The organism is Colwellia chukchiensis, assembly GCF_002104455.1.
In the GTDB taxonomy this organism is placed as follows: Bacteria; Pseudomonadota; Gammaproteobacteria; order Enterobacterales; family Alteromonadaceae; genus Cognaticolwellia; species Cognaticolwellia chukchiensis.
This window is the reverse complement of record NZ_NBOC01000013.1, coordinates 1-57,671: the sequence shown is the minus strand read 5'-3', so window position 1 is coordinate 57,671 and position 57,671 is coordinate 1. Positions and strand designations below refer to the sequence as shown.

Annotated in this window: 51 protein-coding genes; 21 read left to right on the top strand and 30 right to left on the bottom strand. The window is 42.5% G+C overall.

Going from position 1 to position 57,671, the window contains the following annotated elements:
- Window positions 1–712 precede the first annotated feature (712 nt).
- From B6K83_RS13605 to B6K83_RS13585, 5 genes are all read right to left on the bottom strand, one after another.
- Entirely contained in the window at window positions 713–1,246 is a 534-nt protein-coding gene (locus B6K83_RS13605; RefSeq protein WP_085285475.1) for a VOC family protein, read from the bottom strand.
- Window positions 1,247–1,391: 145 nt separating this feature from the next.
- On the bottom strand, window positions 1,392–3,179 hold the full coding sequence (locus B6K83_RS13600) for a M61 family metallopeptidase (RefSeq protein ID WP_085285474.1): 1,788 nt from the start codon (window positions 3,177–3,179) through the stop codon (window positions 1,392–1,394).
- Between the two features lie 153 nt (window positions 3,180–3,332).
- On the bottom strand, window positions 3,333–4,193 hold the full coding sequence (gene purU / locus B6K83_RS13595; protein ID WP_085285473.1) for a formyltetrahydrofolate deformylase: 861 nt from the start codon (window positions 4,191–4,193) through the stop codon (window positions 3,333–3,335).
- A gap of 97 nt (window positions 4,194–4,290) precedes the next feature.
- Window positions 4,291–4,524: a VF530 family protein gene (locus B6K83_RS13590; protein ID WP_085285472.1), complete on the bottom strand. Its 234-nt coding sequence runs from the start codon at window positions 4,522–4,524 to the stop codon at window positions 4,291–4,293.
- A 166-nt stretch (window positions 4,525–4,690) separates the two neighbouring features.
- Window positions 4,691–5,419: a glutathione peroxidase gene (locus tag B6K83_RS13585; RefSeq protein WP_085285471.1), complete on the bottom strand. Its 729-nt coding sequence runs from the start codon at window positions 5,417–5,419 to the stop codon at window positions 4,691–4,693.
- A 382-nt stretch (window positions 5,420–5,801) separates the two neighbouring features.
- Between B6K83_RS13585 and hutG the strand changes: the two genes are divergently transcribed.
- Both hutG and B6K83_RS13575 read left to right on the top strand, forming a co-directional pair.
- On the top strand, window positions 5,802–6,593 hold the full coding sequence (gene hutG, locus B6K83_RS13580) for an N-formylglutamate deformylase (RefSeq protein ID WP_085285470.1): 792 nt from the start codon (window positions 5,802–5,804) through the stop codon (window positions 6,591–6,593).
- Window positions 6,594–6,605: 12 nt separating this feature from the next.
- Complete coding sequence (locus B6K83_RS13575) at window positions 6,606–7,970, top strand: formimidoylglutamate deiminase (RefSeq protein WP_085285469.1); 1,365 nt, start codon at window positions 6,606–6,608, stop codon at window positions 7,968–7,970.
- Between the two features lie 83 nt (window positions 7,971–8,053).
- Here the strand turns inward: B6K83_RS13575 and B6K83_RS13570 are convergent, their stop codons facing one another.
- Window positions 8,054–8,410 (bottom strand): hypothetical protein, encoded by a 357-nt coding sequence (locus B6K83_RS13570; RefSeq protein WP_085285468.1) that lies wholly within the window; start codon window positions 8,408–8,410, stop codon window positions 8,054–8,056.
- Window positions 8,411–8,632: 222 nt separating this feature from the next.
- On the opposite strand from B6K83_RS13570, the gene ccoG reads away from it, so the two are divergent.
- Genes ccoG through B6K83_RS13555 form a run of 3 tightly spaced genes read left to right on the top strand, consistent with a single transcriptional unit; the run spans window position 8,633 to window position 11,732 of the window.
- The gene (gene ccoG / locus B6K83_RS13565) at window positions 8,633–10,069 is read left to right on the top strand and encodes a cytochrome c oxidase accessory protein CcoG (protein WP_085285467.1); all 1,437 of its coding nucleotides are present in this window, start codon (window positions 8,633–8,635) and stop codon (window positions 10,067–10,069) included.
- Window positions 10,069–11,046, top strand: coding sequence for a serine/threonine protein kinase (locus B6K83_RS13560; RefSeq protein WP_085285466.1), 978 nt, complete (start codon window positions 10,069–10,071; stop codon window positions 11,044–11,046). Before ccoG ends, B6K83_RS13560 begins: the two co-directional genes overlap by 1 nt.
- 53 nt (window positions 11,047–11,099) lie before the next feature.
- Window positions 11,100–11,732 (top strand): thiol:disulfide interchange protein DsbA/DsbL, encoded by a 633-nt coding sequence (locus B6K83_RS13555; RefSeq protein WP_085285465.1) that lies wholly within the window; start codon window positions 11,100–11,102, stop codon window positions 11,730–11,732.
- Between the two features lie 130 nt (window positions 11,733–11,862).
- Here B6K83_RS13555 and B6K83_RS13550 read toward each other — a convergent pair whose 3' ends face one another.
- From B6K83_RS13550 to B6K83_RS13475, 16 genes are all read right to left on the bottom strand, one after another.
- On the bottom strand, window positions 11,863–12,534 hold the full coding sequence (locus B6K83_RS13550) for a TVP38/TMEM64 family protein (RefSeq protein WP_085285464.1): 672 nt from the start codon (window positions 12,532–12,534) through the stop codon (window positions 11,863–11,865).
- Complete coding sequence (locus B6K83_RS13545) at window positions 12,527–12,976, bottom strand: thermonuclease family protein (protein WP_092251397.1); 450 nt, start codon at window positions 12,974–12,976, stop codon at window positions 12,527–12,529. The genes B6K83_RS13550 and B6K83_RS13545 overlap by 8 nt, the downstream gene beginning before the upstream one ends.
- 403 nt (window positions 12,977–13,379) lie before the next feature.
- Window positions 13,380–15,467 carry a hypothetical protein gene (locus B6K83_RS13540; protein ID WP_085285463.1) on the bottom strand — a complete coding sequence of 696 codons (2,088 nt, stop codon included), beginning with the start codon at window positions 15,465–15,467 and terminating at the stop codon, window positions 13,380–13,382.
- 41 nt (window positions 15,468–15,508) lie between these two features.
- Window positions 15,509–16,135 carry a single-stranded DNA-binding protein gene (locus B6K83_RS13535; protein ID WP_269844019.1) on the bottom strand — a complete coding sequence of 209 codons (627 nt, stop codon included), beginning with the start codon at window positions 16,133–16,135 and terminating at the stop codon, window positions 15,509–15,511.
- A gap of 98 nt (window positions 16,136–16,233) precedes the next feature.
- Window positions 16,234–16,596, bottom strand: coding sequence for a DUF3802 family protein (locus tag B6K83_RS13530; protein ID WP_085285461.1), 363 nt, complete (start codon window positions 16,594–16,596; stop codon window positions 16,234–16,236).
- Window positions 16,597–16,766: 170 nt separating this feature from the next.
- Window positions 16,767–17,564 carry a DUF1338 domain-containing protein gene (locus tag B6K83_RS13525; RefSeq protein WP_085285460.1) on the bottom strand — a complete coding sequence of 266 codons (798 nt, stop codon included), beginning with the start codon at window positions 17,562–17,564 and terminating at the stop codon, window positions 16,767–16,769.
- Between the two features lie 235 nt (window positions 17,565–17,799).
- Window positions 17,800–19,272, bottom strand: a complete 1,473-nt coding sequence (astD, locus tag B6K83_RS13520) for a succinylglutamate-semialdehyde dehydrogenase (RefSeq protein WP_085285459.1) — start codon at window positions 19,270–19,272, stop codon at window positions 17,800–17,802.
- Window positions 19,273–19,345: 73 nt separating this feature from the next.
- Entirely contained in the window at window positions 19,346–20,362 is a 1,017-nt protein-coding gene (gene astA / locus B6K83_RS13515) for an arginine N-succinyltransferase (RefSeq protein ID WP_085285458.1), read from the bottom strand.
- A gap of 69 nt (window positions 20,363–20,431) precedes the next feature.
- Window positions 20,432–21,634, bottom strand: a complete 1,203-nt coding sequence (locus tag B6K83_RS13510) for an aspartate aminotransferase family protein (protein WP_085285518.1) — start codon at window positions 21,632–21,634, stop codon at window positions 20,432–20,434.
- 348 nt (window positions 21,635–21,982) lie between these two features.
- Window positions 21,983–23,128 (bottom strand): HDOD domain-containing protein, encoded by a 1,146-nt coding sequence (locus B6K83_RS13505; RefSeq protein WP_085285457.1) that lies wholly within the window; start codon window positions 23,126–23,128, stop codon window positions 21,983–21,985.
- 103 nt (window positions 23,129–23,231) lie between these two features.
- On the bottom strand, window positions 23,232–23,840 hold the full coding sequence (locus B6K83_RS13500) for an anthranilate synthase component II (RefSeq protein WP_085285456.1): 609 nt from the start codon (window positions 23,838–23,840) through the stop codon (window positions 23,232–23,234).
- Between the two features lie 191 nt (window positions 23,841–24,031).
- On the bottom strand, window positions 24,032–25,237 hold the full coding sequence (locus B6K83_RS13495) for an alginate export family protein (RefSeq protein ID WP_233144017.1): 1,206 nt from the start codon (window positions 25,235–25,237) through the stop codon (window positions 24,032–24,034).
- Between the two features lie 378 nt (window positions 25,238–25,615).
- Window positions 25,616–26,626, bottom strand: a complete 1,011-nt coding sequence (locus B6K83_RS13490) for a 5-oxoprolinase subunit C family protein (RefSeq protein ID WP_085285454.1) — start codon at window positions 26,624–26,626, stop codon at window positions 25,616–25,618.
- Complete coding sequence (gene pxpB, locus B6K83_RS13485; protein ID WP_085285453.1) at window positions 26,623–27,363, bottom strand: 5-oxoprolinase subunit PxpB; 741 nt, start codon at window positions 27,361–27,363, stop codon at window positions 26,623–26,625. Before pxpB ends, B6K83_RS13490 begins: the two co-directional genes overlap by 4 nt.
- Before the next feature lie 11 nt (window positions 27,364–27,374).
- Window positions 27,375–28,112 carry a 5-oxoprolinase subunit PxpA gene (locus B6K83_RS13480; protein WP_085285452.1) on the bottom strand — a complete coding sequence of 246 codons (738 nt, stop codon included), beginning with the start codon at window positions 28,110–28,112 and terminating at the stop codon, window positions 27,375–27,377.
- 10 nt (window positions 28,113–28,122) lie between these two features.
- Window positions 28,123–29,307, bottom strand: a complete 1,185-nt coding sequence (locus tag B6K83_RS13475; protein WP_085285451.1) for a YcbX family protein — start codon at window positions 29,305–29,307, stop codon at window positions 28,123–28,125.
- 230 nt (window positions 29,308–29,537) lie between these two features.
- On the opposite strand from B6K83_RS13475, the gene mpl reads away from it, so the two are divergent.
- Window positions 29,538–30,914 carry a UDP-N-acetylmuramate:L-alanyl-gamma-D-glutamyl-meso-diaminopimelate ligase gene (gene mpl, locus B6K83_RS13470; RefSeq protein ID WP_085285450.1) on the top strand — a complete coding sequence of 459 codons (1,377 nt, stop codon included), beginning with the start codon at window positions 29,538–29,540 and terminating at the stop codon, window positions 30,912–30,914.
- 42 nt (window positions 30,915–30,956) lie between these two features.
- Window positions 30,957–31,628: a flavin prenyltransferase UbiX gene (locus B6K83_RS13465; RefSeq protein ID WP_233144016.1), complete on the top strand. Its 672-nt coding sequence runs from the start codon at window positions 30,957–30,959 to the stop codon at window positions 31,626–31,628.
- 157 nt (window positions 31,629–31,785) lie between these two features.
- Here B6K83_RS13465 and B6K83_RS13460 read toward each other — a convergent pair whose 3' ends face one another.
- A complete protein-coding gene (locus B6K83_RS13460; protein ID WP_092251395.1) occupies window positions 31,786–32,079 on the bottom strand; it encodes a hypothetical protein in 294 nt (97 codons plus the stop codon).
- Window positions 32,080–32,451: 372 nt separating this feature from the next.
- Between B6K83_RS13460 and B6K83_RS13455 the strand changes: the two genes are divergently transcribed.
- From B6K83_RS13455 to B6K83_RS13440, 4 genes are all read left to right on the top strand, one after another.
- Window positions 32,452–35,682, top strand: a complete 3,231-nt coding sequence (locus B6K83_RS13455) for an amidohydrolase family protein (protein ID WP_085285448.1) — start codon at window positions 32,452–32,454, stop codon at window positions 35,680–35,682.
- A 102-nt stretch (window positions 35,683–35,784) separates the two neighbouring features.
- On the top strand, window positions 35,785–36,294 hold the full coding sequence (locus B6K83_RS13450) for a GNAT family N-acetyltransferase (protein WP_408607226.1): 510 nt from the start codon (window positions 35,785–35,787) through the stop codon (window positions 36,292–36,294).
- A gap of 42 nt (window positions 36,295–36,336) precedes the next feature.
- Window positions 36,337–37,140, top strand: a complete 804-nt coding sequence (locus tag B6K83_RS13445; RefSeq protein ID WP_085285447.1) for a formyltransferase family protein — start codon at window positions 36,337–36,339, stop codon at window positions 37,138–37,140.
- A 15-nt stretch (window positions 37,141–37,155) separates the two neighbouring features.
- Window positions 37,156–37,449, top strand: coding sequence for a putative quinol monooxygenase (locus B6K83_RS13440; protein WP_085285446.1), 294 nt, complete (start codon window positions 37,156–37,158; stop codon window positions 37,447–37,449).
- 36 nt (window positions 37,450–37,485) lie between these two features.
- Here B6K83_RS13440 and B6K83_RS13435 read toward each other — a convergent pair whose 3' ends face one another.
- Entirely contained in the window at window positions 37,486–38,025 is a 540-nt protein-coding gene (locus B6K83_RS13435) for an NADPH-dependent FMN reductase (RefSeq protein ID WP_085285445.1), read from the bottom strand.
- Between the two features lie 167 nt (window positions 38,026–38,192).
- Here B6K83_RS13435 and rluF point away from each other — a divergent pair, with 167 nt between their 5' ends.
- Window positions 38,193–39,113 carry a 23S rRNA pseudouridine(2604) synthase RluF gene (gene rluF / locus B6K83_RS13430; protein WP_408607224.1) on the top strand — a complete coding sequence of 307 codons (921 nt, stop codon included), beginning with the start codon at window positions 38,193–38,195 and terminating at the stop codon, window positions 39,111–39,113.
- Between the two features lie 29 nt (window positions 39,114–39,142).
- On the opposite strand, the gene B6K83_RS13425 is transcribed toward rluF, so the two are convergent.
- The 3 genes from B6K83_RS13425 to uvrA form a co-directional block, all read right to left on the bottom strand.
- Window positions 39,143–40,063, bottom strand: a complete 921-nt coding sequence (locus B6K83_RS13425; protein WP_085285444.1) for a spermidine synthase — start codon at window positions 40,061–40,063, stop codon at window positions 39,143–39,145.
- On the bottom strand, window positions 40,056–40,733 hold the full coding sequence (locus tag B6K83_RS13420; protein ID WP_085285443.1) for a fused MFS/spermidine synthase: 678 nt from the start codon (window positions 40,731–40,733) through the stop codon (window positions 40,056–40,058). The genes B6K83_RS13425 and B6K83_RS13420 overlap by 8 nt, the downstream gene beginning before the upstream one ends.
- 154 nt (window positions 40,734–40,887) lie before the next feature.
- Window positions 40,888–43,722 (bottom strand): excinuclease ABC subunit UvrA, encoded by a 2,835-nt coding sequence (uvrA, locus tag B6K83_RS13415; RefSeq protein ID WP_085285442.1) that lies wholly within the window; start codon window positions 43,720–43,722, stop codon window positions 40,888–40,890.
- A gap of 326 nt (window positions 43,723–44,048) precedes the next feature.
- On the opposite strand from uvrA, the gene B6K83_RS13410 reads away from it, so the two are divergent.
- Window positions 44,049–45,419 carry an MFS transporter gene (locus B6K83_RS13410; protein ID WP_085285441.1) on the top strand — a complete coding sequence of 457 codons (1,371 nt, stop codon included), beginning with the start codon at window positions 44,049–44,051 and terminating at the stop codon, window positions 45,417–45,419.
- A gap of 41 nt (window positions 45,420–45,460) precedes the next feature.
- Here the strand turns inward: B6K83_RS13410 and B6K83_RS13405 are convergent, their stop codons facing one another.
- Window positions 45,461–45,949: a hypothetical protein gene (locus B6K83_RS13405; protein ID WP_233144014.1), complete on the bottom strand. Its 489-nt coding sequence runs from the start codon at window positions 45,947–45,949 to the stop codon at window positions 45,461–45,463.
- Between the two features lie 243 nt (window positions 45,950–46,192).
- Here B6K83_RS13405 and B6K83_RS13400 point away from each other — a divergent pair, with 243 nt between their 5' ends.
- Together B6K83_RS13400 and pssA are read left to right on the top strand one after the other, a co-directional pair.
- The gene (locus tag B6K83_RS13400) at window positions 46,193–48,223 is read left to right on the top strand and encodes an NADPH-dependent 2,4-dienoyl-CoA reductase (protein ID WP_085285439.1); all 2,031 of its coding nucleotides are present in this window, start codon (window positions 46,193–46,195) and stop codon (window positions 48,221–48,223) included.
- Window positions 48,224–48,444: 221 nt separating this feature from the next.
- Window positions 48,445–49,776, top strand: coding sequence for a CDP-diacylglycerol--serine O-phosphatidyltransferase (pssA, locus tag B6K83_RS13395; RefSeq protein ID WP_085285438.1), 1,332 nt, complete (start codon window positions 48,445–48,447; stop codon window positions 49,774–49,776).
- 16 nt (window positions 49,777–49,792) lie between these two features.
- Here the strand turns inward: pssA and B6K83_RS13390 are convergent, their stop codons facing one another.
- Window positions 49,793–50,509 (bottom strand): substrate-binding periplasmic protein, encoded by a 717-nt coding sequence (locus B6K83_RS13390; protein WP_158088358.1) that lies wholly within the window; start codon window positions 50,507–50,509, stop codon window positions 49,793–49,795.
- 255 nt (window positions 50,510–50,764) lie between these two features.
- Between B6K83_RS13390 and B6K83_RS13385 the strand changes: the two genes are divergently transcribed.
- Window positions 50,765–52,705, top strand: a complete 1,941-nt coding sequence (locus B6K83_RS13385) for a hypothetical protein (protein ID WP_085285436.1) — start codon at window positions 50,765–50,767, stop codon at window positions 52,703–52,705.
- Window positions 52,706–52,794: 89 nt separating this feature from the next.
- On the opposite strand, the gene B6K83_RS13380 is transcribed toward B6K83_RS13385, so the two are convergent.
- A complete protein-coding gene (locus B6K83_RS13380) occupies window positions 52,795–53,490 on the bottom strand; it encodes a 2OG-Fe(II) oxygenase family protein (protein ID WP_085285435.1) in 696 nt (231 codons plus the stop codon).
- 203 nt (window positions 53,491–53,693) lie between these two features.
- Here B6K83_RS13380 and B6K83_RS13375 point away from each other — a divergent pair, with 203 nt between their 5' ends.
- The 5 genes from B6K83_RS13375 (at window position 53,694) to B6K83_RS13355 (ending at window position 57,590) form a co-directional block, all read left to right on the top strand.
- Window positions 53,694–54,089 carry an acyl-CoA thioesterase gene (locus B6K83_RS13375; protein WP_085285514.1) on the top strand — a complete coding sequence of 132 codons (396 nt, stop codon included), beginning with the start codon at window positions 53,694–53,696 and terminating at the stop codon, window positions 54,087–54,089.
- Between the two features lie 256 nt (window positions 54,090–54,345).
- A complete protein-coding gene (gene ssb, locus B6K83_RS13370) occupies window positions 54,346–55,011 on the top strand; it encodes a single-stranded DNA-binding protein (protein ID WP_085285434.1) in 666 nt (221 codons plus the stop codon).
- A gap of 498 nt (window positions 55,012–55,509) precedes the next feature.
- Window positions 55,510–56,766 (top strand): HlyD family efflux transporter periplasmic adaptor subunit, encoded by a 1,257-nt coding sequence (locus tag B6K83_RS13365; protein ID WP_085285433.1) that lies wholly within the window; start codon window positions 55,510–55,512, stop codon window positions 56,764–56,766.
- A 214-nt stretch (window positions 56,767–56,980) separates the two neighbouring features.
- Window positions 56,981–57,160, top strand: coding sequence for a bacteriocin (locus B6K83_RS13360; RefSeq protein ID WP_085285432.1), 180 nt, complete (start codon window positions 56,981–56,983; stop codon window positions 57,158–57,160).
- A 46-nt stretch (window positions 57,161–57,206) separates the two neighbouring features.
- The gene (locus B6K83_RS13355; protein WP_085285431.1) at window positions 57,207–57,590 is read left to right on the top strand and encodes a hypothetical protein; all 384 of its coding nucleotides are present in this window, start codon (window positions 57,207–57,209) and stop codon (window positions 57,588–57,590) included.
- The last annotated feature ends 81 nt before the right edge of the window (window positions 57,591–57,671 follow it).

The window sequence follows — 57,671 nt, the reverse complement described above, 5'->3', positions numbered from 1 at the left end:
ATAATGAACAATGTTGACTATTTTACGACATTCCAGACTAAACAGCGATAGCCTGAAAAAAAGCGACGTAAAAACGTCGCTTTTGGAGAGTTATGTGGCGTATGCCATCATATTTTGTTCCGCTAATTTTTAAATTAACCTAAGCCGTTGTTACCGCCCTGGTTATTTGCTGCATTCCAATCTTATTATGGTGACTTCCATGCTTATTTTATTATTTTTGGTCGTCATGACACTTTATTAAGCTTTCCCTATGACCCTAACGGGCGATTTTAATCACATGTTTCCTACGTTTTAGTAAACCATCCCTATTTAAAAAATCAATGCTGCGTTTACTAACGCTAATTTGCTTTCCATGCAAAATTGTCCGTTTTTTTATTGTGCTATGTAAATATAGCTGAGTGATACTTTACCCAAATATACATAACCGGCAAGCTATTTTTTCGCTTATTTATTGTACAAAAAACCAATAACCTGCAAGCTATTGTTTTTAAATGTAATATTTTTGTTAACAAGTGTAAATTAATTTTAGCTTAGCGACTGTTTTTTGTACAAATTACCGGTAATTGACGTTGCACACTTATACGAATCGCTTCGTTGAAAGGGCTGATGACTTAGCTGTTCTGGTTACTGATCACAAAATATAACCAAACGCTTGCATGTAAACAACATAGCTTATGCGCGATAAACCCATAGTTATATCGCGCCTAAGCAGTTAGTCGTCTTGCTGATGTAGCCATGCCGCATGATTGGGCGCTTTTTTGGTTAATGACCATTCTTCTACCATTAACGGGGCAACGCGCTGTAGTTCGGCATATTGTTCAGCGGTACCGGTATTAGCTGCAAGTTCTAAACGGTGACCATTGGGGTCGAAGAAGTATATTGACTTAAACACACCATGATTTACTGGCCCTAACACTTCTACGCCTTGGGCTTGCAAATCATTTTTAGCGGCTACTAAAGCGTCAACATTTTCAACTTCTAGGGCGATGTGTTGTACCCACTGCGGCGTATTTTCATCACGGCCCATGGCAGGCGAATTCGGTATTTCAAAAAAAGCCAATATATTGCCCATGCCGGCATCGAGAAAAATATGCATATAAGGATCAGGTGCCTTGGTGGAAGGCACCTCGTTTTCTGCAATGGCCACTGTTAAGGTCATATTTAAATGCTTTTGGTACCAATCAACCGTTTCTTTTGCATCTTTGCAGCGATAAGCAACATGATGCAAGCGTTTTACATTAATCATAGTATTGTCAATTCAAAGTTAAACTAAGCCTGTTAGACGTTATTATTAGCATAACTGCTTTAACGAGCGCCAATTTTCTGCTTGCTTTGCTGCTAGGGCATTGTCAGCATTTAAGTACGCTTTTGTTTACATTGTCCGATAGGCCTTACCCTATTATACGCTGCCAGTTTTTCGCCAACTGTGGATCAAGCACACTAAACTCAATGCCGGCAAGCGGAGAGTCCGTGATACTAATGGTCGATGATAATAGCTGATCATCGCGAAAATAATGACAACTTAACTGACTATGCTCAGGATGATGAGCCAAAATAGCGGGCAATGATTGTTCGGTAGCTTTTATGTGGTCAACAGCAATTAATACATCGTTTACCGCTAAACCGGCATTAGCCGCTGGCGAAGCGTCAAGTACTTGCGTGATGAGTAAGCCATTGGCATGTGCTTTATATTGCGCGCCAAAGTAGACTTGAAAATCAGCGCTTTTGCTGGTTTCTAAACTGTTTAATTTAGCAAATTTTCGTTTGTCTAGCGACACACCAAACTTGGCCAGCAAGTCGGTTAAGTCAATGCGCTCACTATCATGTAACAGCTGCTTAAACGGCGTTGTAATATCCTCAGCGCATAAGATATTGGCGATATTGATAAAGTCATCTTCTGTGGTACCTGTGCCGGTGCGACCAAAGTGTATCCACAGCTCGCGCATTAAAGTATCTAGGCTGTACTGCTGCTTAGACTTTTCACGAATAGTTAAATCTAACCATAAGGCAATTAATGCGCCTTTTGCGTAATAACTGACAATGTTATTTACCGCATCAGGGCCTTGCTGATAAAACTTGCTCCAGGCGTCAAAACTTGATTCGCTGACACTTTGCTTTAGCTCGCCTGTGCCGCGATGCACTCGGGTAGCGGTTTTCGCTAAAATGCTCAAGTAGCTATCAAAGTCAATTAAGCCAGTGCGATACAGAGAAAAGTCATCGTAGTAAGACGTAATGCCTTCAAAAGCCCAAAGCTGTTTGGTGTAGCTTTCTTGTTGTAAGTTATAGGGCACGAACTCTTTAGGTTTGATCCGACAAACATGCCAAGCATGAAAATATTCATGTGAACACAAGCTTAGGAAGGTTTTATACTGCTCAGTTTTGTCGGCATTTGCTTGTTGTGGATTTGGTAGGTCAAAACGGCTGGCTTGTAGCACTGTGGAGTTTTTATGCTCTAAGCCACCAAACCCTTGTGCTTGTAAATGGGTGATAAACCAATACTCGCGAAAAGGCGCTTCGCCAAATAAGTTAATATGATGCTGGCATATGCTCTGCAAATCAGTGGCTAAGCGCGCCGTATCGCCATAATGCTTACTGGTAAATACGATATGATGCACTACCCCTTCAATGCTAAATTCTGTGCAGTCAAAATCACCGAGCGCCACGGGGCAGTCAATTAAGTGCTGGTAATTATCCGCCACATAGTCGCCAAATTGAAATTTAGCCGTGCCCTTAGCCCGTGGTAAGCCAGTAGCTACGCGCCATTGTTGATGCTCAGGCAAAGACGATGGCGTAAGGGTAACGGTGCAAGGCAGGTCGCTTAATTCTTTCACTTGTAAAAATGTTGAACTGCCATTAAAAAAACCGCGTTGACTATCGAGGTAGGCGGTGCGTACTGATAAGTCAAAGGCAAAAACCTGATAGCACACATGCACCTGCTCGCTGCTGGCGACTAATGACCAAGTTTGTTTGTCGATTTTAGTTAGGTCTATTGCGTGTTGTTGTTCGTTGACGGCAGATATTTCGGTAATATTTTTGGCAAAATCGCGGATCATATAACTGCCGGGTAACCAAGCGGGTAAGCTAAGGGTATAGGCCTGACCAGGGTTAGCGCTAAAGGTTAAGTTCACCTCAAATAGGTGGCTGTTAGGTTGGCATGGAGAAATTTGATAATGGATCATAATCGCGCACAAAGGTTGAAAAATAGTAGTGCACTAATGTAGCAGAGTTGCTGAGATAAAACAGTGGGGAAAATGTTCTGAGCTTAGACTATCTCGCCATTGATAACTTGTGACAGGAGGTGGTTATCGCCGCCCTCCTGTCACAATTGGTGCTTACATCAAAATTACAGTTTTGCTGTTATTTAAGCAAACACGCTGTTCGGCATGTACTTTTACCGCATGACATAACGCGGTTGCTTCTAGGTCGTGACCAAGGTGTATCATGTCTTGCACATTATAGGTATGGTTGATGGGCTTAACTTCTTGCACGATAATTGGCCCTTCATCCAGATCTGGGGTCACATAATGGGCGGTTGCCCCTATAACTTTTACTCCTCTTTGATGGGCTTGATGGTAGGGCTTTGCGCCTTTAAAGCTGGGTAAAAAAGAATGATGAATATTGATGGCTTGACCACGCAGCTGCTGACAAAGTTGATCAGAAAGTATTTGCATATAGCGCGCCAGTACTAGCAGATCACCTTGATACTCTTGATAAAGTGCCCACAGTGCCTGTTCTTGCTCGGCTTTGTTATGCTGAGTGACCGGCAAGTGGTGAAACGGGATATTATGCCATTGTGCTAAAGGCTGGCAATCAAGGTGGTTGGAGGTAATCGCCACAATATTAACGGGTAAAACTCCGGCCTTCCATTTAGTGAGCAATGAGACAAGGCAATGGTCATATTTAGATACTGCAATCACCACATTAGGAAAATTATCCCGCTCTCTGAGTTGATACTGCATATTAAGGGGTTGAGCTAACGAGGCTATAGCGTCGCTGAACTCTGCAAAGCTGACATTAAGGTCACGATCATCAAATGCGATGCGAGAAAAAAAACGCGCGGTATCAGCATCACTGTATTGGCATGTTTCAGTAATAAAGGCGCCATGCTGGTATAAAGTTTGTGAAACTTTTGCTAAAACGCCAGAGGTATCAGGGCACTGCCAGGTAAGAATATAATGATGAGTGGTTTTCATAATTGTGGTTCAATGATTGTTGATTACCTCAGTCTGGCATGTTTACTAGGGCAAGATAAAGATTTTTGTGCTATATGCTAATGCCATTTCCAGTCAATTATTCTTCAGTGCTAAGTTGATTTTTATGTTGAATATACAGGGCTTCAACTTTTGCTCTGGCCCAAGGCGTTTTTCTTAAAAACTTTAAACTAGAATTTATGCTTGGGTTGTCTGTAAAACAACGAATTTTTATTGTTTTACCTAAGTAATCATAACCAAAATGTGCCACCAGTTGACTGACCATGGTTTTTAAAGTGATACCGTGCAAAGGGTTATAAGGTTGATGGTCCATAATGTAATGCCTACGTCGTATGTAGTCGCTATTCTATCACGTCATTTTGTGATAGTTAAAAAATAAAAAGCCCGCAATAATTGGCTATCCAACTATTGCGGGCGTTTCATTAATGTTGCTTTAATCAACTAAACAGCTAAGTAGCAAATCTTGAGCTGACTACAAATTAGCTAAAATGTGCCGCCAGTGCATCGCTGCCACCTATGAGCTGACCATCAATAAAGACTTGTGGCACAGTATCGGCGTTTGTTAAAGCTTTAAACATGGTCAGGTTGACATCTTTACCCACTTCTAGTTCTTCAAAAGTTAGCCCTTTTTCTGTTAACAAGGCCTTAGCTTTTTTACAGTACGGACAAGTTGGCTTGCTAAAAACCGTAATGGCAGACGTTTGGCAGGCTGCAGGGTTAATGTGCTTTAACATAGTGTCTGCATCTGAGACTTCAAATGGGTCGCCGGGTACGTCGGGCTCGATAAACATTTTTTCAATAATGCCGTTTTTAACTAGCATGGCATAGCGCCAACTGCGTTTACCAAAGCCAAGATCAGCTTTATCGACTAACATACCCATTGCCTCGGTAAAGGCACCATTGCCATCGGGAATAAAGCTAATGTTATCGGCATGTTGCTCTTGAGCCCACGCATTCATAACAAAGGTATCATTAACCGACATACAAACTATTTCATCAACGCCATTTTTAAATAGTGTTGGGGCTAACTCGTTATAACGCGGTAAGTGCGACGATGAACAGGTTGGTGTAAATGCCCCAGGTAGTGAAAAAACAATTACGGTTTTATTGTTAAAAATATCATCACTGCTACGGGTGGTCCACTCGTCATTATTTCTTAATGTAAAAGTTACATTAGGGACTTTTTGTTGCTCTTTATTTTCTAACATAATGGCTCCGTCTAAGGTCTTGTAAATAATGTGTGAATTAAATATAGCGTTATTATTACCTAAGTAGACATTTTGTTAAAATGATTAATACCGCTTATTGTAATCGTAAAATTCGATTGATAAAAGTTTGTTGATCCGCTTATTGTTGCGCCTTAAGTGAAAGGGCGTTGAGTTTATTGCGATGCATTAAGGTCAACGTGAAACTTAAAGCAGGCGCATTTTATACGATAGTGCTTACGCGATAATATTGCTACGCTTGCTTTGCTAGTGCTTGGCGTTAACTAGATGATTAGTGGCAACAGAGAAATCATTTCCAGTTTTGCTCTTGAAATGCTAAATTAAGGGCAATGAAGTTGTATATACAATTTGAGTGAGAGGGTAAATGTCAGAAAGTTACAGTTTAGTGAAAGGGTCTGTGCCTTTGCTTATTAGCATGCCGCATAATGGCCAAGCATTGCCGGAAGATATTGCGCAAGTTATGACAGATAAAGGGCGCGAAGTTGCTGATACAGATTGGTATATGGATCGGCTATATGCGTTCGCCCGTGAGCTCGGGGTTTATTTAATAACGCCCAAATATAATCGCTATGTTATAGATTTAAATCGCGACCCTAATGGGGTTGATTTATATCCGGGGGCAAATAATACCGAACTTTGCCCTACCACAGCATTTGATTTATCCCCTTTATATCAAGCCGGTTGTGAGCCAACAGCCGAGCAAATTAGTCAAAGGGTTAAGCAGTATTGGCAGCCCTATCATGATGCGCTGGCAACAACACTTGAACAAATCAAAGCTGAGTTTGGGCAGGCGGTATTATTAGAGGCTCACTCTATTCGCTCACAGGTACCGCGCTTTTTTCAAGGCCAACTACCTGATTTTAATTTTGGTAATGCAGACGGAAAAAGCTGCGCACCTGAGCTAATGTCTGCGTTAGCAAACTTAGATTACGCACCTTATAGTATGGTTTGTAATGGTCGCTTTAAAGGTGGCTATATTACCCGCGCTTTTGGTCAGCCAACGAGTAATTTTCATGCAGTGCAGTTAGAGCTCTCTCAGCGAACATATATGAACGAGCAGGCCATGACTTATGACGAAGCACTAGCGCAGCAAGTACAACCTAAATTAGCAGCGTTAGTTCAAACCTTAATAGCGTTTGCAACAATTACGCGCTAGCGGAGTGTCTCAATGAAACTTTTTGTAAAAAAAATCTTACTGGCTGATGGTTGGGCAAGCAATCAAACCTTAACCATAGAGCAGGGACTGATCACTGAGATTGCCGCTGGTGAAAGTGCTGGTGCAGAGCAAGCCAAAGGGGTGGTAATTCCGGGTATGGTTAATTGTCACTCCCATGCCTTTCAGCGCGCATTTGCGGGTTTTAGTGAGCAAGGGGGGGAAGGGCAAGATAGCTTTTGGACCTGGCGCAAAATTATGTATAAATTTTTGCAACAACTAACGGCGCAAGATGCGCAAGTGATTGCCACCCAGCTCTATATTGAAATGTTAAAAATGGGCTACACTCGAGTAGCTGAGTTTCATTATCTGCATCATGATATTGATGGTAACAATTATCCTGAGTTAGCCACTATGGCAAAGGCCATTTTTAATGCCGCGACAGCGTCTGGTATTGGCTTAACCTTATTACCTGTTTTGTATAGGTTTAGCGGTTTTGGCGCACAACAAGCAACTGATGGGCAAAAACGTTTTATCAATTCGGTAACACAGTTTAATCAGTTGGTGAGTGATTGCTTTGCTCTGGCGAATTTACAGCCAAATTGCAATATCGGTATCGCACCCCATTCATTACGCGCAGTAGATAAAAGCTCGCTACAAGCTGCGGTGGCACATGTACGCGCACTGGACAGTAAAGCGCCAATACATATTCATATTGCGGAACAACAAAAAGAAGTACAAGACTGTCTTGCCCACTATGGCCAACGACCAGTGCAGTGGTTACTTGACAATGCCGAGTTAGACCAGCATTGGTGTCTAATTCACGCCACGCATATCGATGAAAGTGAGCGCCAAGGTATTATTGCCAGCCAAGCTATTGCCGGCATTTGTCCAACCACCGAAGCTAACTTGGGCGATGGCGTTTTTCCTAGCGACGAGTTTTTAAGGGAAAATGGCACCTTTGCTATTGGCTCGGATAGTCACATATCGGTTAACCCTATTGAAGAGCTGCGTTGGCTTGAGTATGCGCAACGTTTAGTTAAACAACAGCGCGCGCTACTAACAAGCAATGAGCAAAAATCAGTAGGTTTGAATTTATGGCAACAAGCCGCTATCGGCGGTGCGCAAAGTACTAATAGCAATACCGGTACATTGGCGCTTGGTAAACAAGCCGATTTATTAGTATTAGATGATAGTCAATTGCGCTTATATGCTCATAGCGACGACCATTTGTTAGACAGTATGATATTTGCCAGCCGCGAGAACCCTGTGCTTGACGTGATGGTCAATGGTAACTGGGTTATTCGCGATGGTGAGCACAGCTTGACAAAAAGTAGCGCGGCAAGCTTTGCCGAACTCTTGGCCAAACTGTCCGCCTAATAGCGCCAAGGTGATTGAAAACGGCTAGTGTTGATTGTTATGCAAAGCGTTTACGGCATGAGTGTATCTCATGCCGATTTTTATTATAACAAATTAGCGTATTGGGCAATGGTTTCACAGACTTTAAGCAAATTTTCTCGCTGTAGTTTCGGGGTGCGCTTTTTACCTAGGCAATAGGTTTCGTTAAAGCGATTAACACTGGCACGACTAGCGGTAATTTCAGCAACATAGGCTTGTTCTTGTGAGTTAAAAGTTGCAAAGTCACGAGATAAATCTTGATAAATTTTATCGGACTTTAAACGTATTTTAGTGTCAGTTGCATCAGAAAACAGACTCAAGATGCTAGTTTTTTGCTGCGCTAGCCACAGGTTAAGTTTTTCATTGGGATAAAAATGAAAATATAATGCAATAGCCACGATTAAGATCAATAATTTTTTCATACCCTACCTTATACTTAATATGTGCGGGTCAATAACAGCGACCTAAGCGCATTTTATAATTGTGCACACTTAATATTGTTGTTTTATTAGTCGAAAGCTAATGAGAATAGCTCTAGGGTAATCAATTTTCTGTGACTAATACAATATTTTGCTTTTTTTTTTGATGGGTTAGCTGTGCTAATCCGTTATAATCAGCGGGCATTTTCGAAATAAGGAGCCGCTTTGAAAGCCAACGACCGTAAAGACAGCAAAGTCAGTCATCAAATTCCGATCAAAAATGTTGAAATTCATCAACCCAATAATAATGATGGCTATAAACCACGCGATCAAATATACGTGCGCAAAGTTACCGGCGTTTTCCAGCAATTACGCCAAAAAATGAATTTTTTCTTCTTAGCCTTATTTGCCCTGCTGCCATGGATAGAATACAACGGCAATCAAGCCATTTTATTGGACATTAGCGAGCAACGCTTTACCTTGTGGAGTGTAACGCTTTGGCCACAAGATCTAACACTTCTGGCGTGGATTTTTATTCTTAGTGCTTTTTTACTGTTTTTTGTCACGACTTTTTTGGGGCGAGTGTGGTGTGGATACTTATGCCCACAAACGGTGTGGACCTTTATATTTATTTGGTTTGAAGAAAAAATCGAAGGCACAGCAAACCAACGTAAAAAGCTTGATAGCCAACCTCTCAACGCTAATAAATTTTGGCGTAAAGCGTTAAAGCACTTTTGTTGGGGGCTGTTTTCTGTGTTAACGGCGCTAACTTTTGTTGGCTATTTTGCCCCAGTTCGAGAAGTGTTCATTGACTTTTTCACTTTTAATGCCTCATTTGCGTTAGCGGCTACGGTTTGGTTTTTTGCATTTTGTACCTATGGTAACGCCGGCTGGATGCGAGAAATCATGTGCTTACATATGTGCCCTTATGCCAGGTTTCAATCGGCGATGTTTGATAAAGACACACTAACAGTATCTTATGATGCAACTCGCGGTGAAAACCGTGGCCCACGCTCTAGAAAACAAGATCCCAAAGCTTTAGGGTTAGGCGACTGTATTGACTGTAACTTGTGCGTACAAGTGTGCCCAACGGGCATAGATATTCGTAACGGCCTGCAGTATGAATGTATTAACTGCGGTGCCTGCGTCGATGCCTGTGATGGTGTAATGGAGCGGATGAACTATGATAAAGGCTTAATTCGTTATACAACAGAGCACGAGCTAGAAGGGAAGAAAGTCAATATTTTACGCGGTAAATTGATTGGCTATGCCTTAGTGTTAACCGTGATGACCAGTTTATTGGTGGTAGAAATCAGCAGCCGTGTACCAGTATCTCTGGACATTATCCGAGATCGCACTGAGCTGGCAAAAGAGAACTTTAATGGTGATATCGAGAACGTATATACACTGAAAATACTCAATAAATCACAAAACGATAACCGCTATCGCCTGTCGGTAAAGGGCATTAATAATGTAAAATGGCACGGTGAACAAGAGGTATTTGTCAAAGCAGCAACCGCCTACACCTTGCCGATCAGTCTCTCTGTGGATCCATACGAACTCGACAGTTATATGACAGATATCAGCTTTGTTGTGGAATTGGTCTCTGACACGGAAGAGGTGAAACTAGAACATGAAAGTCGCTTCTTTAATAAACGCTAATGGCCGCTTTCGATTTTAGTTCACTGTCGCCAGACCTGATCCTTGATGGCATAGAAAGCACCGGCTTGATGGTGGATAGCAGTTTGTTAGCGCTGAACAGTTATGAAAATCGCGTTTATCAATTTCATGACATGGATAAGAACAAATACGTCACTAAGTTTTATCGGCCGCAGCGCTGGACACCAGCACAAATTCGTGAAGAACATGCGTTTGCGTTTGAATTAGCCGAACATGAGCTCCCATTAGTAGCGCCACTAAAAATTGATAACGAGTCGTTGTTTACGCATCAAGGTTATTATTTTGCTATCTTTCCTTGTCGTGGTGGGCGTATTTTTGAAGTAGACAACTTAGATCAGCTCGAATGGATGGGACGATTTTTAGGGCGAATTCATGCGGTGGCAGCTCAACGGCAATTTACTGAGCGCCCAAGCTTTAGTAGTGAAGAAATGCTTCAACAAGCCCAGCAAATTATAGCGAAATCTCAGTTTGTACCTAAGAGCTTAAGTTTGCCTTTTTTCACTATTTTAGAGCAAGTTATTGCCATTGCCAGCCAACAGTATCAGCCGGACGGCGAAATTCGCTTACATGGGGATTGTCATGCGGGTAATATTTTGTGGACGCCAGCCGGGCCGCATTTTGTCGACCTTGACGATTGTAGAACCGGGCCTGCTATTCAAGATATTTGGATGATGCTTAGTGGCGATAGACAACAACAGTTAATGCAGCTAGAAACCATATTAACCGGCTATGAAGAGTTTTATCGCTTTGACAGCAATCAATTGCCTTTAATTGAATCATTGCGTACTATGCGAGTAGTTAACTATATGGCTTGGTTATGTAAACGTTGGCAAGACCCTGCTTTTCCTCATAATTTTCCGTGGTTTAATACCGAAAAATATTGGGAACAACAAATATTGACCTTGAAAGAACAGGTGTCGGCGCTGCAGCAGCCGCCGTTAAGTTTAGTACCTTACTAAGCTGAAATAGCGATATAGAATTTTATTTAATAATGATTAGGACGTTTATTTTTATGAAAAGATTAGTGAGTTTATTCGCATTAATATTGTTACCAGTATTATCTTTTGCGGCAAATTATTCGGAAGGTGAGCATTACACAATAGTGAATGATGAAGTCACCGCTAAGCCAGAAGTACGTGAGTTTTTCTCTTTTTATTGCCCGCACTGTTTCCAATTTGAACCTTTTATGGCGAAATTAAAAAAAGCGATCCCAGATAACGCCAAATTCGAAATGAACCATGTTGACTTTTTACGTGCCGCATCGCCAAAAGTACAACACTTGCTAAGCAAGGCAGTGGTTGTGGCGCACCAAATGGGAGTTGAGAAAAAAGTTATCGCCGCGTTATTTAACTATATACATGTGCAAAAAGCCGTTTTTACCTCAGAAAAAGATATTCGCAACGTGTTTGTACTTAATGGCGCAGACGGTGAAAAATTTGATAAGTTAATGAAAAGCTTTGGCGTAGCAAGTAAAGCCAAAGCCATGAAAAAACAACAAGATTATTTTGCAAACAAAGGGGCGCTTACTGGCGTACCGACTGTGATTGTTAACGGTAAATACCGCGTCGAGCTGAAAGGTCTAGACAGAAATAATTTTGAGCAAGACTATATCAATTTAGTTAACCATTTATTGACCTTAAAATAAGTGCGTTAACGTCGCTCAAGCAGAAAACACTAAAACAAGAGGCTACGGCCTCTTTTTTTTGCTTGCATAAATGACGTCATGCGAGCTTAAATTTAGCTAGATTTGTTATTTTTGTTTGAGATTTTTTCTTTTATTTTTTGCGAAAAGGCAGATAACGCATTGTGCTCTTTTTATAAAGGTAGCCGCTAAGAGCTAGGGCAATCAGTAGCAATATCAAACTGAGAACTAGCTGCTGCTGGCCATCAACGCGCAAGCCTGCACCCATTAATGAAAAAATGGTCATTTGTGGGATAAAGCCAACCGTTGAGCCTAATAAGTAAGCTCGTAAGGGCGTATTAGCCGTACCGGCTAATAAGTTGGTAAGGAAATTAGAGCCAGCGGGTACCAAGCGAATGATAAGCGCTTTTAAAAATGTATCCCGACTAAAAAAATATCGTACTTTAGCGACAGGTAAGGGATATTTTTTTTGCACTCTTTTTGCAAAAAAATGACGGGCTAATATGAAGGTTAGCGCACAGCCAATACTGGCCGCCAATGTTGCTAACAGGGTGCCAAAACTCGCACCAAACAAATATCCTGCACTGACTGCTGCGATTTGTCGTGGTAATCCCAAGGCCATCGCCAAAGCGACTATCACAGTAAATAAAAGGGCGGCGTATTTATGATCTGCGAGTAAGGTGTTTAAGTAGCGGTTAATGTCATCGCCGTAGTTTCCCAGCACAATAGGTAATAAAGCCATAGCTAAGAGCAATGAAACGAGAGTGCAAACCGTGGCAATGGCTAACAGCGGCGTCTTAGACATGAGTTGAGGTATCACACCAGCTTGTTTTCTTGTTTTTAGGCAAGTAAACCTTGGCAAAACCGGCCTTAAGCAAGCTATCGGCTAGGTTTTCACCATCAATAAAAACATCAGCGGTAATACGAAAATATTTACCTCGATTTAAATTTTTTAGCTCGACTGTTTTTGCGCCAAGTAGCTTACGCTGAGTAAACTGTTTTGCCAATAAAGCTAAGCGCTTTTCTTGTGGGCATTTAGCTCTCAACTCTGGAGTGTCAATATTATTAACACGAATTGGGGCATTTTTGCCGATCAACGCCGGCCATTGGTCAATATCAACACGAAAAGTGTCGCCATCATAAACCTGAGTGATACGGCTAACGGTTATATTGCCGTAGTCGTTAGCAAATGCGGGTATTGCTAACAGTAATAAAAGCAAGTAAGAGGGTTTCGACAACATTGGCATAAAGCACCCAATACGAAAAATGCCTGCATTTTGCGTTGCTTTGTTGTTAATTACAAGGGGTGTGTAGTGGTCAAGTTAAATTAGCCACTACACACTGTAGTGGCATAGTGATATGCAAACGGCTGCGGGAGTTTACTTGCCTAGGGCTGCTGACCTTTCGAGATAACTTTTACAGTGACTTGTTTGGTCGTTAGACAAGGCAGAGCATGTGACCTGTCGCTAGCGACACGAACAGGTGATAACGCCATTTAAATTTCAAACAAGTGCTGTCTTTAGGTGCATATACAACGAATGTAGGCTTTGTTGCTCGCTTTTCAAATAGCCTAACGATTATTCAACGCTCGCGCCGCGATTAAATCGGTTTAACATTGAATAAATGTTAACGCTGAAAGGTCAATAGGCCCTAGTTATTGGTTAAATCTTGTAAAATTTTCGCTTTGGCACTGCTAAATTCTTGCTCAGTTAGGAAGCCTTGCTGCTTTAGCAAAACTAGCTTGTCGAGCGCGGCCACGAGCTTGGCGTCGGTTGTGCCGGTTGGCTCATTTTGTTGTGGCTCAACTAGGGCATCTGTTTGGTCAGCATGAGTTTGGTTAGTTTGATTAGTTTGAGTTTGGTTAGCCGTGGCAGCCGTATTATGGCGCTCTGGTATCACTTTTGGTGCAGGCGCTTGAGGCGGCGCTAATTGCACTTTAATTTTGCGTTTTGGTGTTGCTTCTGGGTTGAGCTGCCCCGAAATTAGCCATTGCCAATCCAGCGCTTTATTGAGCGCTTGCGTATAGTTAAGTTTAGTATGGCGAATATTGCCAACTCGGTAGTATAGGCAAATAAGCTGTGATTTTTTCTGCTCTAGGGTTAAGCGCAGCTGAATTTTTCGCTGTTTATTGTCTAACATTTTTAACCGATGCTCTTTGGCAAAGGCTGTCATTACGGCTTGTTCACAAGCGTTAGAAAAAGCCTGCTCAGGCGCAGCACTGACCCGAGAGACTAGTTCATCATTAAGTAATAACTCACTGTGTGTAATGGTTGTAAGATCTAGCGTTGTTTCTGCTTGCTTTGCGTGGCGCTTAAAGAGCGAAAGCGACTTTGTGGCGGTATTAACCTGAAAGTTACTCCATTGCTGATATAAAAAATGTTGCCTTTTGCTATGGCGACGTTTTAAATACCAAAAGCTAATTGATAGCATGATCACAACCATTACTATTAAGCTAAAACCACTGCTGTTATTGGCGGGCGTGCTAACTGGCGTTGCGGGTGTGGTGGCAGTATTAATATCGGTAGACGCATTAATGGTATAGATGCGCGCTTGCTTATGCTCAAGTAATAACAATTCACCGTCATGGTCTTGGTGCAGGCTAAATTTAGCGGCCGCGTTATTCTTCTGTAGCTCCAACACCATGGGGGGATCTTGTGAACTTGCTGCGCTCTGATCTTGGTTTTGTAGTGGTATTGGCTGTAAGAGCCAGTGGCTTTGTGCTTGCTTTAAGCTTAGCGCCTTGCCGCGTAAGCGAGCATGGATACGACCATGATAGAGTTTAGGCTTGGTAAGTTTGGTGGCTAGTGGTAAGTCTTTTTTTATTTGTGCTTTAGGGATGGCTTTACGCCAATCATCGCCGATTCGTGCCGCTACTAAGCGCTGTTTGTCTTGGTGAGTAATATGCAGTAGCAAGCTGTGCATACCCCGCTTAAACCAATCAAAGTGTGTTATGGGTTGCCCGACAATGATGGCGGTTTCTTTGACGATGTTCGCCTCTTTAAGAAACGGGTTATCCACAGGGGTCATATAACCGAGTAAGCCAAATTTGCTAGGATTGATACGTAAGATCGTTCCTGCATATAGCGGGTCGTTTTGTAACGCTTCGCTGTAAGAAAGTGCAACGAACAGCAGTCCATAATCATCCTGCCAAGACTCAATAAAAGGATTAAAACTTAATTGTAGTATTGGCTCATTGACTTGGTTTATGGCAATGCGCATCACTTCGTGCTGTTGATTTAGTTTAGGTGCTTGGCCATTAAACTGACTTAATTGCCAACGCATAATTACTGCATCATAAGGTAAATTCAACTCATTGTTGGCAGGCTTTAGCTTACTGGCTTTGGTTTTGCTGATTTCAGTATGGGCGGTGTAAAAGGTTTGGTAGCCGTCGCTATCACGATAATGAAAACTTGGATCTAGCGTGATGGCGTTAAGGGCAATAATTTGGCGATTGTTTAAAGCCGCCTGTAAATCAAAGAATGGTTTGTCATTGACCTGATTTTCTTTCAGCAGAAAAAGCTTGCCGGCTTTGGTGGTGAGAAAATAACTGTTATTGTGCGCTGATACGGGTAAAACGTCTTGCCACGCATCATTTGCTAGCGGAATGTGTTCAAGGCTAGCAATAGCTACTAATTGCGCAGCGTTGTCGACTTGTGCAAGTGCTGGCTGACTGAGTAAAATGAGCCAGAGCGCAAATAAATAACCTAGGCATTTAGTTGTCCAGCTAGTTTGCTCCATAAAACGCTAAGTCCTTGATAGTCATTGCATATCACAATAAGTTAATGTTTAGACAATAAAGTGGCCTGTTGCACATCGATATATTGGCTTTTTTGTTTATTATTAAGATAGCTTAATTTGCCGTCAACTATTATTTGGTCGTTTCTTTTCGCATGCTTGGCTAAATATAGTGCTTCTTTCCCCCAAACATGCAGTGGACGTTGTATAGTGACCTCATAGCTTTTCCCGGTTACAGCAGATACGACCCGCTGTTTTGAGCTTAAACTAATTTCTGTTAACGTTTTATTGTGTTCTGTGGTTAAGATTTTAATATCAGAGCTTATACTGCCGCTGCAGTGTATTTGGTTAATAGATTTAGCAAAGCCTTTTGGATAGGTTTGTGCGTAACTGGCATGAACAACTTCGCGGTTGTTTGTTTTACTATTGATTAAATAGCCATGCACTAACGTAATATCGCCTTTATTGGCATGGATAAGGGCAGCTTCAACTATATCACCCACCACTTTGACTGTGTGGAAATGGGTCCACTCTTTAAAGCAATTATTGGTTTTATCAAACCAACGGCTATGAGTCGCTAACGTCAGCTCGGCAACGGCAATTACTGGGTTAGCCTGATAACGAATTTCAGGCTTTTGTACCAAATTACCAAGTAAGGTTACTCGGCATATATGGTTTGGAAAAATTTGGCTATGATCGCTGTTGATAATAAGTGCCTAGTAATTGTGTGAGTGTTCGATAATAGCTATTTTTCAGCGTTGTCGGCAAACTAACTTTCGCTATTACCCATGTGTTGATTAATTTCGATATCAAATAAGTTTTTGATTAACATTGCAAACTCCTGAATAAAGCTCACCTGCTCAGCATTAACGGGGTTATTAATAACGCCTGACAATATTTCTTGTAAGTCATAAACAATGGCGTCTATTTCACGAACAATGGTGTTTCTTTGGTTAAAGCTTAAGTGCTCATTTTGATTACACAGGTTGATAATTTGTTCACTCATTTCTTGCTCTATAACTTCTAAAACTGAGGTTTTAGTCTGCTTAGCGCTGGTGCTATGTTCAAATAAGCTCAAATGTTCAGTGAGATATTCAATCACTTGAATATAGCCTTCAGTATCGGTGACCATTTTGTTATCTATGTTATTTTTATTATGCCTTCTACTTTACTCGTAAATTAAGGTGTTATTCAAGTGGCAATAATAATTGTTGTTAGCTAAGAAGAAATGATAAAGAAGGGAATATTGTTGAAACTCAGGCACCTAAGTTGTAGCTAAAATAGGTGCCTGATATCTGCTAGTTATGCAGCCGCGTTTGTACTTTCAAAGATTTTATCTGCAGAAGCTGCGACAAAACCTGAGTACAATTCGCCATTTTCCATTGGGTAGCGCTTAGCAAACTCGTAAAAACAGCTCGGAACTGCAACGGTTTTATCGGAGAACTCCACTAAAACATGATCTGCCATTGTCGATGATTGCTCTAATTTAACGCTTTCATCGCCTTTGATCTCACCGCCAGTGGTATTTAAGGTAAAGCCGCCGGCTTTCACTGCTTCATTTACTGCTTCAATAGAGTCATAGTTGGCTAAGTGGTTAATGCTAACGGTAAAGTGGTTAGCGCGGTAGCCCCAAGCTGAAACCCAAGCGGCGTATTCACTCTCATTAAGTAAGTCTAAGTATTCTTGATGGCTCACTTGCCAGTGGGTGCCAGAGTATAAAAAGCTTTCTGCGTCAATGGCGCTGTCATCAATGCTGTCGACCATGTTTTTGATAATGGTTTGTACGCGCGGCGAAAACTCTTCAACCAGTAGCTCACTAATGAACACTTTTGGTAAGTTAGTGTCGCTGTGCTCAAAGTGTTTAGCGTAGAGTTTTTTCGCTTCAAAGTGGTATTCACCGCCTTCTTTATAACCTAACTTGATTAAATGTGAGGAAATTTTCTCAATATTGACTTTCGAGATATTAAAGGTGCGATAGGCAACGTGGTCGTTGATTAAGTCGTCACCTGTACTTAATAATTGGTGAACTTTTTCTGCAGACGGCGTTACTTCCAAGTAATTTTGCCAAATGTTATTAAATAAAGATTGAACCGGAGTCATGTTAAATTCCTAAAAAGCATAAATAAAATAAGGGTTGAGTTTCTATATTGGCTGAGTGGTATGTAAGGCTAGTGAGGTATGCTTTCAATAGCGATGCCAGAATATTTTGGCAAGCTTGGACGATAACCACTCAGAACAAGTGACTATATTTGATCGATATTCTTAAAGAAGCTGGGACGGATCCCAGCTTTTTTTAATGGGCAATTAAATTTCATTAACATTAATGCGTGTTAAGTTACTTAATGGTTAACCCTGGGCTTAAGGTTGCAGGGAGTGCTACTTGCTCTGCTTCTACCGATGCAACTGGGTAGGCACAGTAATCTGCTGCATAATAGGCGCTAGCTCTGTGGTTGCCACTGGCCCCTATGCCACCAAATGGTGCCGCGCTGCTAGCACCGGTAATCGGCTTATTCCAGTTGACAATACCGGCGCGAATGCGACGGAAGAAATGCTTGTACAAGTCTTCACTGTCACTCAATAAGCCTGCAGATAAACCAAATGATGTATTGTTTGCTTCATCAATGGCACGGTCAAAGTCAGTGTAGCGATAGACTTTAAGAAGTGGGCCAAAGTGCTCGTCATCTGGCATAGCAGAAATGTTAGTAACATCCACAATTCCCGGTGAGATAAAGCCAGTGCCTTGTTCAAGGTGTTTCATCATAACAATTGACTCACCACCTAGATCTAATAGCTGCTGTTGCGCTGCCACTAAGCCTAATGCCGCTTTTTCAGAAATCATGGAGCCAATAAAAGGCTGCTCTGCATCGTCAAAGTAACCAATCTTAATCGCTTCAGTAGTTGCCACCAATTTCGCTAATAAGGCATCACCTTGGGCGCCAGCTTCGATAAATAAACGGCGTGCACAGGTACAACGTTGGCCTGTGGTTATAAAGGCCGACTGGATGATATCATGGACAACGGCGTCGATGTCGCTGACGTCTTTGACGATTAATGGATTATTACCGCCCATTTCTAATGCTAAAATTTTACCCGGTTGACCGCCAAATTGTTCATGTAAAAAGTGGCCAGTGCTCGAGCTACCAGTAAAGAATAAGCCGTCAATTTGTGGGTGATTGGCTAAGGCTTTGCCGGTTTCTACTTCACCTTGTACCATGTTGATAACACCAGCGGGTAGGCCAGCTTTTAACCACAGTTTTAAGGTTTCTTCAGCCACCATAGGGGTAAGCTCACTGGGTTTAAATACCACGGTATTGCCGGCGATAAGTGCTGGCACAATATGGCCATTAGGTAAATGACCCGGGAAATTATAGGGACCGTAAACCGCGACTACGCCGTGTGGCTTATGGCGAATAAACGCTTTCGCGCCGGGCATTGGGTTTTCTACTGTGCCCGTGCGCTCTTCATAGGCGCGCACAGAAATAGCAATTTTGCCAACCATAGCACCGACTTCGGTGCGCGTTTCCCAAAGCGGTTTGCCGGTTTCAAGGGCAATGGTAGTCGCGAGTGCTTCTTTGTGCTCAGTCAGTAGTTCAGAAAACTTAACGGTAATGGCAATTCGATCTGCAATAGGCATATTAGACCATGTCTCGAACGCACCGCGCGCCGACATCACCGCCTCGTCAACTTGTGCAGGAGAAGCGCTATTACCTTGCCAAATTACTTGGTTTTTAGCGGGGTTTTTTGAGACTACTTCATGGCCTAAGCCTGCTGTCCATTGACCATTAATAAGTTGTATATTTTGTGACATTTTTTGACTCCTCTGTGCGCTTTGCACTCATGAGTAAATTAATTTAACACGCCGTCTAATGGCAGTTTAATCATTAGTTAGCAATCAGGCGTACCCAGTCGCCTTCGTTCACCATTAGTGCATCTGCAACCGCTTGTGGTAACACGACTTGATTCGCCGTCTCGCGCAATAATACCGGTGTTTGCACTGCTCTAAAGTCAGCGACTTTGGTATTGCAAACCATAAAGTTATTGTCGCTTTCAACTTCTCCAATTAAGACTTGGCATTTTTGACTTTCACAAACGGTTTTTACTTTTGATGCTTGTGCTTCAACCGTGGGGCCCGCATCGAAAATATCGACATAACCGCGACGTGCGAAGCCTTCAGCTTCCAGTAACCTTAAGGCAGGTACGGTTTTATCGTGTACCTTGTTGATCACTTGTTGTGCTTCAGGGCTTAGTAAGTTCACATAAATCGGGTATTTCGGCATTAACTCGGCGATAAACTCTTTTTTACCAATACCGGTCAAGTAATCTACGGTTGGGAAGTCTAAAGAGAAGAAGTTATCTTCTAGCCATTGCCAAAAGGGTGACGAGCCGTTTTCATCTGAGACGCCACGCATTTCGGCAATAACGGTTTCACCGAAGCGTTCGCTGTGCTCCGCCATAAATAGGAAACGACAACGAGATAAAAAGCGTCCATTACGGTTTTTACGGTGAGTTTCGCTAAGAAACAAGGTGCATATTTCTGAAGCACCTGTGTAATCGTTACACAGCGACAAGGTTTCGACCGTATTGTAGATATTAAGCTCACGAGAGCTGTGTACCACTTTACCTAAATGGTAATGGTAAAAGGCATCTTCTAGACCAACCGCCGCTTCAATACCGCAAGTACCTACCACAATACCTGTTTCGGTATCTTCCATCACAAATAGGTAGCCTTCATTACCAGGCTCTGTCACTGAGCTATTGAACGATACTTCAGCGTGTGCGATGCGTTTTCTTAGTAATTCTTCGTTGACCGGCAGTGATGTAAAACCGTGTCCTGACTCAACAGCAATGCGATGAAGTGCATCATAATCACTATCTTGTATAGGGCGTATTATAATCATAGAAAATTCTCAGTGAGGCATTTCAACGCCTTGCATTGCAGGCGTTGAAATGTTTAATAATGGATAGGCTTACTTCGCTAATTTAGCCACGGCTTTTTCAAAACGTGCTAAACCTTCGATAATGTCTTCATTTGGGATCACCAATGAAGGGGCAAAACGAACAATGTTAGCGCCAGCAACTAAAGTCATAACACCTTCTTCCATTGCTGCATTTAAGAAGTCTTTGGCTTTGCCTTGATAGTTTTCGTTAAGTACCGCACCAATTAATAAACCTTTACCACGAATTTCACTAAAGACATGGTATTTTTCGTTAATGGCATTTAAACCATCGACGTAAACTTGCGCTTTTGCTTTTACACCGTTTAGTACTTCTGGCGTGTTAACGGTATCAAATGCGGCTTCTGCAACAGCACAAGCTAATGGGTTACCACCGTATGTACTGCCGTGGGTACCAATTTTAAGGTGCTTAGCAATGTCAGTGGTAGTGATCATAGCGCCGATTGGGAAACCGCCGCCTAATGCTTTTGCAGTCGTTAAAATATCAGGTGTTACACCTAAATCCATGTAGGCGTATAACTCGCCTAAGCGGCCAACACCGGTTTGCACTTCGTCAAAAACTAACAATGCGTTGTGTTCGTTACAAAGCTCACGCACACCTTTAGCAAATTCATCTGTTGGTGTAACAATACCACCTTCACCTTGCAGTGGTTCCATAACCACAGCACAAGTTTTATCAGAGATAAGCGCTTTAACACTGTCTAAGTTGTTGTATTCCGCATGTACTATGTCACCTGGCTTAGGGCCAAAGCCGTCAGAGTATGCAGCTTGACCACCAACGGTTACGGTAAAGAAAGTACGGCCGTGGAAACCTTGTTTGAACGCAATAATTTGTGATTTTTCAGCACCATAGTTGTCAAGTGCCCAACGACGAGCTAATTTTAATGCCGCTTCGTTTGACTCAGCGCCTGAGTTAGCAAAATACACTTTATCCGCAAAAGTATTATCGGTTAACTTTTTCGCTAAACGTAAGGCGGGTTCGTTAGTCATCACATTCGACAAATGCCAAATTTTATTGGCTTGCTCTGTTAACGCACCAACTAATGCAGGGTGACAGTGTCCTAAACAGTTAACTGCAATGCCGCCAGCAAAATCAATATATTCACGATCTTGTTGATCCCAAACACGTGATCCTTGACCGCGAACAGGGATAACAGCAGATGGTGCATAGTTAGGTACCATAACATCATCAAATAACGCACGATTGACTGGCATGTGGTTAGACATTGTAAATTCCTCTTAAATTTAGGGTATTGTGTTCAATAATTGTTTCTTAGTGTTACGCAGTATTAAGAACGCAGCAACTAAGGCCTTTAGGCAGCCTGAATGTTTGCAGACAGGCGAACTAAAAAATAGGCAAAGATTATGACAGAAAAAACCACACTTGTCTCATTTAAATGCGCTACAGCCCTTGTAAAGCAAAGGCTTAGCCGTTTTTATTCAGTAATACTGCATAACTATGTTTTTTGATTTTTTTCGGCATCAGCAAGCGTACATAGGTCCTATATATCCTAAGCGCTGTTCGTTATTGGTGTGGTTATTTCATAAATAATCAAAAATAATTTAATTAAATATTAATTTTATATGGTCGATATCACTTTTCTTCAGCAGCGCGATATCTTTGGTGGTTAATTGTCCTGCGCTGAGTAATATTTTGGCTTCGTCTGTGTTGATCAAATCGGCTTTCGCTAGGCTTCTAAAGGCAATATAGCTTTTTGCTTTAGTGATTAACTTGGCGATTGGGCTCATGTGTTGAATATTAACCGCATAGGCTAAATCAAATAATGGCTCGGTAATTTGCAAACGATCAAAGCGCATTAATTCCACCATGTCGGCGGCGACTTTACTGCTGCGTTTTACTAATTGCTCTAATAATAATTCTGGCGCTGCATCTAGACCTACTAATGCATCATGAAGCTTTTTATCTTTGTTTTCATAGGCCTCTCTTAGCTCTTTATTGTACAGCTCGCCGTAGGTATTTAAAAAGCCGCGAGTGACCGCAAGTAAGCCTAAGTTGCTGAGCATGGCAGCGGTAAATGCGGTGAACTCATCTAAGCCTTGTTCTTTGGCTAAAACTTTAGCCGCCAAAGCTATGGATAAGCTATCATTCCAGAGTTTTCGCTTCATTAATGGAAATGGGGCGGTACTGCTAGGTAACCAATGTTTGAGCATAAAGGTTGGCATCACCAACTTTAGGTTGTCTAAGCCAATATAGCTTAACGCTAAGCTTGGTTCAGTGACTTGCACATCGGCGCGTTTTCGGTATTGCGGTTTATTGACTAAGTTAATTAACTCTGTGCATAACCAAGGTAAGGCTTTGGCCAGTGGGGTTATGCGATTAATGCTGGCGGCTTTTAGCGCCAAAATTTCCATAATCGAAGGCGCGGCATCTTCAATTTTTAGTACATTCATGTACAGGTTTTCTTTATGGTCAAAGTCTTTATCTACTTGTGCGTTAACTTGACTAAAGAACTGTCGCATGACTTGATTTCTAAAATGCTCTTGCCCGTGTGCTTGGATAATTTTGTTTTTGTTCGCTTCTTCTTCTACGGCAAGCAATTCGCGGCGACGGTTTAATTGTTCGCTGCCTTGGTGTTTAGCTAAGGTAATTTTTCCGCTTTGTTTTTCGGCAAAGTCTTTACTGATCGCAAGGCTAAGCGCGCGACTATATATGGGAGCAACTAATTTACTGTCTTCAAAAATTTGCATTAATAGATCATTATTTGTTTAGCATTGACAACACGGACAATAGTTTATCGACCTTTAAACGAATTTCATTAGGCCAAAATGACTGGTCAGATATTTTTATCCGCTAGCCTGTATCCATACTAGCATGAGTAACCGGTTGATACTGGTTAATAAAGTTTTGTAACAATTGCTGGCCCTGCTCTGTTAATACCGACTCGGGGTGAAATTGTACACTGGCGATAGCAAGTGTTTTATGCTGCAGTGCCATAACTTCTTTGTTTCCTGCTACGCTCAGCCAAGCGGTAATTTCTAACTCATCGGGAATACTCGTTTCGTCAACGATTAATGAATGATAGCGCGTGACCGTGAGGGGATGCTTTAGTGACTGAAACAAGCCCTGCTTATTATGGCAGATTTCACTGGTTTTGCCATGCATAACCTTATTGGCTTTAACGACTTTAGCGCCAAAGTGCTGAGCAATGCACTGGTGCCCTAAACAGACGCCGAGTATCGGGATCACGCCTTTAAATTGTTCGATAATCGCTAACGATAAACCGGCCGCGTCAGGGTCGCAAGGACCGGGTGAGATAACAATATATTCTGGCGCTAGTTCGGCAATTGCCGCTAAGCTGAGCTCATCGTTTCTACACACCTTCACTTCTTGACCCAGTGCCTGAAAATAGTGCACAAGATTAAAAGTAAACGAGTCGTAATTGTCGATCATTAATAACAAAGCTATACCTGCATAATAATAGTGAAGTCGTAACGCGGGCGCTATTCTAAGCTTTTATTGGTCGCCATTCTACCTTTAGTGTTCACTGCTGAGCTGGGTAGGTTAACGCCTAATGTTTGCCATAAAAAAGGGTTTAAACAGTTTCGTTTAAACCCTAAGTAAAATCGTCAGCACTCTATAATGACTAGCGCCTAAAAGTTGGCGGCCACTTGTAACCACAGCTTGTCAGTGTCGCTAGCATGATCATCAGCATTGTAGTGCGCCAATTTCACGAGCACACTGGTGTGCTTGTTTAGAGAATATGCGGCTGCTAGATCAATTTCTGAGCCGTAATCTATACCATCTACGTCAGATGATAAATCATGATAAGTGGCAGCGAGCTTAACGCCATTGAGTGTAGTTTTTACCGTCAGGTAAATGTCTTCTACCCCCTGACCAGGTGTACCTAAAAATTTATCGGCAAAACCTTGAAACTTATGCAGTGTCGCTAATGGTGTTGAAAAACCAACCCCGTTATCGCTACCTAATGACTCAATACCGGCTAGTAAAGTGACCGAGCTGACTTGGGTGCCCACTTCAAAATTATAATAGTTGGCACTAAAGTCTTGGCTATTGTCGCCGGCATCGCGTTGTGTGGCATAGGCGGCATTTACCGTCACCGCGCCAAAATTACCTTGATAACTTAGCCCGTAAGTATCAGTTGATAAACCGGCTTTAGTATCAAAATCAAGCAAGTAAGCATAGGCATTAACTTTGTGTGCTTGATTAATCACATAGCCGGTATTAAGTAAATGAAATTGTCCGTGTAAGTCGGCATTGGCACCGTCTGGACCAAAAATGCGATTTACGTTGTAAACATAACTGTAGTCGGCAGAAAAGCCTTGTTTTTGATTGAATTGCAAACGATAGCCGTCATAAGTTTGCTCGTTTTGTCGCCAACCAACACCACCAACAAAGCGCTGGTTATTGTGCAGAATACGCTGACGGCCCGCGGTTGCGGAAAAATTATCGGCACTGTATTTTATAAAAATTTGGTTGACATCGGTACCGGTTGGATCAGCAACCGCTGGGTATTTTGTAGCGCCATTGGCGGTGCTGTTGTAGTTATCGATTAAATCCGTCACGTTATCAACTTCAACGCCAGCTGATAAACCTTGAAAACTACCGGTATTGACTGTGATGCGGCTTTTCAAGGTTAAGGCATTAGCATTGGCATCGATACCGTCTTGATCTACGCCTTCGTAACGGGCGCGAAAGTTAAGTTTAACCGTGCTTTCCGACAAGGCTTTTTCAATACCCGCAGCGACTGCGTTTGTTTCTGCAAACGCGAGAGGTGTGGCTAAAAGCGCTGTTGAGAGCACAGAGAGAGCGGAGAGTTTTATTTTATTTTTCATCATATCAACCTTAATGTTTTAAACGTAGAGAGTTTTATTTTGTAAATATGTCGGTCATTAATAACCAAACAACTCAGCTTGTTTTAAGGCAGTTTTTAATCGTTATTATTTGTCGAAACAAACTAAATTTGTTTAATCTGTATACCGGCGAACATGGAAAGCTTGCGCATCAATGTCAGCGCTAAAAGTCGCGGGTATTTTTTTTATGCGCTGAAATTAGCACTAGTTTGTGGCAATGAGAATCAGAAAATCTTTGTTTGCATTGAAGAATACCAATGCCATGATCTAGCGCAATAAATAACGGCTTTTACATGATAAAACAGGCAAGTGCGGTTGGCTTTTGTTGCGACATATTAAGGTGAAAGCAGAGCGAATGTTTGGCTATAACTCGTTAAACTTTTGGTAAAATGCTAGCAACTGTTGTATCGCTTGTTGAGGATTAATTAACCGAAAGTTTACATTAGCACCAGGGCGCATTTGGCTTAAACGAAATAAGTCAGTTTGCATCACAGTACCTAGCACCGGATAGCCGCCCATGGTTTGCCGCTCTTTCATTAACACAATCGGCTGCTCATTGGCAGGCAGTTGCACCATGCCGTAAGTTACCGGCATGGATAATAAACATTGCTGACGTAAAGCGCTGGATAAGATAGGCGCGGGTGTTGCGGTGATATTTTTCGCCTTAGGCTTGAGGCGATAGCCCATGCGATTACTGTCGGCTGAAATTACATAGTCAGTGGCGAAAAATGTCTGCTGTTGTCTTGCGCTCATTTTTAAAAATAAAGGGTTCGCCATAAAGCGTAAAGTGAGTTGCTCTGTGGCGTAAAAATTAATGTCATGCTTTACGCTTTGTTGGCGAGTTGGTGTTTGGCTAGCTGGCTGAGCAATAAAATAGAGCTTGCTACCAAGGGTGAGGGGATTGCCGGTAAAGCCTAACGGCATTTCATTTTGGGTTTGTGCCAAGCTGCCTAACCATGGCTGCTGCTTCGCTTGACAACTGAAACCGCCCTTAATGGCCAAATAACTATGCAGGCCTGATTTAGGCATGGCAAATGCCAAGATATCGCCGCGACTCAGTTGATGGCATTGCCAATTATCAATAACGGTGTTGTTAATGCTTGCTTGGCAATCAGCGCCAGTAATGGCGATAGTGCAACTTGCTTGCGCCCGCAGAGTGAGTTGTCCTAGGGTGATTTCAATGGCGGCGCACGAGCTTTGCTTTACAGGGTCGAGCTGTAAGTTGCGTGAGATTAATTGATTGGCGGTTAAAAAGGCGTATTCGTCTGCCGCGCCACTGGCGCTAAAACCTAGATGTTGAGCATTGAGCCGACCTAGGTCTTGAATGCTGGCATGGCCCTTGGCATGGATAATTTCGAAATAATTGCTGGTCATTGTGTCGAGCCTGGTGCTAAAGCGGTAAATTCTGCTTTTGAAATGGCCCTAAATTGCACATTTTGCCCGACGGCAATGGTGGCAGAAAATTGTCCTTGTTGCGTGCTGTACATGGCTAATGGCGTTTGGCCAATAATGTGCCAACCGCCGGGGCTAGCAACAGGGTAAATCGCACATTGTTGCTCGGCAATGGCCACTGCGCCTTGGGGCACTTGTAGCCGAGGTGAGGCTCGCCGCGGTAAGTGTAAGCTTTCGGGTAAACTGGCTAAATAACAAAAGCCTGGCGTAAAACCTAGTGCATAGCCGCGATAGTGTTGGCTGGTGTGCAGCTCGATCACTTGCTCAACGGACATTTTACAGCGCCGAGCAACCTCGGCAAGATCCCATTGTTGGGCGGTATCATAATAAACGGGAATTTGGATAGTATTGGCCGTGGTGTTGGTTTTGCTACCTGCCTTAGTCTGATAATAACGACTGACGATTTGCTTAATGATATGGCTGGTTTGAGCGCTGAGCAATAGCTGCGGCGGCAAATACAACATTAAGCAATGATAACTGGCTACAGCGCTAATCAATGCAGCGCCAAAGTGCTCGGTGATTAAGTGTTGTATATTGATAATATCTTGATGCTGAGCCGAGCAAACTTTGGCGCACCAGCTCAATAGCAGTGCGTTTTCAGCCACTAAGGTTAAGCGACATTGGGGATTAATTTCAAGTTGCTGAAGTTGTGGTGTCATAGCGGCAGCATTTAGTTATGCGTCTTAATAGCATTGCGCAGCGCTTTGAGCATTGCCAGCGCATTGGGGCTGTCGCCATGCACACATAAGGTGTCGATTTTAAGCGCTAAAGGCTGTTGGTTGATGCTCAACAATGGCTGTTGATTCAGTAAATCCTGACAACGATTTACCACGGCTTGTGGCTCAGTTAACATCGCGCCGGCATCGCTGCGCGGCACTAACAAGCCGTTAGCTAAATAACCGCGATCGGCAAAGGCTTCAAAATAAAGTCTAAGTTGGTATTGTTTGGCGATAGTGGCAAACGCTTGGCTGTCAGGGAGCGATTGGATCATTAACGCCAGTGGCGTTTTGCCGGCTTGATTAAGTTGTGCGATGGCGCGACAAATATCTTCAAACAGCACTAGGTTTTTCATCATGTCGTTATAAAGTGCGCCGTGCGGTTTAACATAGTCAACTTGGCAGTTTTCTATTGCGCATAGCCCTTGTAAGGCTGCCACTTGATATTGCACTGTGGCGATAAGTTGCGCTTGGCTTAACTGCATTGACCGGCGACCAAAGTTGGCTTTATCCGGGTAACTGGGATGAGCGCCGATAATAACCTGATGTTGTTGGGCAAGCTTAATGGTATTTTTTATGGTGAGCGGATCTGAGCCATGAAAGCCGCAGGCGATATTGGCCATATCAATTAGCGGCATAATTTCGGCGTCGTTATTGTTGGCAAATTCACCTAAATCACAGTTTAATTTCATCAGCTGGTTTTTACTCCTTGGCTTGTTGGCTAACATTTCGCTTGGGGTGACTGATCACCACATCGGTTAACGGGGTGCTACTACAACTTAAAATATAGCCTTGTTGTCGCTCCGCATCGGATAAACCATCTTGACAGGCCTGCTGTACCTGACCTTGCTCGAGTTTTACTTTACAGCTGCCACACATGCCAGCACGACAGGAATAAGGCAGCAACAAACCAGCATCTTCCCCTTGCGCTAAAATGCTTTGCTGGTTATTGCCGCGTACAGTTTTGTTAAAGCTTTTAAAAGTAAGTAAAGGCTTACTTTTGCTTTGGCTACTGTCAGTTAGAGGCTTGGTGCTGGCGTTTTTTGTCGATGGCGGCAAAGTAAAGCTTGGAGGGCGCTGTTGTTTTAGCACTTCTACGCTATCACCGCATTTAATTTGGCCCTGATTGAGCGCGATTAAGTTTTGCCCGAATAAAATATCGCCATTGGCTACCTGACGGAACTTTTTCAGTGTTGCTAGCGGCTCTTGCGCTGGGTGTCTGATGCCGGTGTTTGGGTTAACCGTGGTAAAAATACAGCGCGCACAAGGCTTGCTAACTTCAAATTCTACCTCGCCGATACGAATATGCTGCCAAGTATCTTCGGCAAAGTCGGGGCAATTTTCTACCACTAAATTGGGCCGAAACTGCGCCATGGCAATAGGTGGAGAGTTTGCCAGATAATGACGGTTTAGACTGTCCAGCGAGGCTTGTGAAATCAGTAATAAAGGGTAGCCATCGGCAAAGCCGACTTGGCTGGTTTTATCCTTAACAAAGCGCTGTGATGACGCGCCGAAAAACAGTAATTGACAAGGCCGCTGTAAATAGCGACTAAACCAAGAATTGATGGCTACAGAGCACTGCTGAGCGCTAATGGTATCACCCCAAACGATTACCTCAGTATAGTCAACGGCCAGCTGTTGATAGTTGATCACTAATGTTGGCATGTTGGGCGCGGTCACTATTAAGCCTGAGGCGGTAATGTTGGCTTGAATTAAACACAAGCTTGGCTCGGTACGCGCGCTAATAAATACGCCCTCAGGGTCGGTGATAACAAAGCGTCTGTCTAGGGCCAAGCCAAACTCTTCTACCCAGCTAGTTGATATGCTAACGCCGGCGCTAGACTTAATAGGATAGACATGGATACTGCTTAAATTCGCTTGCTGCATTTATTTCCTTAACTGGTATCGGCTGCAAAGTAGGATTATGACCTGTAAACCGCTGAAAACGCAAACTTGTGGCGCTTTTTTAATAGCCTTCTATGGCTATGATAGTGGGTAAAAAGTCATGACTTTGCAATATGTATTTTGTTGGGTTTGAGGTATATTGAGCCGATAGTAAGTTCAACCAATGCGTCAATTGATCTGAGTCGTCAAGGCGCGCAACAATAGAGTTTTTTATGCACCTTCATATTTTAGGCATTTGCGGCACCTTTATGGGCGGTATTGCCGCCATTGCCAAGCAAATGGGATTTCGTGTTTCCGGTTGCGACGCCAATGTTTATCCACCCATGAGCACCCAACTTGCGCAGCTGGGTATTGAATTAAAGTCAGGCTATGACATTGAACATTTAGCTGATGAGCCTGATTTGGTGATTATCGGTAATGCTATGGCGCGCGGTAATGTGATGGTTGAATATATACTGGATCGCAACATTCCCTATACCTCTGGCCCGCAGTGGTTATTAGACAATGTGCTAAAAGATCGTTGGGTATTAGCAGTATCAGGCACTCATGGCAAAACTACCACTAGCTCCATGCTAGCCTGGATTTTGCAGTATGCAGGGATGGAGCCAGGTTATTTAATAGGGGGGGTACCGCAAAACTTTGATCGTTCTGCCCGTTTAGGTCAAGCGCCGTTTTTTGTCATTGAAGCCGATGAATACGATACCGCGTTTTTCGATAAACGCTCTAAGTTTGTGCATTATCGTCCTAATACGTTGGTGATCAATAATTTAGAGTTTGATCATGCCGATATTTTTAATGACTTAAGTGATATTCAACGCCAGTTTCATCACTTGGTGCGTATGGTGCCAAGTAATGGCCTTATTTTATCACCGAAGAATGCGCAAGCGATTAATGATACGCTGGCGATGGGCTGTTGGACAGCCAACGAATTCAGTGTTGATGATGACCACAAGTTGGCGGGTTGGCATGCGCAAAAGTGCTGCCCTGATGGCAGTGAATTTATCGTCAGCTTTCAAGGTCAAGTGCAAGGCCAAGTTAATTGGTCATTAATTGGCGATTTTAATATTGAAAACGGATTAATGGCCATTGCTGCGGCGCGTCATGCTGGTGTGCCAAGCACAGTTGCTATTGATGCGTTAGCAAGCTTTATCAATACCAAGCGCAGATTGGAATTAAAAGGTGAAGTTAAGCAAGTGCGGGTTTTTGACGATTTTGCCCATCACCCGACGGCGATCGAGAAAACTTTAGCCGGACTGCGCGCCCATGTTGGCAGTAAAAAACGGCTGATTGCGGTATTAGAGCCAAGATCAAACACCATGAAGTCAGGGGTACATAAAGATACCTTGGCGGCATCGCTTGCCGAAGCCGATCTGGTGTTTGTCTATCAAGGCGCGCAAGTGCAATGGTCAGTACAAGCCTTAATTGCTGATTGTCAGCAGCCTTGTTATGTCAGCCAAGATATTGATCAGCTTGTGCGTGAGATCAGCAGCCAAGTGCAAGCCGGTGATACGATAGTGGTGATGAGCAACGGGGGTTTTGGTGGCATTCATGATAAACTGTTATCGGCATTGGCCAATGTTAGTCATTAGGCTGTGGCAAGATACTCTATTAAGCTTTTTTAAGGTGAAAACGTGCACAATCAAGCAACAATAAGCAATACGCAAACATTTGATCATAAAATAACCTTAGCCATAACCGGCGCTTCAGGCTCGGCTTATGCACTGCGCTTGTTAGAGTGTTTGCTGGCGGCCAATTATCAAGTGTATTTATTGTGCTCTAGTGCGGCACGCGTGGTATTTGACACTGAAGTGGGGCTTAAGTTGCCGAGCTCGCCGGCAGCAGCAAGTCAGTTTTTGATTGAAAAATTTAACGCCCAAGCCGAACAGATTATTGTGTTTGGTAAAGAGCAGTGGTTTTCACCGGTAGCTTCTGGCTCTGCGGCGCCAAAAACTATGGTGGTTTGCCCTTGCTCAACCGGTACGCTAGCGGCGATCAGTCAAGGCATGAGTGACAATTTAATTGAGCGGGCCGCCGATGTGGTGATTAAAGAGCGCGGTCAATTAATTTTAGTGCCGCGCGAAACACCGTATTCCACTATTCATTTGCAAAATATGTTGTCGTTATCACAAATGGGCGTCACCATAATGCCCGCGTCACCGGGGTTTTATCATCAGCCCGAGTCGATAAATGATTTAATCGATTTTATGGTTGGCCGCTTATTGGATCATTTAAACATAGCCCAAAGCATAATGCCGCGTTGGGGTTATCAACAAAGCGCCATCAGCAAAAACCTAAAACTATAACTGCGGTCAAAGGCTAGCCATCGCACCGTGTTGGTGGCTAAATGCGCAGCTTAAGTTAATACCGGTTTGCAGGTTGCTATGTTGATAGTCGCTAGTTATTCAGTGCCTTGAATAAAGCGCGACTATCAAAAGGTTAAAATGCATCAATGCGGTGAGGTTAATCGGCTTTGGCCACTTGCTTACTGTTCGCTTTAATGGCTTTAATATCAACCCCGTCAAGTAATAGCATGACATCGGCCAGTAAGCGCTTTAATTCTGACACTTCGCTAGGAATGGTTTTTTTCGCTTTTTGCACATAGGCAATCGCTTCTCTGTTTTTAATCACGTCTAGCAAGGCTTTTAAGGTTTCGCTATCATCAACATCAATTTCCGGTAAGGCTTTTTCACTGGCAGCGTTATAGAGTGAATAGGTCGCAATTAAGTTCGCTTGGGCTTCTTTTAGTCTTTCCATCAATAACATCCCCGTTTTTATTGTTAAACCCACATAGCCATGCTCGGTTGGTAAACCAGTCGCCAGCTATAAATGAGAAATTTAATCACCTTGATACCTCTACCATACTGAAAAATAAAAAATAGTCTATTTTTTCTGCAGTTTAGTGATAATAAGTGATACTGGTTGTGCAGCTGGGCAAAGACTACAGAAGCGTCAATGGTCATAAATAGGCATTGAACCGCAAATACCCGCCATTTATCGCATCAGGCTTAAATTTATCCCTTTGATGTGCTTTAGTAGGGGATTAACTATAAGCTATCGTAGTTTAGCGTAATATCAAAAACGATTATGACGCGATAGGTTGATAACTAACTGATTAGGTTAACTAAAATGTCTAATATTATTGCTCGAGTCTCATCGATTGCATTGGCCGTTGCCATGACCCTAGGCACAGCGCAACATGCCTTTGCTGAAAACAATGTTGTAAACGCCACGACAGCCAAGTGGTCGGTAAACAATCCCCAAGGTGAATTTAGCACCGCAAAAATTGACGTGCGCCAAGGTACTTGGATGAACGTGGATATTAGCCCTGACGGTAAAACCTTAGTGTTTGATTTACTAGGTGACATTTACACCTTACCGATTGAAGGCGGTGAAGCAAAAGCGTTAATGACAGATATTGCTTGGCAAATGCAGCCGCGCTTTAGCCCTGATGGTCAATATATTGCTTTTACCTCTGATGAAGACGGTGGCGACAATCTTTGGATTATGAAAGCCGATGGCAGTGAAGGGAAAGCCGTTAGTAGCGAAAGCTTTCGCTTACTTAACAGCCCAGCATGGTCACCTGACGGTAATTACCTTGTAGGTCGTAAACACTTTACCGGTTCGCGTTCACTCGGCGCGGGTGAGGTATGGATGTATCATAAAACCGGTGGTGATGGGGTTATGCTCACTAAGCGACCTAATCAGCAAAAAGACTTAGGCGAACCGGCCTTTTCTCACGATGGCAAATATGTCTATTTTTCGCAAGATGCCACACCAGGTAAAACCTTCCACTACAGTAAAGACTCTGAAAAAGGCATTTATAAAATTAAGCGTTTAGAGCTAGCTACAGGTGAGATCAAAGTAGTGGTTGAAGGTAAAGGTGGCGCGATTCGTCCAGTACCTTCCCCCGATGGTAAATACTTAGCCTTTATTAGCCGTGATGACTTTAAATCTAACTTATATTTGTATGACTTAAAAAGTGGCAAAGAAACCTTAATTTATGAAGACTTAGATCGCGATATGCAAGAAACCTGGGCCATTCACGGTGTTTACCCCAATATGGCATGGTTACCCAATAGCAAAGGCATGGTGTTTTGGTCAGGCGGTCAGATCAATAAGCTGGACTTAAAAAGCAAAACAACAAGCGTGATCCCGTTCCATGTTAAAACGGAAAAGAAAATTCAAACCGCGTTACGTTTTCAACAAGATATAGATCAAGATGAATTTGACGTGAAAATGTTGCGTGATGTAGAAATATCACCCGATGGACGCAAAGTGGTGTATGAGTCTATGGGGCATATTTACCTGCGCAGCATTAGTGACGGTAAAGTGAAAGGTAAAGCCAAGCGCTTAACGAAAAAGAACTCGGCGTTTGCCTTAAATCCAAGTTTTTCACGCGATGGTAAATATGTGGTTTATAGCACCTGGGATGATAAAGCACAGGGTGATATTCGCATGGTATCGAGCCGCGGCGGTAAAAGCCGGGTATTAACTAGCGAGCCGGGTAAGTACATAGAGCCGAGCTTTTCACCAGACGGTAAAACTGTGGTTTATCGCAAGGTATCTGGCGGCTATATTACCGATCCAAGCTGGGGCTTAAATACCGGCGTTTATACCGTTAGCAGCAAAGGTGGCGAACCAAAATTAATTACTGAGTCAGGCTTATCGCCACATTTTGGCGCAGATAACGACCGTATTTATGTGTTGCGCAATGGTGAAACACCACAGCTAGTGGCAATTAACCTCGACAGCAGCAGTACCTCAGCGAAAGAGCAACCCTTATATCAAGGTAAATTTGCCACTGAATATAAAGTTTCGCCAGATGGAAAGTACTTAGCCTTTGCTGAGCGTTTTAAAGTGTTTGTCACGCCTTTTGTTGAACGCGGTCAGGTGATTGATATTGGACCGGATGCGAAAAATTTGCCAGTGAAAAAACTATCGGTTCGTGCGGGTGAAAGTATTAATTGGAATGGCAAGTCCAATGCCTTGTACTGGAGCTTAGGGCCGGATCTATACCAAGCGAGCGTTGCGGGTCTTTTTGATATCACCAGCGAAGCCTCAGCAGAAACAGCGCCACTAAAAACGTACTTAGGCTTTAAAGAAAAAGCCGATAAACCCTCAGGTCGTGTGGCCTTTGTTGGCGGTAAAGTTATCACCATGGAAGGCGAGCAAGTCATTGAAAACGGCGTAGTTGTGGTTGAAGGTAATAAAATTATTGCCGTTGGCGAACAAGGGCAAGTGGATGTGCCCGCCAATGCCAAGGTGATTGATGTCACGGGTAAATCTATTATGCCAGGCTTAATTGATGCCCATGCCCACGGACCACAAGGGAGTAGTGAGATTATTCCACAGCAAAACTGGAAAAACTATGCCGGTTTAGCCTTAGGTGTCACCACGATACATGATCCATCTAATGATACCTCGACCTTTTTCGCCGCCAGTGAAATGCAAAAAGCCGGTGCCATTGTCGCGCCACGTTTATTCTCCACTGGCCGTATTTTATACGGTGCGACATTGGCAGGCTATACCTCACATGTTGACAGCTTAGACGATGCTAAATTTCATGTGCAACGCTTAAAGAAAGCCGGCGCCTTTAGTGTGAAAAGCTATAACCAACCGCGTCGTGATCAACGTCAACAAATGGTACAAGCAGCGCGTGAAGCCGATATTTTAGTGGTACCAGAAGGTGGCTCATTGCTACAACACAACTTGTCGATGATAGTTGATGGCCATACTACCTTAGAGCACTCAATTTCTACCGCCAAGATTTATGACGATATTAAACAATTATGGTCACAATCTGAGATGGCTTACACGCCAACTATGGGAGTTGCTTATGGCGGTATCTCAGGCGAGCATTACTGGTATGACACCACAGATGTTTGGCAGCATCCGCGCTTAAGCAAATATGTGCCTAGCGAGTTTTTAGATCCACGCTCTATGCGTCGCACTAAAGCGCCACATCATCATTACAACCACATTAACGTTGCGAAAGTCGCAAAAGAGTTACAAGACTTAGGGGTAGTGGTCAATGCCGGTGGTCATGGTCAGCGTGAAGGTTTAGCCATGCACTGGGAGATGTGGATGATGGCCCAAGGTGGCATGACGCCACTTGAAGCGATTCGTACCGCCACGATCGCGCCAGCAAAAACCTTAGGCTTAGCGAGCCAGCTTGGTTCTTTAAAAGCCGGTAAATTGGCCGATATTTTAGTGGTCGATGGTGACGTAAGTTCAGACATACGGTTATCAGATAGAGTCGTCTATACCATGATCAATGGTCGTTTATACGACGCTGAAACCATGCATGAAGTGGGGAACTATGACAATAAGCGTGAAAAATTCTACTTTGAACAATAAGCGTTGTTGTTGAACTCGATAAAAAAGCCCGGAAGTTTCCGGGTTTTTTATTTTTATAGTGGTCAACATTATGACCACAAAGTTACCGCTTAGCCTAAGGCTATGTTGTTGAACGTAGGATTTAGCGCTAGCTTAACTAAATTAAAACTCGTTATACTCAACTCAGTAAAGCAAGGTGATATAGGAAAAGGCGTGAATATTGAAGTGTTGGAGAACCCTGAGCCAGAGTTAGTGTCATTTTTAGATGAAAAAATTGCCGAATTTAACTGGGCGCATTGGGAAGTTAGCGAGCGTAAACCTATCGCGGTAAAATTAACTGATGAAAACGGGCAAGTGATAGCGGGGGCGGCTGGCCGCACCTTTGGTGATTGGCTGATGATTAACACCTTATGGGTGGCTGAGTCGCTCAGAGGGCAAAATGTTGGTAGCCAATTACTGACCAAAATGGAACAGGCAGCGCAGGCGCGTGGCTGCAATAAAGCCTTACTTGATACCTTAAACTTTCAAGCTAAACCGTTTTATGAAAAGCAGGGTTATCAAGTGCAATGGTCGCAGCAGGGTTACCCTAAAACCGGCTGTCGGTATTATATGATGAAACAGCTTGCTCAATAAGCTGTGGGCAGAAATATCGAGTCGCTATCAGGAGAGCCTTGTATGAAAATTATTTTATTACTCAATAATGATATTGCCAGTAATTTTGCGCTAAATTTACTATTACCAAGCTTAGCTGCACATCAGGTGCAGGTGTTTTTATCAAGCAAGGTTGGCGGTAATAGCGCCCGGCCACAAGCACTACAAGAGCTGGCCTTATTCGAGCAAACTGGTATTTACCAAGCCCTAGCGCAGTCAAAGACAGCTTCAGCATTCAAAACCTATGCCGATATTCGTCAGCAATACCCGATCGCAATCGACACCTTAAATGACATAAATAGCCGAGCAGGCATCGCCAAAATTAAGGCTGCTGCCGCGGATTTAATTATTTCAATTCGTTATGGGGTGATCCTAAAACCGCCGGTAATTGCCTTGGCAAAACATGGTGTGATTAATTTACATTCCGGGCAGTTGCCCGCTTATCGTGGTGTTATGGCGACGTTTTGGGCACTGCTTAACGGTGAGAAAAAATTGGCGACAAGCTTACATTTTATTGATGATAACAGTATAGATACCGGTGATATTATCGGCTATTCAAGCTTAGCAGTACAACAAGGCCACTGTTACCTTTGGCATGTATTGTCGTTATATATTGGCGGTTGTCAATTGCTAAGCAAAGCAATAACAGGCATAGCAAGCGGTAAAGCGCTAAGTACCACAAAACAAGCATCGCAAGGGCAATATTATAGCTTTCCTGATGCCGAGCAAGTTAATCGCTTTATTCGTCAGTGTGGTGCTTTGTACGAACCGCAAGCTTTGATAAAGTTGCTCACAGAGCACCATGATAATGAGCAAATATCGCGTTAAGCCAAAGGGGGCAAAATGAATATAGTAAGGGTCAATGAATTTGTGGCTGCTGCCGGTAAATCGGCCGAGCTGTTTCGCTTTTTGCAAAGCTTAGTGCCTTATATTTCGGCGGCAAAAGGTTGTATCAGTTGTGAGTTGCTAAAGCATCATCAACATGGCGATCAGTTTATGATCATCGAGCGTTGGGACTGCATTGAAAGCCATCAGCTGGCACTGACGAATTATCCACAAGACGATATGCAAGCGGCGATGAGCTTATTTGGCTCACCACCGAAAGGTAATTATTTCCGTAGCTGCGCAGGTGCTTGAGTTGAAGACCTTTTAGCCGACAGCAAGCACTTGGCTCTAGGCTAATAAGTCGTTTAAGGCTGCGATTATTTGCTGCTGATACTCATCATTGATTAAGCGCTTGCTGTTAGTATCAAAGTTATCGAAAAAGTTCGGAATAGAGATCGAGGCAATTACTTCGCCGGCAAAATAAAAAGCCGAGTCAGTTGCACTAGCTAAAACACTTTTCGCGCCACCAGGGCCAGGCGACGTGGCTAAGAGTAATAACGGCTTATTTTGAAAAACTTGCTGATTGATACGTGAGGTCCAATCAAAAAGGTTTTTATAGGCGGCGGTATAACTACCGTTATGCTCGGCAAATGAAATGATAATGGCATCACTACTGCTGAGCTTATCGTAAAAAGCTTGCGCGGCAGCCGGTTGTCCTAACTCGGCTTCTTTATCTTGACTAAAAAGCGGTAAGGCAAAATCATTTAAGTCCAATATTTCTGTACAAACATTGGGCTGGGCTTTTTCAGCTAACTTAGCCGCATAACTGGCAAGCTGTTTATTAATGGACTCAGTACTAGAACTGGCGCCAAATGCAATTATTTTCATGCGAATACCTTATATCATCAGCAGAGTTAAGCGATTAAGTTTATGGCACAACTTAATCGCATTAATGTTCAAAATGACCTGCAGTTATATCATTACTCTACACTGGGGTAAAATTTAGGTAAAATAGCGCAATTATCTTTGTGAACTGCTTTTATTTAGGACTGCCAGTGTCAAGTTACGAAAAACGCCTCAACAAATATATCAGTGATTCCGGTTATTGTTCACGTCGCTTTGCCGACCAGTTAATCGAAAAAAAGCGGGTCACCATTAACGGTAAAATTCCAGAGCTTGGCACCAAAGTGCTGCCGGGGGATAAAGTGTGTGTTGATGGTAACGAAATTAAAGCCAGTGCCAGTAATCATACTGATAGAGTTTACATTGCTTATAACAAACCGATTGGCATTACCTGTACCACAGAACGTCATGTTAAAGGCAATATTATTGACGCGGTCAGCCATAGTAAACGAATTTTTCCCATCGGTCGTTTAGACAAGCCATCACAAGGCTTGATTTTTCTCACCAGTGACGGTGACATAGTGAATAAAATACTGCGCGCAGAAAATGCCCACGATAAAGAGTATGTGGTCACTGTGGATAAGCCGATTAGTGAGCGCTTTATAGAGCGCATGTCAAAAGGGGTACCTATTTTAGACACCATCACTAAACCTTGTGTGGTCAAGCCGGTCAGCAAGTTTGTTTTTAACATTATTTTGACTCAGGGTTTGAATCGGCAAATTCGGCGCATGTGTGAATACTTAGGCTATGAAGTGACAAAGCTTAAACGCACCCGCATTATGAATGTCACATTAGATAACTTGCCCCTTGGTCAATGGCGCGATTTAACCGCTAGTGAGATGGCTGTAATAAATACGGCAGTAGCCGGCTCGAGCAAAGCTGTGCTAGATAAAGAAGTGCCGCCCGAAGCGGCAACCGCAAGCGTCAGTATTAGCGATACTAAGCATGCTAAAAAAACTATTCATTCTAAAGCCAATGGCAAAGTGGCGCGAAAACTAACTCGCATTGATGTAAAAAAGCCCGCCACAACGACCAGCGGCAAAAAACGCTTAAGTTTAAAAAAGCGCACTTAGGGGCGGTAGTTGCACTGATAATGGCGCAGTTAATTTTTTAAATTCAATAAGTTGGCTGGTGAATATTGATCGGTCAATAGTTCAGCCTGTTGCGGCCAATCTTGCGTTGTAGCCGTTGATATCATCAGACGACTGAGCTTGATGATATCGACATTATACTTGGCTAACACAGGCGCTAAAGCTTGTGCTGTGGCATGCATGGTTGGCGCAGTCGGCAAAGCTTTATTGCTGGCAATAATAATGCGGTTACCACTATTTTTTTGCTTAACATTAAAAAAATTGCCAAATACGGCTTGATATGTGGCGGACTCATATTGATATAAGTCACTGACAGAAAACGTATTAGCTGCTAATACCCCGTTAGCACTCAGCAATTGTTTAGCTTCTTGTAAAAACTCTTGGGTCATTAAATGCTCAGGTATGTAGTCACCATTAAAAGCGTCCAGTATTATCCAATCATATTGTTGTTTTTTTAATAAAGCCCGCTTAATAAAAATACGGCCATCTTGGGCAACTGTGCTGATGTTGTCATTTTCAAAAAAAGCAAAATAGTTGCGTGCCACTTTGATCACGGCTGGATCAATTTCGACATTAGTGATCTTTGCTTGCGGGAATATTTGCAGCAAGGTATTTGACATAGTGCCGCCCCCTAAGCCAATAATTAAAATGCGCTCAGGGCGAGGGTTAATTAATAAGCTAGTGAAAAGCATTTTGGTGTAGTTAAAAACTAATTGCTGTGGATCATCAATTAGCATACAGCTTTGCTGAGTTTTAGTGCTTTTGACATTAAACTTTAAGCAGCGCAAACCATTGCTTTGCTCCACTAAAATATTGCGATATAACGAGCGTTCACTATGAATTACTTCTGCGCTCGCGCTAAGGTTTAGTAACGTGCTGAGGGCAAAGTTGGTCACTATTGCTAGCAATAGCGAACACGTTAGCTTATTCATGCACAACTCCTTGTGTTTTACTTGTGTCGCTTAGGCCGTTGGCGGCGCTTGAGTTAAGGCGATTAAACACTATAGCGCAGACGCCTAACAACATCAGGGTAGCGCTAAATACTATAATGATATCATTGACTTCAAACCACAATACCAGATAAAACGAGGTAATAATGGTGCCTAAGGCGCTGCCGAGTGTCGAAACAAAATAAAGCTTACCAGCAACTTGGCCGCTGCTATTTTTATCGGTAACTAATAAGCGTACTGAGTAAGGTGAAATCATACCAAGTATCACAGTCGGTATAAAAAACAGTGCCATGGACGCCACTAGTGAGCCATAACGACTATCTTCAATGGCGAGAAAAATCGCTTCCATCAACCAAGGCGCAAAAAAGGCCACTGGTAACACCGCTATACCGGCAAAAATAAAAATCAGCCCGTAGCGATTCAGTGATGCGGCGCTGGTAGAGAGTTTGCCGCCGGCAAGGTAGCCCAAAGATAAGCTGAGCATAAAGACGGTAATAATACTGCCCCAAATGTGTACGCTACTACCAAAAAAAGGCGCAAGAATACGCCCCCCTAACAGCTCAATACCCATAATACAAAAGCCACTACTAAAGGCTAATAAATAAATTAATGGGTTTTGCCAAGGTACAATATTATCAATGTTATTAGTCATTTATCACGCTGCTTAAACTGTGGTTAGCTTGCTTGTTTATTCATCATAAACCTAAGTTTACTCAGATGCTAGCAGCAAAAAAGGCTTGTTACATCACAAGCCTTTTAGTCGCAATAACTTGCAGAACTAGCGTCATAAAAACAGCTAAGTTGATTTAGCCGGTTTGCATCAATAAGGGCTTTAAGAAGCGCGCAGTATGTGAGCTTTTATGCGCAGCTACTTGCTCTGGGGTACCGGTAACCAATATTTCACCGCCACCTGAGCCACCCTCAGGGCCTAAGTCTACAATCCAGTCCGCGGTTTTTACTACATCTAAGTTATGCTCAATCACCACAATAGTATTACCGTGATCGCGCAAACGGTGAATTACCTGTAACAATTGCTTGATATCATGAAAATGTAAACCTGTGGTTGGTTCATCTAAAATATATAAGGTTTTGCCGGTATCACGTTTTGACAACTCTTTTGACAATTTAACCCGTTGCGCTTCCCCACCCGAGAGCGTAGTTGCCGATTGTCCGAGTTTAATATAACTTAGCCCTACATCCATTAAGGTTTGCAGTTTACGTTTAACCGCGGGTATAGGTGCAAAAAACTCAAAAGCATCTTCAATGGTCATGTCTAATACTTGGTGGATGTTTTTGCCTTTGTATTTTACTTCCAAAGTTTCGCGGTTGTAGCGCTTACCTTGGCAGACATCACAGGGCACATAAACATCGGGTAAAAAGTGCATTTCCACTTTGATCAAACCATCACCTTGGCAGGCTTCACACCGTCCCCCTTTAACATTAAAGCTAAAGCGACCGGGTTTATAGCCACGCGAGCGTGACTCCTGTGTGGCGGAAAATATCTCTCGTACCGCGGTAAAAATACCTGTATAGGTAGCAGGATTTGAGCGCGGTGTGCGGCCGATGGGACTTTGGTCGATATCGATAACCTTATCGAGTTCCGCCAAGCCGACAATTTCTTGATACGGTGCTGGCTCTTGTGTGGTGGCAACGTTAAGTTCAATATGAGCAAGCTTGTATAAAGTGTCGTTAATCAAGGTTGACTTACCCGAGCCAGAAACGCCGGTAACACAGGTCATTAAGCCAAGCGGGATCTCTAAATCAACATTTTTAAGGTTATTGCCACTGGCGCCTTTTAACGTTAATAGCTTGCTGTCATCAAATGGCACTCTTGAGGCCGGTATTTCAATACGTTCTTTGCCAGACAAATATTTGCCGGTCAGCGAGTCATCACAGGCTAAAATTTTGTTGACGTCACCTTCAGCAATAATATTGCCGCCATGTACTCCAGCGCCCGGGCCAATATCTATCACATGATCGGCAGCTCGTATGGCATCTTCATCATGTTCAACTACAATAACTGTGTTGCCTAAATCTCGTAAATGGAGCAAAGTTTTTAATAAACGCTCATTGTCTCGCTGATGTAAGCCAATTGAGGGTTCGTCGAGCACATACATGACACCCACCAAACCCGCACCAATTTGGCTAGCAAGGCGAATACGTTGTGCTTCGCCTCCTGAGAGGGTGTCAGCGCCGCGGGATAAATTTAAATAATTTAAACCGACATTGACCAGAAAGCCTAAGCGGTCATTGATTTCTTTGAGAATTTTTTCGGCAATTTGCCCTTTTTGCCCGCTAAGCTCTAAACCCTGAAAAAACGCTAAGGCATCAGCAATGGCATACTCAGCCACCTCATTAAGTGGCGTATCGGCAACAAAAACATTGCGGGCTTCTAGGCGTAAGCGACTGCCGTGACAATCAGGGCAATTTTGGCTATTGAGGTACTTTGCGAGTTCTTCACGTACTGCATTAGACTCAGTTTCACGGTAGCGTCGGTCCATATTATTTAAAATACCTTCAAACGGATGTTTGCGAATAACAATATCGCCCCGATCGTTCATGTATTTAAATTCTATTTCTTGTTTGCCACTGCCGGTTAAAATTAATTGCTGCGTTTTTTCATCTAAGCGATTAAACGGGATGTCGAGCGGAAATTGATAATGCTCAGCTAAGGCTTGTAGCATTTGAAAATAATAAAAATTTCGTTTATCCCAACCACGAATAGCGCCGCCGGCAAGGCTTAGCTCGGCATTGGCAATTACTCGGCTTGGGTCAAAATACTGTTGATTACCTAAGCCATCACAGGTTTGACACGCACCAGCAGGGTTATTGAATGAAAACAGCCTTGGCTCTAATTCTTGCATGCTAAAGCCACACAAAGGACAGGCAAAATTAGCGGAAAAAATCAGCTCTTCTTTGTTAGGCTCATCCATAAAAGCAACTTTGACCGTGCCAGCCGTAAGCGAGAGCGCGGTTTCAAACGACTCAGCAAGGCGTAGTTGAATATCATCACGCACTTTCAGACGGTCAACCACCACTTCAATGGTGTGCTTTTTATGTAATTCCAGCGTTGGTGGATCAGATAAATCACACACCTCGCCGTCAATACGGGCGCGAATATAGCCTTGTGCGGCAAGGTTATCTAATAACTTAATGTGCTCGCCTTTGCGATCTTGCAATACCGGCGCAAGCACCATCACTTTTGTGCCTTCCTCTAATGCTAAAACCCGATCCACCATTTGTGAAATGGTTTGTGCCGCTAGTGGCTGCTGATGCTCAGGACAACGCGGCTCGCCGACGCGGGCATATAATAAGCGCAAATAATCGTATATTTCTGTAATAGTCCCCACAGTAGAGCGCGGGTTATGAGAGGTGGACTTTTGCTCAATGGAAATGGCGGGTGATAAGCCTTCAATGTGATCAACGTCCGGCTTTTCCATTAACGATAAAAATTGCCGTGCATAAGCGGATAGCGACTCCACATAGCGCCTTTGTCCTTCAGCATATAAAGTATCAAAGGCCAATGAAGACTTGCCCGAGCCTGACAGGCCAGTAATAACAATTAATTTATCGCGAGGAATATCGAGACTGATGTTTTTCAAGTTATGGGTACGCGCACCCCTGACTTCAATTTTCTTCATAAAGACTTGGTCACCAATGTAATGCTAAGCGCTTTATCAACCCAAGCAAGGTCGAAAAAGCGCCGAACTGAATGTTAATTACCTTACGCTATATCAAGGCTTAAGCTGTGACTAACGGTTAAAATATCAGTGGAAACCGATAGTTATTAATACGGGTTAGCCTAAGTGTTACTTTTGTCGAGACATAAAGTTTGAACCAAGTATTATCGCATAGTTTTTAATCTGAGTTCAGCTTAAATCTCTGTTTTTGTTCATTAGGTGGGCGTGTTAAGATAGCTCGGTTTTTTCTCAGCTGAATTAAAGTTTATATAAGAGTTATCATATTCATGAGCGCATCCGGTTTAAATAGTATTGAAAAAAAAGCGGCATTTTCACTAGCCTCTGTATTTGGCTTACGCATGTTGGGTCTGTTTATGATCTTGCCGGTGTTTGCCATTTATGGCGAGCAGTTGATCGGTTATAGCCCAATTTGGCTTGGCTTAGCCATTGGCGCTTATGGCTTAACGCAGGCGCTGTTGCAAATACCTATGGGCATACTATCTGACAAGTTTGGTCGTAAGCCGGTGATATTAGCTGGTTTAGTGTTGTTTTTACTTGGCAGTATTGTCGCCGCTACCTCAGACACTATTTATGGTGTGGTTTTAGGGCGTGCTATGCAAGGTATGGGGGCAATTGCCAGCGCCATATTAGCCTTAGCAGCTGATTTAAGCCGTGAAGAACAACGCCCGAAAGTCATGGCCACCATTGGCATGTTTATTGGGCTGTCTTTTACCTTTGCTATGATCCTCGGGCCAATAGTGGCGCAAGCTTTTGGCTTAAGTGGCTTGTTCTGGTTTATTGCCGTGTTAACCATTTTTGCTATGCTGACGATTCAATTTGTGGTGCCTAATTCCATCAATACTGCGCCAAAAGGCGATAATGTTGCCTTGCCGTCAAAACTAAAAAGCTTAATGTTTGATGGTCAATTGTCACGACTTAATAGTGGTGTTTTTATTTTGCACATGGCCTTAACTGCGGTTTTTGTCACTTTACCTAAGCAATTTGTCGCTAATGGCTTGGCACTTGAGCAACACTGGCAACTGTATTTACCGACATTGTTTGGCTCATTTTTCTTAATGGTGCCATTTATGATCATGGCCATTAAAAAACAAAAAGAAACGGCGATGTTTAGCGCCGCGGTGGCACTACTTGCGCTGGCGCTGCTATTACTGTGGTATTTACCTAGCAGTATGACCAGCTTAGTGGTGTTAGTGTTGTTGTTTTTCACCGCGTTTAATTATCTTGAAGCCACTATGCCGTCAATATTGTCACGCCTTGCGCCAGCGGGTGTTAAAGGCAGCGTGATGGGCATTTATTCTAGTAGCCAGTTTTTAGGCGCTTTTGCCGGCGGCGTTATTGGTGGCTTTATTGCTAGTGAATTTGGCGAGCAAAGTATCTTTTTAGTCATGGCCGTTTGTACCATCCTTTGGCTACTGTTGAGCTTAGGTATGCAGCCATTACAAAAGTCGAAAGCGTATAGTTTCGCCACCAATATCAGCACTGAACAACAAGCACAGACGATAGCGCAAAGGTTGGCGTCAATGCCAGGGGTGATTGAGGCAACAATAATGCCAGATGAAGCCGTTGCCTATTTGAAAGTTGATGATCAGCTTGCTGACCTCAATCATATTAAAACACTCTTAAACCATGAGCTGTAAGTTAATTAAAACCTGCCGTTAGGCGAGTAGCCACCTCGTCGTTATTCAATAGCGCAGAGGTAGTCGGTTGTGGTTTTGCCGACAACCGTTAAGGTCACGTCATCGTCAAGCGATTGCGCTAGCAAGGCTGCGCCCATGGGTGATTGTGGCGTCAACAAAGTTATTTTATAGCAGCTTGATTGCTGCGTTAACTGGCAGCGATAACCGCCGGCAACCGGCACAATAAAATACCAATGCTGCTTGGCCTTATCTTGTGCCAACTGCACCAGCGAGCCTACTTTTACCGTCAACTCTTGCTCAGCTTGCGCTAATGCAAGCCGCTGTTGAAAGCTTGTTAAGATGTCAATGGCCTGACGAATTTTCGCTACTCGCTGTGATTGTCCTTGTGCGAGATAACTTTGCTCTATTGCTAACGTGTCGTACTGAGTTTCCGCAACTGATTGATCGTCGATTGCCCCTTGATGAGCTTGATTGGCCGCTGCTACCGCCAGTTGTAATTCTTGTGTAAGTTGCGCGCAAATTTCTACCAAGATGCGGCTTTTATCAATAGTTATAACGCGCCTCCGATTGCTACGTTTCGGCTATTTTTCATCGTAACCTAAAAGTAGGTTTTCCAACAATAACCGTCATCGTAAATGTTTGATCTGACAGGTGTCAAAATAAAGCTTGAGTTTTCGCCAACAAGCAGATATTTTATTCGTTAACTGGTACGACCAAAATTTATCAACTAGCTTTAAAGACAATTAACCAAGACAACGACAAAGTGACTGAATATGAATAATAATGCTGCGTTTCCACACCTATTAGCCCCTCTCGATCTTGGCTTTACCACCTTAGCCAACCGCGTTTTAATGGGCTCTATGCATACTGGTCTTGAAGAAGAAAAAGGTGGCTTTGAAAAGTTAGCCGCATTTTATCAAGCCAGAGCGAAAGGGGGTGTTGGCTTAATTGTTACGGGTGGTATTAGCCCTAACGCCCGCGGGCGCTTAACACCGTTTGGCAGTGAATTAAGTAAATTTTGGCAAGTCGGCAAACATAAAAAAATCACCGAAGCTGTGCATCAATACCCAACAAAAATATGTTTGCAACTATTACATGCCGGTCGTTATGCCTATCATCCGTTTAGTGTCTCTGCCAGTAAAGTTAAATCACCTATTAACCCCTTTACGCCATCAGCTATGTCGGTGCGGCAAATAAAAAATACCATTAAAGACTTTGCCTACTCGGCAAAACTAGCCAAAAGGGCCGGTTATGATGGCGTGGAAATTATGGGCTCAGAAGGCTACCTAATCAACCAATTTAGTTGCGTCAAAGTCAATAAACGCACCGATGAATGGGGCGGTAGTATCGAAAATAGAATGCGTTTAGCACTAGAAATTATTCGCGCCGTTCGTGCAAGTGCTGGTGATGACTTTATTATTATTTTCCGTTTGTCGATGTTGGATTTAGTGGAAGGCGGCAATAGCTGGCAAGATGTGGTGACTATGGCGAAAGGTGTTGAAGGCGCAGGCGCGACCTTAATTAACACCGGCATTGGTTGGCACGAAGCACGGGTGCCGACCATTTCCACCTCAGTACCGCGCGCGGCATTTACCTGGATCACTGAGCGGATGAAAAAAGAGCTGAGTTTACCGCTGGTCACCACCAATCGCATCAATACCCCAGAAGTAGCCGAAGAAATTTTATCTACAGGCCAAGCAGATATGGTGTCTATGGCGCGACCATTTTTGGCCGATGAAAACTTTGTCGCTAAAGCTGCGGCCAATAAAAGTGATGAAATCAATACCTGTATCGGTTGTAACCAAGCGTGTTTAGATCATGTTTTTAAGCAAAAACGGGCCTCTTGTTTGGTTAACCCCGTTGCTTGTTATGAAACAGAGCTTACCTTTGCCACTGCAAACACGAAAAAGAAAATTGCCGTTGTTGGAGCCGGCCCTGCGGGCTTAGCGTTTAGTGTGTATGCCGCGCAACGTGGCCATAAGGTTGAAATATTTGATCGCGCAAGTGAAATTGGCGGTCAGTTTAACTACGCCAAGCAGATCCCGGGTAAAGAAGAGTTTTATGAGACGCTACGTTATTTTAATAAACAAATTTCCTTACTTAACATTGGCTTAAATTTAAACCAAGAACAAAGCGCACAGCAACTTGCTGCCGCTGGTTTTGATGAAATCGTCTTAGCAACGGGTATCGTACCGCGAGCTTTGGATATAAAAGGTATTGAGCATGAAAAAGTAAAATCCTATATCCAAGTGTTGCGTGACAAAGAGCCGGTAGGTAAGCGTGTTGCTATAATAGGCGCCGGTGGTATAGGTTTTGATGTCGCAGAATATTTAGTGGAAGAAGAGTCGCTCACCACCCAACCTGAAAAATGGCTACAAGCTTGGGGCGTTGATAAAGACTATCAAGAAAATGGCGGCTTATTGGCAAAAACTATTGAGGAAAAGCCGGTTCGTGATATTTATCTATTGCAGCGCAAAACCAGTAAAGTGGGGGCAGGCTTAGGAAAAACAACCGGTTGGATCCATCGTGCAACCTTACAAAAAAATGGCGTAAAAATGTTGCCAGGCGTGACGTATCTTGAAGTAAATGAGCAAGGATTGGTGATTTCAATCGATGGTAAACAACAAACCTTAGCGGTTGATAATATCATTGTTTGTGCTGGGCAAGAGTCTGAACGCGGGCTTTATCTTGCCTTGAAAGCACAAGGTGTTGAGGCGCATTTAATTGGCGGTGCTAATGTTGCTGCTGAGCTTGATGCCAAGCGTGCGATACGACAAGCGGCCGAATTAGCGGCAAAAATCTAATTGAGTGAGTAGCTTAATAGCTGCACACGCCAGAGCTTAGTGTATTGGCAATAAAAATTGTTGCCCATAGCGGCAGTAAAAAATTTTGCCAGCAAATAAACTCAACTCGCAGCATAACTTGCGGTACAATCGGGAGAATTTACCTAAACAGCGCAATAATATAGACTGCATGAATAATAAAACTGCTGATTTACCCGCAATTATCGTGGGTATTGTTTAAAATGTTAACCCCTCATACGCGTACACCAATTGCGGCTGAAAATATTAGCATAGGCCATTCAGCCGCTGGCTTTAAAGAGCAGCTATTGGCAAAAATAGCGCAAGCGACGACACGAATATATATTTCTGCGCTGTATGTTCAAGATGATGAAGCCGGCCGTGAAGTACTTAATGCGCTTTATCAAGCGAAACAACAAACGCCGAATTTAGATATTTGCGTGTTCGTCGACTTTCATCGCGCACAGCGTGGTTTAATAGGTGACAAGCAGCACGGGGGAAATCGTGAGTTATATTTAGCGCTTGAGCAGCAACAGCAAGCCTCGATAAATATTTACGGTGTGCCAGTAAAGCGCAAAGAACTACTGGGAGTTTTACACTTAAAAGGCATGGTGTTCGATAATAGCTTGCTATATTCAGGTGCCAGTATTAACGATATTTACTTGCAACAAACGGGGCGTTATCGCCTTGATCGCTATTATTGCCTGCAAAGCCAAGCACTAGCCGATAATTTTTGCGAGTATATGCAGCGTTGTTTTATTGACTCAGGTTATGCACCACGATTAAATCAGGGCCCACTACCAGACGCTAAAACTTTAAAACGCAATATTATTCGTTTAACTAAGTTATTAAAGTCAGCTACTTATCAACCATTTCATGCTGAGCATCCATCACGAATAGCGGGGGATATTCAGGCGGCCATGTTTGTGGGGTGTGGTCGACGCAACAATCAACTGAATCGAGTTATTCGCGAGTTAGTACGCGGTAGCCGTGACGCGCTAATTATTTTTACCCCTTATTTTAATCTGCCAAAACCGCTGTTGCGAGACTTAGACGCTGCGCTTAAACGTGGCATTAAGGTGACTCTCGTTGTTGGTGATAAAAAGGCGAATGACTTTTATAATGCCGATGAAGCAAGCTTCTCGACAGTTGAAATTGTGCCTTATATTTATGAACGGCTTTTAGCGAAATTCTTAACTCGACGTCAAAAGTATTTGGATAATGGCAACTTAACCTTAAGGTTATGGCAAGATGGTACGAATAGTTTTCATTTAAAAGGTATGATAGTTGATGGGCGTTATCACCTGCTGACTGGTAGTAACTTAAACCCGAGGGCATGGGCGTTAGATTTAGAAAACGCCATTTTACTTGATGATAAAAAAGCGCAGTTGAGCGATAAGTTTAGTCAGGAATTTCAACAAATTATTGCACATACGCAAGTTATCAGCCAAGCGAATGAGATTGAGTCGGTGCAAAATTATCCTGATAAGCCAAGAAAACTACTGAGAAAACTACATATGGCACAAATAGATAAGCTATTAAAGCGTTTTTTGTAAGGTGAGCACTTAGCGCTTAGTTTTCGCTGACTATCTTGTCAAAATCAGCATGTAAATATTCTTGTGGGTTAGGAAAATATTGCTGGAGTTGCTTAAGCTTAACTAACTGCTTGATATTGCGATCATAGTGCTCTTTTAACTTATGCCCTAGTGCTGTTCTCGAGAAAGCTAAGTAGAGTCGCGCTTCTTTGCCGATAACTTGATGAGTGTAACGCGTTTCTGGATCAGCGAGCGCTAAATTAACTTTATAGGTTAATACTGCATCAACACGATTTTTTTCAATAAATTTTGCGCTATCGTCTATTAAGTCAAGGCCATAGAAATAGCTGCTTTGCGGTAAAAATTTTGCTAACCCGTAGTCTTTTCTACCCGCTACGGTAAGCCCAGCAAGATCTTCGATTTGTGTAATGTTATGCGCTTTGTCATCATAAATCACATATAACGGGTATTCTGTATCAAGGTGGTATTGCGGAAAAACTAGCTTGTGATTTGTTGAATGGTAACCGCCAACCAGTATGTCTGCACGTCCTGTTTCGACTAAATTTAACGCACGGCTCCAAGTGGTGGTTATCAACTCAAGCTGATAATCTTGGCCATAGACAGCTTTAACTATATCGCAATAAGTGCCAGTACCATTGGCGTTGGTATAGCCTAGCCATTCTTCGCTGACCACGGTCAACTTTGTTGGTGTCGCGAAACACTGGCTAATAAATAGCGCTGAAATCCATATCATTAATTTAATCATAGCGCTCAGTTTAACAGCAATTGCGATGATGCCAAGATGTAAGCACGAAAAAGTTAATAAAAACGGTTATTAATTGTGTAACGTGCGAAAGCTTTTACCCAACAAAGCAGTGCTCACGTGTAGGGTGTTGAAAAAATAATACCAATAAAACTGTTATTTAACCGCTATTTAGGTTAATTTGTCGAATAATTTTTCACGGGTTACACAGTAGTGGCTCGGTAACGGATTTTATGGAGAAATAAAATGGCATATGATTTTGGCTCTAAAGGCTTAGGTATTAAAAATCCCTTTAAACAAGAGGGGTTAATACGCACGCTAGGCGGCTTAGCCATTGCCGCTATTGGTTTATATAGCGTAGTTAAAGTAACGACAATAATTGAGCAAGATATGACGCAAGCATGGATATATGCCTTAGTGGGCTTAATATTGCTTGTATCTGGCTTGAAACGCATGGGTAGCGGCTTATTTCAATTATTTAAGTTTTTCGTTGGTCGTTCAGTGCCTAGCTCGCTATCGTATAACCTGACAAAAAGTGAAACAGAAAATGCCGAATTAGAGCGCAAAGAGCAAGTATTGGCGTATAAAGCGTCAACGCTAGAGTCTATGCTTATGGGGCGCAAAAATGCCACTTTTACTGAGCCACTAGGTTGGATGGGGCGTTTTGTACATTCAATTTTTCCTAAGCTTATTTTTTTACCCTACCCCATTCGCAATATATCGCAAGAAGTGGTGTCGGTACTTACCACTAGCCTTATCGCTTTTCTTGCATTTGGCTTAACTTATTTTGTTTCCTCAAGTGGTTTAGCTGGACAGGCAGGGCATATTATTATGCCGATTTTCTCAATTGTTATTTTGTTGTACCTTGTTAGTGCGTGGCGCAAAGCCGCTAATGCGGTTAGCTTAGACCGAGTTAAGCAACTTAATAGTGCCGGCGCTGCCAGCGTTGCTAAAATCATTACTTTTTCTATTGTGTTTCCTGTGGTTATTGGTGTTGGCTATTATTATCTAAGCCAGAATGTGCGCCTTGATGATAGCGTTTATCAAGTTGCAGATAGCATCGCCATATTTTCAGCGTGGCCGAGCTTATTTACCCTGATTGGGTTAGGGGTTGTGAGTACCGCTTTTGTCTTTTATTTAGTGCATATTCGTAGCCAGCAAAGCAGTACCAGCACTGAGGTCAGTGAATACCGTGAAAACTTGCAAGAGTCGGTTCACCCGAATGAAATTTTTATTAATATTGAAAATATCGTGCTGGCGAATCGTCGCTATAAAGAAATACCGAATCGCACCTATATGAATTTTGATCCGGTATTGGAAGAGCAAAGCCAAGGTAAAGGCTCTTTTTCTGGTGAGTTATTAATTGAAACCCAACCTGAGTATTCAACTGTAACGCAACCAGCAAGCTTTAACATTACTCGTTTGCTTAGTACTGCGTTAGCGCAAATACTCCTAGTGTGCGGTGCTTATTTGTTTTTTAGTTTAGCGTCGCAGGCGGCATCAGGGTTTGAGTTTTTACAAGGTTTTTTTAATAACATTGACTCTGCAACCCGTGCTGCAAATCGTGGTAACATTGCGCCGTTACAAGGCATGGTGACGGAAGTTTCTACACTGATTGTTGCTTTTGTTAGTACCTTGTTTTTATGGCAAATCGTTAATACTATCGGCCGAATGTTGGAAAATTTTTCCCATATATTTTGGGCAGAATTACAGTTTAACTCGTTACTCATGTATATGAAAACTGAAGGCACATTTGCTGAGTCAAAAATATCCACAGGTATGTCAATTCATGACTCAACCCGCAGTGAAAATGTCATTGTAAAATCATCAATTACTCCTTGGGTGGTTAGCTCACGCATTAGCTCAAGCACCTTTGCCACAAGTGGTGCACGCAATGTTGAAATGCCTCGCTATGTTATGTCGATGCGCAAAAACGACAGTGAATTAGCGGCGATTGTTGATGAAATTAAAGCGTTTTTGCGGGCTCGTGAAAATATTGCCGGTTTTTCAAACAGCGCAGATTTACAGCATGCAGAAAACATTTTAAAAGTGAATAATGCCTCGCGCTACAATCCAAACCAGTTAGGTAAAGACGATGAAGCGGCGGGTTTTTTACGCAATCAACCGCAGGTAGACTCGACAGATGATGAGAGCAGTGTCGAGCAGACAGAAAAGCTAAGCCAGTAATTGTTTGGTGCCATTAATGAAGCAAGCATAATCATAGTATTATGCTTTTTTTCGTCAAAATTACGCCCTATCGCCTAGGGCTTGCCGTATTAGCCAGTATAAATTTGCTGGGCTGGATTAAAGCTCACCCAAGAGGTTAATACATATTTATGATCAGAAACCGGAATGTTGCCACGGTGGGTATGGGTAAAGCCACACGGCGCAATCATCATAGTGCCGGCTTTAGGTTTAATGCTGCGCTCTTGATAATAAAAATCTGTTTCACCGCCGGTTTCAACGTCGTTTAAATAAATGATAAACAGTAGCATACGGTGTAAGGCTTTGTTCTCGCCTAACTGTGGAAATATTTCCGAGTGCCAATAGCCATAATTGCCTTTACCCTGTTCATAACGTTGAGCATTAATGGGCGCTAAATTAAATAAATATCTGATCAAGTTAAATAAATTAGGCTTACCCACTTCTTCAAAGTTATCGACGGTTAACAGCACAGGTTGTTTGGTTTTTGGGTGTTGGACCGTTAGTGATATACCACTAATTAAACTGAAAAAATATTTGCCAATATAGTCGGTGATACGCTCGCCACAAACTTGTAAAATGGTTTGTAAGGCAGGTTGAAACTCAGCATGTTGATTTAAATAAATGTCTTGGCTGAGCTTTTTACTAGTATCAACACCATTGCCAGTGCGACCAGCGACTTGATGTTGGCTATTATCAAAATCAACAATAAGCTTTTGACAAAACTCAGGGCTGAGGGCATTGGGGTATAATTCAATAAAATCTGTCATCATATCGTTCTTATTATTTATCTAGTAACAGCATACAACAAACCCGAATGAATTTAATTACCTAGTTAGCAATTTTAGGTAGAATGTCGCCATTAAAAATGTTGGTTAATATATTTTGCGCTGGTTATTGGCGTAATTACAGGCAGTTACTCTTAGCATTGCTCAATGAGATGCTTAGCACAGGTTTTTTAAAGGAAGTAGTCATGATTGAAGAAACAATTAAACCCAGATTTTGTGAGACAGACGGTTTAGGGCATATTAACAATACCGTTGTTGCACAATGGTTTGAAGGCGCAAGAGATCCGATATTTAAGTGGTTTACGCCAGATCTCAACTTAAAGGCCTGGAAATTGATCTTAGCGAAAACAACGGTAGAGTTTCATGCTGAGCTGCAATATGGCGCAGACGTTGAGTTAAAAAGCCATATTAGCCGTATTGGTAATAGCTCGTTTGATGTTTACCAAGAAGCGTGGCAGCAAGGAGTAAAATGCGCCTCGGGTACAGCAGTCATGGTGCACTTTAATTATCAGAGCAAAAAATCAGAGAAAATTTCAGCAACAGCGTTAGCCAGTATGCAACGCCATTACATTGAATTATAAAGACAAAAAATAAGCGAGCTAGCAGTTACTGAAAAAAAATGCACAACCGACGACATCAATACTAAAATCAAGCAAGGTGTTAGACAGTTCTTGGCGGATGAATTTTTGTGAAAAAATCTGTTAAAGCTAGCGTAATTTTTTACGCGTAGTGCTAGAATCGGTTAATCGTTTTAAAATTATTATTCTGAGTCTAAAGCGACTTGGAACGTGTCAAATCAGTAGAGTATGACTTTACTGCAATTATAGGATGTTGTTCATGGCTGGTGTCAATAAAGTAATCTTAGTAGGTAACCTAGGTAAAGATCCTGAGGTTAGATTCATGCCTAACGGGGGGGGTGTTGCTAACCTCACAATTGCAACTTCTGATAGTTGGAAAGACAAACAAACCGGCGAGCAAAAAGAAAAAACTGAATGGCACCGTGTGGTGATGTTCGGCAAGCTTGCGGAAATTGCCGGTGAATACCTGAAAAAAGGCTCTAAAGTCTATATCGAAGGTTCATTGCAAACACGTAAATGGCAAAACCAACAAGGCCAAGACCAATACACCACTGAAATAGTCGTACAAGGCTTTAACGGTACCATGCAGATGCTAGATTCGCGCGGTGGCGCGGCTGCCGGTGGTTTTAACCAACAAGCACCACAACAAGCGGGCAACTTTAACCAACAAGCAGCGCCACAACAAGGCGGTTATAATCAGCAAGCAGCACCTCAACAGGCTTATAATAAACCGGCACAACAAGGTAGTGGTTTTCAGCAGCAAGCGGCGCCACAACAACAAGGTGGCTTCCAACAGCAAGGTCAACAACAAGGTGGCGGTTTTCAACAACAGCAACCTCAACAAGGCGGCGGCTTTCAGCAAAATGCGCCAAAAGTAAACCCGCAAGAGCCGACAATTGACTTTGATGATGATATACCGTTCTGATCCGGGAAAAAATTTTAAATGTAAAGATGATTTTATTTAAAACCCTGTTTATACAGGGTTTTTTATTTGAGCGAGAAAAAAATTTATCGATAATTAAATTCAGTACATTTTAATTTAACCTAGTTGCTCCTTGTATTACATTATGAATATTAAACAGGCGGATATATTTCCATCGGCCATGAGTAAGAGTTACTTCAGAGGGATATTTCACATCAAAAAACGGATACTTGTATTGCTAAAGTATAAAGTTTTTTCTTCACAGGTTTATTGGCTATACCTAGCCTAGTTATTAAAAGTAAAGCGCTTTCACCATCATCACCTCTTTTGCTTACATACCTAAACCCTTAACTAGGGTTCAATAATGCATTGATAATCAAGCTTATTTTAATAATCGTGTTTGTCAGCAATACGCCTATTTTGTATAAAGTATATTTTTTTGACAGATTTCAATTTGTAGCATATGTTTAATGTACTTATTCGGTATTCAATGGATTTGAAATGTCGTTATTTAGAAAGGAAGCTATTTCCCACCAAAGTGAACGGTTAACTGGTGCTATAACCTTAGCCCAACCATTATCTCTCAAGTTAACTGTGCTCATGTTAGTAGCCGTGGCTATTGCTATTATCACTTTCCTTTTTAGTGCTGAATACTCTCGTAAAGCAACAGTGCGAGGCTTTTTAATGCCCAATAAAGGTGTTATTAAAAGTTTTGCTAATCAAGGTGGCACCATAGAAAAGCTATGGGTGCGCGAGGGTGATAAGGTTGTTAAAGGCCAATCGCTTGCGACCATTATCGTTCAGCAAAATAATAGCAAAGGTGTTGATTTAAGTACGCAGCTTACCGAACAACTTAATGCTCAAGAAAATTTATTACGCGATGAAATAGCTCAACATCAAGCGTTAAAAACACAAGAACTCCTCAACTTACAGACTCAGAAACGCGCTTCAGATAATGAAAAAAACGCCCTTGAAAGCCAACTTACTGTAGCGGCAGAAAAACTAAAGCTATTGAAAGAACAACAGCTTGATTTTAATCAACTCAATAAAAATGGCTTTTTATCTAATTTAGAAAAAGAACGTCAACAACAAGCGTTACTTGAAGCGAAACAAGAAAAACAAAATATAGCCCGTCTGTTGCTTCAGCATCAAAACCAGTTGAATCAAATCATCTTTAATCTAACCAATATTCCGCAACAATACGCCCTACGTATAAATAATTTAAAACGCCAACAGGCTGATATTCAGCGTCAACTAGCCCAAGTTGCCAGCAATTATCAATACACGATCACGGCAAGTAATAGCGGATTTATTACGGGTATTCAAGTGGTGGAAGGTGAAACCTTGTCGCAGTCAAAAGCACAAGCAAAACCATTGCTACATATTATCCCTGAAAACTCAGAGCTTGTTGCCGAACTGTTACTACCAACTCGTTCTGCGGGCTTTGTTGAAATTGGCAATAATACGCGGCTCCGTTTTGATGCTTTTCCATATCAGCGTTTTGGTTTTATCAACAGTGAAATTGTTCGTATTGATCAAACATTGATTATGCCCAATGAAATTCAACTCCCAATCTCATTACAAGAGCCTGTTTACCGTTTGCGGGCAAAGTTAACCCAACAACAAATGCAAGCATTTGGCAAAGCGTTTGATTTAAAAAGCGGCATGTTGTTTGAAGCCGATATTATGTTAGAGCAGCGCACCTTAATTGAGTGGTTACTTGAGCCAATTTACAGCTTGCGAGGTCGAGTAAGTTAATTGGGCTTTCGGTTTATGAAAATAAGAGTAAATAGAATTTTTCTGATGAGATTGCTTATTTAATAATAACAATCTTGATGGAAAATAGAGCGGCTGACTTTAGTCAACTTTAGCGAGAAAAACTAAAGACAGCCTAATTAACCGCCCATTCTTATGAAAGAATGAGCACATTAATCACCCGACACTCTTTACCAAAAAAAGAAAGGTCGGATAAATGGAGTATAACATTATGCGTGAATTTAACGAAATTCAAGAATTAACCACTGAAGAAATGAAACAAGTTAACGGTGGCTATTATTTAGATAATCCGGGATCTGAAGCTGGTAAAACGCTAAACGATCTAGGCGAATTAGGAGTGAAATTAGGTTCTTGGCTCTACGACGCTTGGAATTAATATTGTTTGCAGTGGGTTAATACCCACTGCCTTGACGGAGGTTGAATTGGAAAAAGTTAAAAATAACAAATTAGGTTTTACTATATCGATATTTTTTTTGTTCGGAATGCTTTTAAAGGAAAGTGTTTTATTTCCTATTGTGGCATTTTTTATCCTGAATGATTTTTATGCGAGCCAAGTTTCATATGTGTTGTTTGCTTTAATTGTTTCCTACTTACTATTTAAATACGTTATTTTACCTAATAACCCATTTAAAGCAGTTATTAGTGTAGAGGGAGTAAATGCATACAATACAGCTATTGCTATAATAATAGGGATTTTTTCTATAGCACTAGCTTTTTCTTTATGGGGAACTCAGGTTTTTGTGGTCGCACAATTCTCTGAGAGGGCGTTCAGAATTCTGTGTCAGCCTAAATTGCTAAATATCTAATACGCCATCTAACCTACCTTCGAAGTGGATGGCTAATTGTGACAGTGTCAGGTTCCAATTATGGATTGGCATTGTCCATTT

Excerpts from the sequence above, each read along its gene's own strand:
- B6K83_RS13605 (WP_085285475.1), bottom strand. The coding sequence starts at position 1,246 with ATGATTAATGTAAAACGCTTGCATCATGTTGCTTATCGCTGCAAAGAT.
- B6K83_RS13600 (WP_085285474.1), bottom strand. The coding sequence starts at position 3,179 with ATGATCCATTATCAAATTTCTCCATGCCAACCTAACAGCCACCTATTT.
- purU (WP_085285473.1), bottom strand. The coding sequence starts at position 4,193 with ATGAAAACCACTCATCATTATATTCTTACCTGGCAGTGCCCTGATACC.
- B6K83_RS13590 (WP_085285472.1), bottom strand. The coding sequence starts at position 4,524 with ATGGACCATCAACCTTATAACCCTTTGCACGGTATCACTTTAAAAACC.
- B6K83_RS13585 (WP_085285471.1), bottom strand. The coding sequence starts at position 5,419 with ATGTTAGAAAATAAAGAGCAACAAAAAGTCCCTAATGTAACTTTTACA.
- hutG (WP_085285470.1), top strand. The coding sequence starts at position 5,802 with ATGTCAGAAAGTTACAGTTTAGTGAAAGGGTCTGTGCCTTTGCTTATT.
- B6K83_RS13575 (WP_085285469.1), top strand. The coding sequence starts at position 6,606 with ATGAAACTTTTTGTAAAAAAAATCTTACTGGCTGATGGTTGGGCAAGC.
- B6K83_RS13570 (WP_085285468.1), bottom strand. The coding sequence starts at position 8,410 with ATGAAAAAATTATTGATCTTAATCGTGGCTATTGCATTATATTTTCAT.
- B6K83_RS13560 (WP_085285466.1), top strand. The coding sequence starts at position 10,069 with ATGGCCGCTTTCGATTTTAGTTCACTGTCGCCAGACCTGATCCTTGAT.
- B6K83_RS13555 (WP_085285465.1), top strand. The coding sequence starts at position 11,100 with ATGAAAAGATTAGTGAGTTTATTCGCATTAATATTGTTACCAGTATTA.
- B6K83_RS13550 (WP_085285464.1), bottom strand. The coding sequence starts at position 12,534 with ATGTCTAAGACGCCGCTGTTAGCCATTGCCACGGTTTGCACTCTCGTT.
- B6K83_RS13545 (WP_092251397.1), bottom strand. The coding sequence starts at position 12,976 with ATGCCAATGTTGTCGAAACCCTCTTACTTGCTTTTATTACTGTTAGCA.
- B6K83_RS13540 (WP_085285463.1), bottom strand. The coding sequence starts at position 15,467 with ATGGAGCAAACTAGCTGGACAACTAAATGCCTAGGTTATTTATTTGCG.
- B6K83_RS13530 (WP_085285461.1), bottom strand. The coding sequence starts at position 16,596 with ATGGTCACCGATACTGAAGGCTATATTCAAGTGATTGAATATCTCACT.
- B6K83_RS13525 (WP_085285460.1), bottom strand. The coding sequence starts at position 17,564 with ATGACTCCGGTTCAATCTTTATTTAATAACATTTGGCAAAATTACTTG.
- astD (WP_085285459.1), bottom strand. The coding sequence starts at position 19,272 with ATGTCACAAAATATACAACTTATTAATGGTCAATGGACAGCAGGCTTA.
- astA (WP_085285458.1), bottom strand. The coding sequence starts at position 20,362 with ATGATTATAATACGCCCTATACAAGATAGTGATTATGATGCACTTCAT.
- B6K83_RS13510 (WP_085285518.1), bottom strand. The coding sequence starts at position 21,634 with ATGCCAGTCAATCGTGCGTTATTTGATGATGTTATGGTACCTAACTAT.
- B6K83_RS13505 (WP_085285457.1), bottom strand. The coding sequence starts at position 23,128 with ATGCAAATTTTTGAAGACAGTAAATTAGTTGCTCCCATATATAGTCGC.
- B6K83_RS13495 (WP_233144017.1), bottom strand. The coding sequence starts at position 25,237 with ATGATGAAAAATAAAATAAAACTCTCCGCTCTCTCTGTGCTCTCAACA.
- B6K83_RS13490 (WP_085285454.1), bottom strand. The coding sequence starts at position 26,626 with ATGACCAGCAATTATTTCGAAATTATCCATGCCAAGGGCCATGCCAGC.
- pxpB (WP_085285453.1), bottom strand. The coding sequence starts at position 27,363 with ATGACACCACAACTTCAGCAACTTGAAATTAATCCCCAATGTCGCTTA.
- B6K83_RS13480 (WP_085285452.1), bottom strand. The coding sequence starts at position 28,112 with ATGAAATTAAACTGTGATTTAGGTGAATTTGCCAACAATAACGACGCC.
- B6K83_RS13475 (WP_085285451.1), bottom strand. The coding sequence starts at position 29,307 with ATGCAGCAAGCGAATTTAAGCAGTATCCATGTCTATCCTATTAAGTCT.
- mpl (WP_085285450.1), top strand. The coding sequence starts at position 29,538 with ATGCACCTTCATATTTTAGGCATTTGCGGCACCTTTATGGGCGGTATT.
- B6K83_RS13460 (WP_092251395.1), bottom strand. The coding sequence starts at position 32,079 with ATGGAAAGACTAAAAGAAGCCCAAGCGAACTTAATTGCGACCTATTCA.
- B6K83_RS13455 (WP_085285448.1), top strand. The coding sequence starts at position 32,452 with ATGTCTAATATTATTGCTCGAGTCTCATCGATTGCATTGGCCGTTGCC.
- B6K83_RS13450 (WP_408607226.1), top strand. The coding sequence starts at position 35,785 with ATGTTGTTGAACGTAGGATTTAGCGCTAGCTTAACTAAATTAAAACTC.
- B6K83_RS13445 (WP_085285447.1), top strand. The coding sequence starts at position 36,337 with ATGAAAATTATTTTATTACTCAATAATGATATTGCCAGTAATTTTGCG.
- B6K83_RS13440 (WP_085285446.1), top strand. The coding sequence starts at position 37,156 with ATGAATATAGTAAGGGTCAATGAATTTGTGGCTGCTGCCGGTAAATCG.
- B6K83_RS13435 (WP_085285445.1), bottom strand. The coding sequence starts at position 38,025 with ATGAAAATAATTGCATTTGGCGCCAGTTCTAGTACTGAGTCCATTAAT.
- B6K83_RS13425 (WP_085285444.1), bottom strand. The coding sequence starts at position 40,063 with ATGAATAAGCTAACGTGTTCGCTATTGCTAGCAATAGTGACCAACTTT.
- B6K83_RS13420 (WP_085285443.1), bottom strand. The coding sequence starts at position 40,733 with ATGACTAATAACATTGATAATATTGTACCTTGGCAAAACCCATTAATT.
- uvrA (WP_085285442.1), bottom strand. The coding sequence starts at position 43,722 with ATGAAGAAAATTGAAGTCAGGGGTGCGCGTACCCATAACTTGAAAAAC.
- B6K83_RS13410 (WP_085285441.1), top strand. The coding sequence starts at position 44,049 with ATGAGCGCATCCGGTTTAAATAGTATTGAAAAAAAAGCGGCATTTTCA.
- B6K83_RS13400 (WP_085285439.1), top strand. The coding sequence starts at position 46,193 with ATGAATAATAATGCTGCGTTTCCACACCTATTAGCCCCTCTCGATCTT.
- pssA (WP_085285438.1), top strand. The coding sequence starts at position 48,445 with ATGTTAACCCCTCATACGCGTACACCAATTGCGGCTGAAAATATTAGC.
- B6K83_RS13390 (WP_158088358.1), bottom strand. The coding sequence starts at position 50,509 with ATGATATGGATTTCAGCGCTATTTATTAGCCAGTGTTTCGCGACACCA.
- B6K83_RS13385 (WP_085285436.1), top strand. The coding sequence starts at position 50,765 with ATGGCATATGATTTTGGCTCTAAAGGCTTAGGTATTAAAAATCCCTTT.
- B6K83_RS13380 (WP_085285435.1), bottom strand. The coding sequence starts at position 53,490 with ATGACAGATTTTATTGAATTATACCCCAATGCCCTCAGCCCTGAGTTT.
- B6K83_RS13375 (WP_085285514.1), top strand. The coding sequence starts at position 53,694 with ATGATTGAAGAAACAATTAAACCCAGATTTTGTGAGACAGACGGTTTA.
- ssb (WP_085285434.1), top strand. The coding sequence starts at position 54,346 with ATGGCTGGTGTCAATAAAGTAATCTTAGTAGGTAACCTAGGTAAAGAT.
- B6K83_RS13365 (WP_085285433.1), top strand. The coding sequence starts at position 55,510 with ATGTCGTTATTTAGAAAGGAAGCTATTTCCCACCAAAGTGAACGGTTA.
- B6K83_RS13360 (WP_085285432.1), top strand. The coding sequence starts at position 56,981 with ATGGAGTATAACATTATGCGTGAATTTAACGAAATTCAAGAATTAACC.